Source organism: Sporomusa sp. 246TCP1 (assembly GCF_057319775.1).
Genome location: NZ_CM170492.1, coordinates 3495858 through 3553528, shown reverse-complemented (window position 1 = coordinate 3553528; position 57671 = coordinate 3495858). Strand labels below are relative to the sequence as shown.

The 57671-nt window shown below is 40.3% G+C and carries 54 protein-coding genes (2 of these 54 cut by a window edge); 51 read left to right on the top strand and 3 right to left on the bottom strand.

What is annotated here, in order from left to right:
* The 28 genes from AC1ECB_RS16800 to AC1ECB_RS16665 all read left to right on the top strand — a co-directional run.
* On the top strand, nt 1–533 hold the 3' portion of the coding sequence (locus tag AC1ECB_RS16800; protein ID WP_485664847.1) for a DUF6470 family protein. It extends 28 nt beyond the left edge of the window; the window shows 533 of its 561 coding nt (coding positions 29–561); its start codon lies beyond the left edge, outside the window; the stop codon is at nt 531–533.
* A 25-nt stretch (nt 534–558) separates the two neighbouring features.
* Entirely contained in the window at nt 559–1017 is a 459-nt protein-coding gene (gene fliW / locus AC1ECB_RS16795; RefSeq protein WP_485664846.1) for a flagellar assembly protein FliW, read from the top strand.
* A 1-nt stretch (nt 1018) separates the two neighbouring features.
* The gene (gene csrA, locus AC1ECB_RS16790; protein ID WP_094603822.1) at nt 1019–1255 is read left to right on the top strand and encodes a carbon storage regulator CsrA; all 237 of its coding nucleotides are present in this window, start codon (nt 1019–1021) and stop codon (nt 1253–1255) included.
* Between the two features lie 66 nt (nt 1256–1321).
* Complete coding sequence (locus AC1ECB_RS16785; protein WP_485664845.1) at nt 1322–1714, top strand: flagellar protein FlaG; 393 nt, start codon at nt 1322–1324, stop codon at nt 1712–1714.
* 32 nt (nt 1715–1746) lie between these two features.
* Entirely contained in the window at nt 1747–3597 is a 1851-nt protein-coding gene (gene fliD, locus AC1ECB_RS16780) for a flagellar filament capping protein FliD (RefSeq protein WP_485664844.1), read from the top strand.
* Between the two features lie 53 nt (nt 3598–3650).
* A complete protein-coding gene (gene fliS / locus AC1ECB_RS16775; RefSeq protein ID WP_485664843.1) occupies nt 3651–4043 on the top strand; it encodes a flagellar export chaperone FliS in 393 nt (130 codons plus the stop codon).
* 1 nt (nt 4044) lies between these two features.
* Nucleotides 4045–4374, top strand: coding sequence for a hypothetical protein (locus tag AC1ECB_RS16770; RefSeq protein ID WP_485664842.1), 330 nt, complete (start codon nt 4045–4047; stop codon nt 4372–4374).
* A gap of 355 nt (nt 4375–4729) precedes the next feature.
* The gene (locus AC1ECB_RS16765) at nt 4730–6220 is read left to right on the top strand and encodes a flagellin N-terminal helical domain-containing protein (protein WP_485664841.1); all 1491 of its coding nucleotides are present in this window, start codon (nt 4730–4732) and stop codon (nt 6218–6220) included.
* Between the two features lie 157 nt (nt 6221–6377).
* Nucleotides 6378–8429: a glycosyltransferase gene (locus tag AC1ECB_RS16760; RefSeq protein ID WP_485664840.1), complete on the top strand. Its 2052-nt coding sequence runs from the start codon at nt 6378–6380 to the stop codon at nt 8427–8429.
* Nucleotides 8430–8460: 31 nt separating this feature from the next.
* On the top strand, nt 8461–10881 hold the full coding sequence (locus tag AC1ECB_RS16755) for a glycosyltransferase (RefSeq protein ID WP_485664839.1): 2421 nt from the start codon (nt 8461–8463) through the stop codon (nt 10879–10881).
* A 26-nt stretch (nt 10882–10907) separates the two neighbouring features.
* Nucleotides 10908–11684, top strand: coding sequence for a glucose-1-phosphate cytidylyltransferase (rfbF, locus tag AC1ECB_RS16750; RefSeq protein ID WP_485664838.1), 777 nt, complete (start codon nt 10908–10910; stop codon nt 11682–11684).
* A gap of 10 nt (nt 11685–11694) precedes the next feature.
* The gene (gene rfbG, locus AC1ECB_RS16745) at nt 11695–12777 is read left to right on the top strand and encodes a CDP-glucose 4,6-dehydratase (protein WP_485664837.1); all 1083 of its coding nucleotides are present in this window, start codon (nt 11695–11697) and stop codon (nt 12775–12777) included.
* A gap of 12 nt (nt 12778–12789) precedes the next feature.
* The gene (gene rfbH / locus AC1ECB_RS16740) at nt 12790–14148 is read left to right on the top strand and encodes a lipopolysaccharide biosynthesis protein RfbH (RefSeq protein ID WP_485664836.1); all 1359 of its coding nucleotides are present in this window, start codon (nt 12790–12792) and stop codon (nt 14146–14148) included.
* Complete coding sequence (locus AC1ECB_RS16735; protein WP_485664835.1) at nt 14145–15662, top strand: N-acetylneuraminate synthase family protein; 1518 nt, start codon at nt 14145–14147, stop codon at nt 15660–15662. Before rfbH ends, AC1ECB_RS16735 begins: the two co-directional genes overlap by 4 nt.
* Nucleotides 15659–16243, top strand: a complete 585-nt coding sequence (locus AC1ECB_RS16730) for a hypothetical protein (protein ID WP_485664834.1) — start codon at nt 15659–15661, stop codon at nt 16241–16243. Before AC1ECB_RS16735 ends, AC1ECB_RS16730 begins: the two co-directional genes overlap by 4 nt.
* 29 nt (nt 16244–16272) lie before the next feature.
* Entirely contained in the window at nt 16273–18036 is a 1764-nt protein-coding gene (locus AC1ECB_RS16725) for a thiamine pyrophosphate-binding protein (protein ID WP_485664833.1), read from the top strand.
* 24 nt (nt 18037–18060) lie between these two features.
* Nucleotides 18061–19197, top strand: coding sequence for a methyltransferase domain-containing protein (locus AC1ECB_RS16720; RefSeq protein WP_485669359.1), 1137 nt, complete (start codon nt 18061–18063; stop codon nt 19195–19197).
* Nucleotides 19198–19239: 42 nt separating this feature from the next.
* Entirely contained in the window at nt 19240–20388 is a 1149-nt protein-coding gene (locus AC1ECB_RS16715; protein WP_485664832.1) for an FkbM family methyltransferase, read from the top strand.
* 45 nt (nt 20389–20433) lie between these two features.
* Complete coding sequence (locus AC1ECB_RS16710) at nt 20434–21450, top strand: radical SAM/SPASM domain-containing protein (protein WP_485664831.1); 1017 nt, start codon at nt 20434–20436, stop codon at nt 21448–21450.
* 18 nt (nt 21451–21468) lie between these two features.
* A complete protein-coding gene (locus AC1ECB_RS16705) occupies nt 21469–21960 on the top strand; it encodes an NUDIX hydrolase (RefSeq protein WP_485664830.1) in 492 nt (163 codons plus the stop codon).
* Between the two features lie 43 nt (nt 21961–22003).
* Nucleotides 22004–23086 carry a radical SAM/SPASM domain-containing protein gene (locus AC1ECB_RS16700; protein WP_485664829.1) on the top strand — a complete coding sequence of 361 codons (1083 nt, stop codon included), beginning with the start codon at nt 22004–22006 and terminating at the stop codon, nt 23084–23086.
* 34 nt (nt 23087–23120) lie between these two features.
* Nucleotides 23121–24071 carry an SDR family oxidoreductase gene (locus tag AC1ECB_RS16695; RefSeq protein WP_485664828.1) on the top strand — a complete coding sequence of 317 codons (951 nt, stop codon included), beginning with the start codon at nt 23121–23123 and terminating at the stop codon, nt 24069–24071.
* A gap of 41 nt (nt 24072–24112) precedes the next feature.
* Nucleotides 24113–26008 carry a glycosyltransferase family 10 domain-containing protein gene (locus AC1ECB_RS16690; protein ID WP_485664827.1) on the top strand — a complete coding sequence of 632 codons (1896 nt, stop codon included), beginning with the start codon at nt 24113–24115 and terminating at the stop codon, nt 26006–26008.
* Nucleotides 26009–26883: 875 nt separating this feature from the next.
* Nucleotides 26884–27201, top strand: coding sequence for a hypothetical protein (locus AC1ECB_RS16685; protein WP_485664826.1), 318 nt, complete (start codon nt 26884–26886; stop codon nt 27199–27201).
* Nucleotides 27202–27809: 608 nt separating this feature from the next.
* Nucleotides 27810–28457 (top strand): reverse transcriptase domain-containing protein, encoded by a 648-nt coding sequence (locus AC1ECB_RS16680; RefSeq protein WP_485669358.1) that lies wholly within the window; start codon nt 27810–27812, stop codon nt 28455–28457.
* Nucleotides 28458–28744: 287 nt separating this feature from the next.
* Nucleotides 28745–29809 carry a GDP-mannose 4,6-dehydratase gene (gmd, locus tag AC1ECB_RS16675; RefSeq protein ID WP_485664825.1) on the top strand — a complete coding sequence of 355 codons (1065 nt, stop codon included), beginning with the start codon at nt 28745–28747 and terminating at the stop codon, nt 29807–29809.
* A 27-nt stretch (nt 29810–29836) separates the two neighbouring features.
* A complete protein-coding gene (locus tag AC1ECB_RS16670) occupies nt 29837–30763 on the top strand; it encodes a GDP-L-fucose synthase family protein (RefSeq protein WP_485664824.1) in 927 nt (308 codons plus the stop codon).
* Between the two features lie 49 nt (nt 30764–30812).
* Nucleotides 30813–32024, top strand: a complete 1212-nt coding sequence (locus tag AC1ECB_RS16665; protein WP_485664823.1) for a DegT/DnrJ/EryC1/StrS family aminotransferase — start codon at nt 30813–30815, stop codon at nt 32022–32024.
* A gap of 859 nt (nt 32025–32883) precedes the next feature.
* Here the strand turns inward: AC1ECB_RS16665 and AC1ECB_RS16660 are convergent.
* The gene (locus AC1ECB_RS16660; protein WP_485664822.1) at nt 32884–33195 is read right to left on the bottom strand and encodes a hypothetical protein; all 312 of its coding nucleotides are present in this window, start codon (nt 33193–33195) and stop codon (nt 32884–32886) included.
* A gap of 479 nt (nt 33196–33674) precedes the next feature.
* On the opposite strand from AC1ECB_RS16660, the gene AC1ECB_RS16655 reads away from it, so the two are divergent.
* The 8 genes from AC1ECB_RS16655 to AC1ECB_RS16620 all read left to right on the top strand — a co-directional run bounded on the left by AC1ECB_RS16655 (nt 33675) and on the right by AC1ECB_RS16620 (nt 41207).
* Entirely contained in the window at nt 33675–34253 is a 579-nt protein-coding gene (locus AC1ECB_RS16655) for a Uma2 family endonuclease (RefSeq protein WP_485664821.1), read from the top strand.
* A gap of 361 nt (nt 34254–34614) precedes the next feature.
* Nucleotides 34615–35856, top strand: coding sequence for a DegT/DnrJ/EryC1/StrS family aminotransferase (locus tag AC1ECB_RS16650; RefSeq protein WP_485664820.1), 1242 nt, complete (start codon nt 34615–34617; stop codon nt 35854–35856).
* A 7-nt stretch (nt 35857–35863) separates the two neighbouring features.
* Nucleotides 35864–36436, top strand: a complete 573-nt coding sequence (locus AC1ECB_RS16645; RefSeq protein ID WP_485664819.1) for an acyltransferase — start codon at nt 35864–35866, stop codon at nt 36434–36436.
* Between the two features lie 4 nt (nt 36437–36440).
* Nucleotides 36441–37748 carry a nucleotide sugar dehydrogenase gene (locus tag AC1ECB_RS16640; protein ID WP_485664818.1) on the top strand — a complete coding sequence of 436 codons (1308 nt, stop codon included), beginning with the start codon at nt 36441–36443 and terminating at the stop codon, nt 37746–37748.
* Between the two features lie 11 nt (nt 37749–37759).
* On the top strand, nt 37760–38854 hold the full coding sequence (locus tag AC1ECB_RS16635) for a Gfo/Idh/MocA family protein (RefSeq protein WP_485664817.1): 1095 nt from the start codon (nt 37760–37762) through the stop codon (nt 38852–38854).
* A 230-nt stretch (nt 38855–39084) separates the two neighbouring features.
* Nucleotides 39085–39609: a hypothetical protein gene (locus AC1ECB_RS16630; RefSeq protein ID WP_485664816.1), complete on the top strand. Its 525-nt coding sequence runs from the start codon at nt 39085–39087 to the stop codon at nt 39607–39609.
* 361 nt (nt 39610–39970) lie between these two features.
* Entirely contained in the window at nt 39971–40564 is a 594-nt protein-coding gene (locus tag AC1ECB_RS16625) for a Uma2 family endonuclease (protein WP_485664815.1), read from the top strand.
* Nucleotides 40565–40622: 58 nt separating this feature from the next.
* Nucleotides 40623–41207, top strand: coding sequence for a Uma2 family endonuclease (locus tag AC1ECB_RS16620; protein WP_485664814.1), 585 nt, complete (start codon nt 40623–40625; stop codon nt 41205–41207).
* A 64-nt stretch (nt 41208–41271) separates the two neighbouring features.
* Here AC1ECB_RS16620 and AC1ECB_RS16615 read toward each other — a convergent pair whose 3' ends face one another.
* A complete protein-coding gene (locus AC1ECB_RS16615; protein ID WP_485664813.1) occupies nt 41272–41751 on the bottom strand; it encodes a hypothetical protein in 480 nt (159 codons plus the stop codon).
* Nucleotides 41752–42218: 467 nt separating this feature from the next.
* On the opposite strand from AC1ECB_RS16615, the gene AC1ECB_RS16610 reads away from it, so the two are divergent.
* The 6 genes from AC1ECB_RS16610 (at nt 42219) to hpf (ending at nt 46212) form a co-directional block, all read left to right on the top strand.
* Nucleotides 42219–42515, top strand: coding sequence for a zinc-ribbon domain containing protein (locus tag AC1ECB_RS16610; RefSeq protein ID WP_485664812.1), 297 nt, complete (start codon nt 42219–42221; stop codon nt 42513–42515).
* Nucleotides 42516–42716: 201 nt separating this feature from the next.
* Nucleotides 42717–43502 (top strand): basic amino acid ABC transporter substrate-binding protein, encoded by a 786-nt coding sequence (locus AC1ECB_RS16605; protein WP_485664811.1) that lies wholly within the window; start codon nt 42717–42719, stop codon nt 43500–43502.
* A gap of 132 nt (nt 43503–43634) precedes the next feature.
* Nucleotides 43635–44300, top strand: a complete 666-nt coding sequence (locus AC1ECB_RS16600; RefSeq protein ID WP_021169154.1) for an amino acid ABC transporter permease — start codon at nt 43635–43637, stop codon at nt 44298–44300.
* Nucleotides 44287–45006, top strand: a complete 720-nt coding sequence (locus tag AC1ECB_RS16595; protein WP_485664810.1) for an amino acid ABC transporter ATP-binding protein — start codon at nt 44287–44289, stop codon at nt 45004–45006. The genes AC1ECB_RS16600 and AC1ECB_RS16595 overlap by 14 nt, the downstream gene beginning before the upstream one ends.
* Before the next feature lie 85 nt (nt 45007–45091).
* Nucleotides 45092–45292, top strand: a complete 201-nt coding sequence (locus AC1ECB_RS16590) for a cold-shock protein (RefSeq protein ID WP_021169152.1) — start codon at nt 45092–45094, stop codon at nt 45290–45292.
* 380 nt (nt 45293–45672) lie between these two features.
* The gene (gene hpf, locus AC1ECB_RS16585; RefSeq protein ID WP_485664809.1) at nt 45673–46212 is read left to right on the top strand and encodes a ribosome hibernation-promoting factor, HPF/YfiA family; all 540 of its coding nucleotides are present in this window, start codon (nt 45673–45675) and stop codon (nt 46210–46212) included.
* A 63-nt stretch (nt 46213–46275) separates the two neighbouring features.
* On the opposite strand, the gene AC1ECB_RS16580 is transcribed toward hpf, so the two are convergent.
* Nucleotides 46276–46500 carry a hypothetical protein gene (locus AC1ECB_RS16580; protein ID WP_485664808.1) on the bottom strand — a complete coding sequence of 75 codons (225 nt, stop codon included), beginning with the start codon at nt 46498–46500 and terminating at the stop codon, nt 46276–46278.
* A 274-nt stretch (nt 46501–46774) separates the two neighbouring features.
* Here AC1ECB_RS16580 and AC1ECB_RS16575 point away from each other — a divergent pair, with 274 nt between their 5' ends.
* The 9 genes from AC1ECB_RS16575 to AC1ECB_RS16535 form a co-directional block, all read left to right on the top strand.
* Nucleotides 46775–48034, top strand: a complete 1260-nt coding sequence (locus AC1ECB_RS16575; RefSeq protein ID WP_485664807.1) for a [FeFe] hydrogenase, group A — start codon at nt 46775–46777, stop codon at nt 48032–48034.
* A gap of 12 nt (nt 48035–48046) precedes the next feature.
* Nucleotides 48047–48358 carry an iron hydrogenase small subunit gene (locus AC1ECB_RS16570; RefSeq protein ID WP_021169148.1) on the top strand — a complete coding sequence of 104 codons (312 nt, stop codon included), beginning with the start codon at nt 48047–48049 and terminating at the stop codon, nt 48356–48358.
* Between the two features lie 12 nt (nt 48359–48370).
* Nucleotides 48371–49069, top strand: a complete 699-nt coding sequence (locus AC1ECB_RS16565; protein ID WP_485664806.1) for a cytochrome b/b6 domain-containing protein — start codon at nt 48371–48373, stop codon at nt 49067–49069.
* Nucleotides 49070–49377: 308 nt separating this feature from the next.
* On the top strand, nt 49378–51900 hold the full coding sequence (secA, locus tag AC1ECB_RS16560) for a preprotein translocase subunit SecA (protein ID WP_485664805.1): 2523 nt from the start codon (nt 49378–49380) through the stop codon (nt 51898–51900).
* Between the two features lie 15 nt (nt 51901–51915).
* A protein-coding gene (prfB, locus tag AC1ECB_RS16555; protein WP_485664804.1) for a peptide chain release factor 2 occupies nt 51916–53026 on the top strand; the annotation gives its coding sequence in 2 pieces (ribosomal slippage) (nt 51916–51987 and nt 51989–53026; 1110 coding nt in all).
* A 144-nt stretch (nt 53027–53170) separates the two neighbouring features.
* On the top strand, nt 53171–53863 hold the full coding sequence (locus tag AC1ECB_RS16550; protein ID WP_485664803.1) for an LmeA family phospholipid-binding protein: 693 nt from the start codon (nt 53171–53173) through the stop codon (nt 53861–53863).
* Between the two features lie 120 nt (nt 53864–53983).
* On the top strand, nt 53984–56053 hold the full coding sequence (locus AC1ECB_RS16545; protein ID WP_485664802.1) for a DUF5693 family protein: 2070 nt from the start codon (nt 53984–53986) through the stop codon (nt 56051–56053).
* Nucleotides 56046–57137: a polysaccharide pyruvyl transferase CsaB gene (gene csaB / locus AC1ECB_RS16540; protein ID WP_485664801.1), complete on the top strand. Its 1092-nt coding sequence runs from the start codon at nt 56046–56048 to the stop codon at nt 57135–57137. The genes AC1ECB_RS16545 and csaB overlap by 8 nt, the downstream gene beginning before the upstream one ends.
* A 10-nt stretch (nt 57138–57147) precedes the next feature.
* Nucleotides 57148–57671, top strand: partial view of a YitT family protein gene (locus AC1ECB_RS16535; RefSeq protein ID WP_485664800.1) — the 5' portion only. 322 nt of this gene lie beyond the right edge of the window; only the first 524 of its 846 coding nucleotides appear in the window; its start codon is at nt 57148–57150; its stop codon lies off the right edge, out of view.

The following is a 57671-nucleotide window of genomic DNA, read 5'->3' as shown; positions in this document are numbered from 1 at the left end:
ACGTAAAAGCCAGGCTTAACGTCACCGACCCGATGCTCTATTTGCAGATTAACGATCCAGAGGTGCAGATATCCTCACAGCCATTGCAATTAGAGATTCATCAACCGGCGGCTGAACTTGTCATTGATAATTACCCCAGTGATTACTCTCGCGGCATAAAAAACAATATGGATTTTGACCGTGATAACGCTCGTAAAGGCATGCAGACCGTCTATGCGGCTATCGGCAAAATTGCCAGTGAAGGCGTAATGTTATCCAAAATTGAGAACAAAGGCAATCCGTTAGCGCAACTTGCTAAGGCGTCAATGGACCCAACTCCAGTGGAAATCACCATTGCCAGTGTTGCTGAACCATCCATCAGGGTCACGCCGCATGAAGCCGAGATCAGGGTTGTACCAGGGCGAGTAAATATTGGCCTAAACCAAGGAACGGTAGATGGGGAACTGCAGCGGGGTACCGTTGATTTAACTATGCTGCAATATCCTAACGTGAGCTACCGGTTTGTCGATAGCAGCGTAGATATTCAGGTATAACAGAAAATTATACGAGGAGTGCATTATGCTAATTCGTTCAACACGATTTGGAGACATAGAGGTTCCTGAAGATAGTAAGATTCATTTTCCCCATGGATTACCAGGTTTTCCGCAGGAGCAGGAATTTGTTTATCTGCCTTCCGAACCAGATAATCCCTTTGCTTTTTTGCAATCACTGGCCGAGCCGGATTTAACCTTTATAGTGGTAGATCCTTTTGCTTTTTTCCAAGACTACGAGTTTGTCCTTGGTGACCAGACTGAAAGCGAACTGGAACTTACTGCTGCTAATCCGCCGCATATTTTTAATATTGTCAGGGTACCTGATAATCCGGAAGAAATGACTGTCAATTTGCTAGCTCCGGTTATCGTCAACACAAAAAAACGTATTGCAATCCAGCTGGTACTGGAAAAAACGATTTACACCACCCGCCACCGCCTATTCCCCAACGGCTTTGTTAAGCAGCCGTGTAAGGAGGGCAAGTGACATGTTGGCACTTACCCGGAAAGCCGGCGAAAGAATTGTGATTGACGACAATATTGTCATTACCATTGTCGATATCAAAGGTGAGAACATTCGTTTGGCCATTGAAGCACCCAGGGAGATAAAAATATATCGCGGTGAGCTGTATGATGCTATTGTAGCTGAAAATAGACAGGCCGCAGTACCGGCGAAAGATGGTATTTTAGATGTATTAAAGGATATTAAGGTAAGGAAACCTTAAGTATTATCTTGTATATGACGATATACATATAAAGGAAGGATCAAAGCGCACGGAGGCGAACATCTTATGGAAATTAAGAGTACCATCAGCAGCTATGCGACTACAGGAGTTGCGCTGGCTGTTATTCCGAATAGTATACCACAGGCTATGCCGCAGGATGATTGGACAGTAAAAAACAATAGCAGTTTCCAGGTGTCTGAAGAAAAGGAAAAAACGGGAGAGGCAGATAGTCTCAGCACAGAGAAACTGGAAAGCATTACTGATGGTCTAAATGACTTTATGCACTATCTTAATACCAATCTAAAATTTGTTTTACACCAAAAAACGGACAGGCTGATGGTGCAAATTGTGGATATTAAATCACAAAAAGTACTTAAAGAAGCACCTCCCAGAGAAATATTAGATGTTGTAGCCAAAATTCATGACCTTATCGGTGCGCTGATTGACCAAAAAATATAATTTTTATAGTGAAATAAAGGGGGTTGTCATGGATGACAAGTAGTGTAAGCGGGAGTAGCTCTAACCGTGTGTATGGATTGAGCGGGTCAGGGATTGACGTAGACGCCATGGTAGAAAAGCTAATGACAGCTGCGCGGCAGCCTTATACCAAGATGACACAGAAACAGACGCTGGTTGAGTGGAAAAAAGAAGCCTATAATTCGATGTATACTAGCATCAATACGTTCCGCAATGATAAAGTATTCAATTTTGGCATGAAGAGCACACTGGCTGCTAAAAGCGTAACATCCAGCAACAGCTCGGTAGCGTCAGTTACGGCTACCGGTGATGCTATTAATGTCAACCATACTCTCAAAGTGTCGCAGCTTGCCAGTGGCGTAACGCAGAGCAGTACGGAAAAAATTACTACCGGTACTAGTAAAAATACATTAGCTAGCCAGTTTGGTATTAACGGTTCATTTAATATTAAGATTAATGGCAAGGACATTACAGTTAATTCCACACAAAGTATTAATGATTTGGTTAGCAATATCAATAAGTCAGGGGCCGGTGTCACCGCTGCCTATGATACTACCCAGGACCGGTTTTACCTGTACACCAATGGCACTGGTTCGGAAACTGGCATAGATTATACCGGCACCGGACTGGGAGGCTTGAATTTTTTAAACAATAACCTAAAAATTGGGGTTTTTGGCAATGTCGACAGCACTGGGATTACCAGTAGTGCAGATACGGGGATTACAGCTGCTAATAAAGCTTCTTCCCTGCAAACAGCCTTTGCAGGTCTAACAGGCAGCTTTAATTTGAAAATATCGGATGGAACTACTACGTCAACCATTGCAGTAGATACTGCAACAGATACCATGGACTCTATCATAACTAAGATCAATGCGATTAAAGACAGCAGCGGAAATTCTATTGCAGATGCTCAAATTGATACTACAACAGGCAAATTCACCTTAAAAGCCAAGAACGCTGGTGAGGAGTTAAGCCTAACCGGTAGTGATTATGCGGGTATTAGCTTTTTAAATAACCAGCTGAAATTGTCAGTCAAGCAACAAGGACAAGACGCTGAATTCAAGCTGGACGGCACAACGATGACGCAAACCACCAATAAATTTACGGTTGCGGGTGTAACCTATAATCTTCAGTCTACCGGTACTTCAACCATTGGCATTCAAACCGATACCGACAAAATTGTCAGCAGTGTCAAGAAGTTTATTGAGGATTACAATACCATCCTCAGCTCCATAAATACGAAAGTCAGCGAAAAAAGGGATACCGACTATATGCCTCTAACTGATGACCAAAAAGAGGCAATGAGTGATGACGATGAAAAAATATGGACAGAAAAGGTTAAAACTGGTTTACTGCACAATGATTCTACATTGAGGACACTGGCCGATTCCATGCGCAGTGCCTTTTCAAGCAAGATTCCCGGCTTAACCGGCAAATACACGAGTGCCTCAAGTCTGGGGATTAGTACCAGTGTAGACTATACAGAAAATGGTAAGTTATATCTTGACGAGGACAAATTGAAAGCCGCATTACAGGAAGATCCGGATGTCGTCTACAAAATTTTTGGCACAGACAGCGCTACAGACAAAAATGACGGTATTGCCGTAAAGCTAAGTGCAATGCTGAAAACAGCTTCTGATGGTATTGTCAAGCAAGCAGGTATTACGGCGAGCACAAAAACCGATATTACCAGCGTACTTGGTAAACAATACAAAGAATATACAACACAACTGACAGCACTGAACAAAAAATTAATTAAACTGGAAAACCAGTATTATACCAAATTTAATGCGATGGAAGAAGCGCTTAGCAAAATTAGTCAACAAAGCAGCTATGTGTCCTCCTTGCTAGGTACCAGTAGCTAACACTTACACCTAAGTACTCACAGATAGTTGATAAGATATAAGGAGGCAATGTCATGAATGCTGCCAATACGGCTAATGCTTATAAACGACAACAAATTATGACTGCATCACCAGAAGAGTTGACACTTATGCTATATAATGGCGCTATCCGCTTTGTTAGTGAAAGCATTCAGGCGATTGAACAAAAGAATCTGGAAAAATCGCATCATGCCAATATTCGTGCGCAAAACATAGTTCGTGAGCTTATGCTCACAACCGATACCAGTTATGAAATTTCAAAAAACTGGTTGCTATTGGATGAATACATCTTGCATTGTCTGGTTCAGGGAAATGTAAAAAAAGACACCGAACAACTTGGACAGGCCAAAAAATTACTAACAGAGTTTCGTGACACCTGGGTGCAAGCTATGAAACAAGTGCGCTTAGACAGAGCTGCCGGTAATTGATATGGTTACTGAGTTATATGCCAAGTGGCAGGATTATCTTTTCCTAACCCGGGAAATGAAAAAATTTCTGTTTAAACGTGATTTAGACATCTTCTTGTCTTTAGTGGAACAACGAGAGAAACTGCAGATTATCTTAGAAAAATTGGCAGACAACGATTATTATGCATCACCTGAAGGAAAAAGTCTTCTACTGCAAGTCCAACAAGAGAATCAGAAGATGATGACTCAGTTTCATATCGTTTTTAACAGTATAAAAAAGCAGGAAGACGTGTCCCATGCGTATGAGGGCAGATTGAATGTTGCTGGGAGTTTTATCAATGATAAGACTTAAGCAAGTATGAAAGATTAGTAAAAGCGAGATTGCCGCATTTCCATTCGTATTAGCCAGGGAGAGAACCAGAATTCGTCCCATGGTCATTGCGAGCGTAGCATGGCAATCTCGCTTTACCATTCCCACGTGTCTTTATTCCAACCCAAAAATAATACTATAAACAATAAATATCGACAAAAAATATTAGAAAAATGTTAAGTTAACTATTAATAAATTCCCCATCCCTTACGATATTATTAATGAGGTTACAAAAGTACGTTGTACTCACAACCGGCCGGGGTGAGAGACAGAGTGCTACAGTAAATAAATTTGGGCAAGGATGCCCGAATATTAAAAATCAGGGAGGAAAATAACAATGATTATCAATCACAATCTGTCCGCACAGAATACCCTTAATTCTCTTAGTAAAAACAATCAGGCTACCAACAAATCTCTGCAAAAACTCTCCACTGGCTTACGCATCAACGGTGCTTCTGATGATGCAGCAGGTCTTGCTATCTCGGAAAAAATGAGAGGCCAAATCAGCGGCTTGAAACAAGCTTCTGCTAACTCACAAGATGCTATCTCCTTGTTGCAAACCGCAGAAGGCGGCTTAGACCAAACTCATAGCATTCTCCAAAGAATGCGCGAACTGGCTGTACAATCGGCTACTGATACCAACACTGCTGATGATCGGTCAAAAATCCAAGGTGAAATGGATCAATTGGCAAAAGAGATTAGCCGTATTTCGAATACTACTGAGTTCAATACCCAAAACCTGTTGGCAGGTGGATTGAGTGATACTTTCCACATTGGCGCTAATGCTAACCAAAATATTTCTGTATCAGTAAGTGCAATGGATGCTCAGAGTTTGGGCGTTGCTGGTAATATTGTTACAGCTGGTAGTGTGACTAACGGTGCAAAAGTTAATATTTCTTCGGTATCCAGAGGCTTTGCGTCTGCAAGTTATAAAGTTACTGTAACTGCTTCAAGTATAGCTACAACGGGGGCTACTGGAAAAGTTACGCAAAGCTTTTCAACTGGCACAACAACAGCTGCTAACTTTACAACAACAGCGACTACCTATACAGGCTCAGTTGATGCGAATTACATGGTAAAAGTTGCCAGTATTGGTAACACGGCAGGTACAATAGTTTCAAGTATTTCTTATTCTACTGATAATGGTACTAGTTGGACTACAATTAATGGCGACTTTAAAGCAGGTGTCAAAGTTGATGGCATGACCTTTAAATTTGATGATACACCTACTGCAAGCCATTACACTGTTGGTGATACGTTCAATTTTGGCGTACAAGCTGCGTACAAAACTTTACAGTTGAAAGAGTTTGATGGTGACAACGTGGGGTCTTCCACAAAAATTCACATCGGCGATACTGCAGTAACTCTTGGTGATGCTGATGGAGATAAAACAGTAGGATTATCATTTGATTATGCAAAAGTTACCAATGCGGGTTCTACTGCTTTTAAGGCTACTGTAGTTAATTCTTCTTCTGCTGTATTGAACAATTCAGAGGTAGCTGCTAACGCAAGTGTAGTAGCTGGGATTAATGTAAGCACACAAGCAAATGCTAATACGGCTATTACTACCATTGATAAAGCAATTAATATAGTATCGAAACAACGTTCGCAATTAGGTGCTTACCAAAACCGCTTGACTAACACTATTGACAACTTGAACACTTCTAACGAAAACATTACTGCTTCCGAATCGCGTATTCGTGATGTAGATATGTCTTCCGAAATGATGACTTACCAGAAGAATAATATCCTGCAACAGGCTGCAACGGCAATGCTTGCAAAAGCAAACCAACAGCCACAATCTGTACTTCAATTGTTACAAGGCTAATACACAACCTAAAAGAGACTCTGGAGTATCCAGAGTCTCTTTTTTTAAGAGTATAAATATTATGTGAAACTATTCTAAAAAGTAGGCTATATAGAGAGTTTTGTAAAATAAAGTTTTGTATATAGCTTATTATATGGATATTATTAGGAGGCTTGTAATGGAACTTAGTATAGCAATGATGGTGAAAAATGAGGAAAAGAATTTGGAACGCTGTTTAGAGAGCCTTCAACCAATTCGAGACGCTATTAAGTCAGAACTTATTATCGTCGATACTGGCTCAGTCGATAATACGGTGGAAATCGCACGACGGTATACCAATAAAGTTTATTTTCATGCCTGGAACCATGATTTTTCGTCTATGCGTAATATTACGATAAATTACGCAACTGGGAAATGGGTTATGATTATTGATGCAGATGAAGAAATACAGAATACGCAACCACTATGTGACTTTTTGAAGTCTAAAGAAAGTGAAAAATATGGTGCAATTGCGATTACTTGTAAAAATATTGTGGATGAAACAGGTGGTTTTTCCATAATGGCTAGCTTCCGATTGTTTAAAAATGACGGATATTTTCATTATGAAGGAGCTGTACATAATCAACCGATGTTCAAAGGCGGTGATATAGCTCTGCCGGCCGTGCTTTTACTGCATTATGGATACCTGTCAAATGATAGTGAATTAATGGAACGAAAATTTTTGCGCACTAGTAAAATATTGCAAAGCGAGTTAGAAAAAAATCCGGATAATATTTATTATTGGACTCAATTAGCAACAACCTATGGAATGCACCACGACAATGATGATGCAATCAGATGTATTGAAAAGGCATATTCATTATTGCCTGAAAAAAGAAAAGCTGAGTATATATTTGTATTTACTCAAATGATTTTAATTTATCAACATGTTAAAAACTATGAAAAAGTAGAAAAGCTATGCCGTGAAGCTCTAGCAATAAAAGAAGGATATTTGGATGTTTATTATTATTTAGCGGAAGCAATGGCTGTCAAAGGGAAAAATGCAGAAGCTATTGTGAATTATGAAAAATATCTTGAAATTGTGGGCAAGTATGATAGTGCAAGAGAAAGAGATATTTCAATAATGGAGTATAGTTTAGGAAATCAGCAACTAGTTTTTTATAATTTATCTAATTTATATAAGCAGGAGAAAAAATATGAGAAAGCTTTATATTATGCTGAGTTACTAACAGAAGAAGGATACATTAAAGATAATATTGCTACAATTATTTCTTTGTATCTGAAATTAAATAAGAGTGAGGATTTACGGCAATACTTTGATAATAATATTAAAGCAGAGTGGACATATTTATTTCTGGAAAAGTTGGATGTGCTAAAAAATGAGCTTAGTAAAGAGTGCCAACTAAATATTGCTAGAGCCTTTAAAGATATTGGAAATGAGTATAGCTTATTATGCCAGCTTGTTATAGATGATGAAAATGGTGGTATTTCTTTACAAAATCAAGCGGCGATTAAGGATATAAACTTGGCGGAATTACCCGTGTATTGTAGTGATATATTTTATTATTTATTGAAATGGCAATATCCTTTGGAAAAAATCATAATAAATTTTAAAGAAATTTGGATAAGCTGTGTTTTTGATTATATTAATAAGCAGCATGGTGATTTGTGTGAGAAAATTTATACTTATTTACAAAACTATAGTTGTGGTAATAATCTGAGCGAATATAAGTTGGGTAAAGCATTATGCCGTTATGCCTTATTGTTGGATAAACTGAGTGATGACGAGTATCAAAGCGTATTTACAAGATATATCCACGATGGAATTGCTTATATGCGGGAGGTCTATAATCAACAGATTTTGGCAGATGCATTGGTGCATGAGCTGAAAAATGATGAGGAGGTATTTTTGTTGTATATGTATCAGGCACGTCTTCAAGAACAAAAACCATCAACAGAGTATGTAAGCTGCTTACGGACAGCATTACATGCTTTTCCCGCCATGAAACGAGGCATTGAGCTGTTGTTACAGCAAATGCAACAACATAATGATCCGATGGACATCTTGGTAGAAGAATTAGTGTGTCAGGTAAGAACTATGATTGCAGCAGGAGATTTAGAAGGTGCGACTGCTGTTATCGAAGAAGGAGAAAAAATAGTTGGAAAAAACCTTCAACTATTGGCGATAAAGGCGGAATTGTTTTGCAAGCAGATGCCAATGTTACATTGAAAAATCATGAATTTTGCAAAAGGAGACTAAGATGGTTAACCAAATTGAAATTCTGCCAACAATACAGGAATTAGTAGAAGCTAATCAGTTACAACCAGCTAAAGAATTGCTAGCTGATTATAGAAACCTATTTCCCCAGCAAGTGGATGCAATTTCAATACAAGCGGTGATTGCTCTTATGGAAGGCGAACTGACTGCTGCAGAAACCGTGTTGCAAGAAGGCCTTAGGTTAGAACCAGATAATTTTGAACTGCTTTTTAACCAGGCATATTTGCTTGAATGTAAAAATGATTGGTTAGCAGCAGATATTTTGTATAAAAGTTTAGAGACTCGTGTAATTCCAGAATATCAAGAGCAACTAAAACTCGCCAAACAGCGTGTTGCAGCTGCTTTAACAATCATAGAGAATATGTCAGAAATGAAGTCGAAACTCAAACTAGCGGTATTCGTAAAATCGCAAATGGACAGTTTTTTAGGGGATGTTATAACTGTTTTAGAAAAAGACTATGAGATTTGCAAGTGCCAACCACAAGTACTACAGGATATTGATGATAAAATGGCTTGGGCCGATATTTGCTGGTTTGAATGGTGTGATGATTTGATTATTTATGGTTCCACTCGGCCAGTCGCCAAGGATAAAATCATTATTTGTAGACTGCATAGTTATGAAGCTTTTACCGATTATCCAGCAAGTGTCCAGTGGGGTAATGTTGACTGCTTAGTTTTTGTGGCTGAACATATTCGCGATTTTGTTGTTGAGCAGTTTTCTGTTGCACGAGACAAGACGGCTGTAGTACCAAATGGAATTGATTTGGATAAGTTTTCATTTAAAAAGCGAAAAACAGGTTTCAATATTGCTTATGTCGGATATATCAATTATAAAAAAGGCCCAATGCTTCTGCTTCACACTTTCAAGGCGATACATGACCGGGATGCTAGGTACAAGCTCTATATTGCCGGTCAGTTTCAAGATCATCGGGACGTGCTTTATTTTCAACAGATGACGAAAGAATTTGGCCTTGAAAAAAGTGTGGTGTTCACTGGTTGGCAAGATGATTTAGATAGCTGGATGGAGGATAAGAACTATATCATATGCACCAGCATTTTAGAGTCTCAAAATATCAGCGTTATGCAAGGAATGGCAAAGGGAATTAAGCCGATAATCCACAATTTTGTTGGTGCAAGAGGAATTTATGACGCACGCTATCTTTGGAATACAATTGAAGAAGCAGTCAATATGATAACAACTGGTTTATATGATACGGTAGAATATCGGAAATTTGTAGAAGAAAAATACAATAAGGTAACGTTATTGCAGCAACTGAAGGGCGTAATTGACGAAGTTGTAGAAAAAAAGAGTAACCCAATAATAGCGTTAAAATCTAATATTTCTCACTCTTTGGTGACTATTGGAATTACCGTCTATAATGGTGAAAAATATCTAAGAAATTCTATTGAATCTGTATTGAGCCAAACTTATCCTCATATAGAGCTACTTGTTATTGATAATTGCTCTACAGATGGCACGCAAGAAATTATTCGAGAATATGAACAAAATTATGATAATGTGAAAGGTATTTTCCATCAAATTAATTCCGGCGGTCCTAATCAGGGTATTCGAGAGATGGCGACGTTGGGCAAGGGAGAATATCTTCAGTGGTTGTGCTATGATGACTCTTTAGAACCTGATGCAATTGAGTGTTTTGTTGATTATATGAATAAACATCCAGACATTGATTATGTGTATAGTGATTTAAATCTGATTGATGAAACTGGGAAAAAGTCAGGAGAATGGAATTATACTGTTTTTCCTCCAGAACATATAGTTCACCATATTTTTAATACTGGATCGGGTGTAATTCCTATGTTTGGTATGCAGAGAAAACGTTTTTTAGAAGAAAAAAGGGTAGGATGGTTTTTGCCAGAGAGCGACTTCGATGAATTTAGTGAGATTTCCGCAGATACTCAAATGCAAGTTCATTTTATTCGCTATGGTTGGCGTTACAGTAAGATACATAAAGGAGTTATTAACTACAGGATTCACGCAGATAGTGGTTCGCATCATTTAGATTTACGTCTTGTTGCAACAGTTAGAATATCTGATTATATTATTAAATATTTTAATGAAGAAATTTATTTTCCAGATATAAATTGGAGTGAGGTTGAGGAACGGACACAATATAAAAGTCTAGTTCTTGCTCAGTTTTATTTGCAACGAATAGAACTTAATGTAAAGTTAATTGCAATTCCAGATTATTTAGAAGTTGATCGCGAAGAATTCTTTATTTATCGGTGCTGTCTAGTTTATTTACGCCAGTGTCAGATTTATATAAATAGAGGTATGAATCAGGGACAGACTTATCAAAATGAGTTCAAAGAAGTACAGCGGCAATATGAACAAGTGAGTGCCAAAATGAAGAAACTTGGTATTGCGGTGTCTTTTTCTGACTAAATTAACATACGAAAGGGGCGGGTTTTATGAAAGTCGTAATTTTAGCAGGTGGCTTTGGGACACGTATTAGTGAAGAATCACATCTAAAACCTAAACCAATGATTGAAATTGGGGAACGGCCTATTTTATGGCATATTATGAAAATATATTCTCATTACGGCTTTAATGATTTTATTATTTGCTTGGGGTACAAAGGATATTATATAAAGGAATATTTTGCACATTATTTTTTGCAGGAATCTACAATTACTTTTGACTTTCGTATGGCTAACCAGCAGATTATTCATGACCATCATGCTGAGCCTTGGAAAGTGACCTTGGTGGATACTGGGGCAGAAACGATGACTGGAGGAAGAGTGAAACGCATTCGGGATTATGTAGGAAATGAACCATTTATGCTTACTTATGGAGATGGTGTAAGTGATATAAATATTCAAACACTATTAGACTTTCATAAAGAGCACGGTAGGGTGATTACGATTACTGCTGTACAACCGATTGGACGATTTGGCGCTTTAGCGGTATCTGATAATAATATGGTGCAGGCGTTTCAAGAAAAACCCGAAGGCGATGGTGGCTGGATTAATGGAGGATTTTTTGTTTGTCAACCAGAATTCTTTCAATATATTGACGGCGATGACACTGTGCTGGAAAAAGGTCCATTGGAAAAATTAGTTGCAGAAAATCAGCTTATGGCGTATCGCCACCCAGGTTTTTGGCAACCAATGGATACAATGAGAGAAAAGAATAATTTGGAGAATTTATGGACCACTGGCAAAGCTCCATGGAAAGTGTGGAAGTAGGTGGTTGGGGATGATTGAAAAATCATTTTGGCAGGGAAAAAAGGTCTTTATAACAGGGCATACCGGCTTTAAAGGTGCGTGGCTTTCTATGTGGCTCTGTTTATTGAAGGCAGAGGTTACTGGATTTGCTTTACAACCACCTACACAGCCGAGTCTTTTTAATTTATGCAGGTTAGAAAATCAGATTCATAGTATAAACGGTGACATTCGCAATGGGGAATTTGTAAGCAAAATATTATGTCAGGTTAACCCAGATATTGTTATTCATATGGCTGCCCAGCCATTAGTGCGGGAATCGTATAGAAACCCTGTTGATACGTATGCAACTAATATTATGGGAACAGTAAATGTATTAGAAGCTGTTCGCAAATGTGATTCGGTGAAAGTGGTTATTAACGTAACTACAGATAAATGCTATGAGAACAAGGAATGGATTTGGGGATATCGGGAAATTGAGGCGATGGGGGGATATGATCCTTATTCCAGTAGTAAAGCTTGTTCTGAATTAGTAACGAGTGCTTATCGAAATTCATTTTTTAATCCTGAGCAATATCAGACCCATGGTGTTGCGATTGCCACTGCACGGGCCGGCAATGTTATTGGGGGTGGCGATTGGGCAAGAGAACGACTTATACCTGACTGTATTCATGCATTATTGAATGGGGAAAAAATAATGATTCGTAATCCTCATGCGATTCGTCCCTGGCAGCACGTATTAGAGCCCCTGCGTGGGTATCTACTTCTTGCACAGAAGTTATATCAATGTGGAACTCAATTTGGAGAAAGCTGGAATTTCGGCCCGGATGATATGGATGCAAAACCCGTGGAGTGGATTGTACAACAATTGTGTAACTTATGGGAAAAAGCTGCTTCCTACGAGGTGGCGGCAGGAAGTCATCTACATGAAGCAACTTATCTAAAGCTGGATTGCTCTAAGGCTAAAATGAAACTAGGCTGGGAACCACGATGGAACTTATTGCAAACGCTTGAGAAAATTCATGAGTGGTATATTGCTTATCAGGAGAAAAAGGTTTTATATGATGTATGTGTAAAACAAATTGAAAAATATAGCAGTACTTCGTTGCTAAGGTAAGGATGTGATTTGTTGGGGAATGAAAAAAAAGAAATAGAGATGCGTGAAAAAGTCCGGCATGCTGTGTTAGATTATTGGAAGTTTAAGTATGAGAAAGAAGAAAGCTTTCAGCCAGGTGATCGGATTTCGTATGGTGGACGAGTATTTGATGAAAAAGAAATTATTAATTTAGTAGATTCTGCGCTGGACTTTTGGCTTACAACCGGAAAATACAGTGAGCAATTTGAAAAGGATTTTGCGGCGTTTTTAGGAGTGAAATATTGTTCTCTTACCAACTCGGGTTCTTCTGCCAATCTATTGGCATTTATGGCATTGACTTCCGCTAAATTAGGTGAAGACAGAATACGAAAGGGAGACGAAGTAATTACAGTAGCAGCCGGATTTCCGACGACAGTAGCTCCCATTATTCAATATGGAGCCATTCCGGTTTTCGTGGATGTTACTTTACCAACATATAATATAAATGTTTCTTTGCTGAAACGCGCATTATCTGAGAAAACGAAGGCAGTTATGATTGCGCATACACTAGGCAATCCATTTGATGTACAAGCAGTAAAAAGTTTTTGTGATCGATACGGCTTATGGTTAATAGAAGATAATTGTGATGCGCTTGGAGCCAAGTATCTCATCGATAACGAATGGAAATGTACGGGAACTATTGGACATATCGGGACTTCCAGCTTTTATCCTCCTCATCATATGACTATGGGAGAAGGCGGAGCAATTTATACAAATGATATCAGGTTAAAACATATTATTGAATCATTTAGGGATTGGGGACGCGATTGTTGGTGTCCTTCAGGGCGAGATAATACTTGTAATCAGCGATTTAATCAACAGTTCGGTGAATTGCCGATTGGATATGATCATAAATATGTATATTCACATTTCGGCTATAATTTGAAGATTACTGATATGCAGGCAGCTATTGGTTGTGCACAGCTAGAAAAATTGCCGCTATTTATATCTCAAAGACGGAAAAATTGGCAGACCTTGAGGCAAGGATTAGATCGTTTTAAAAATGCATTTGTATTGCCAGAGGAAACGGTGAATTCACAAGCTAGTTGGTTTGGCTTTTTATTAACAGTAAGAGAAGATGCAGGCTTTTCGCGTGATGAAATAGTATCTTATTTAGAAAGTTGTGGAGTACAAACAAGAATGCTTTTTGCAGGGAACTTGTTAAAGCATCCTTGTTTTGACGAAATGAGAAGTAGTGGAGAAGGATATCGTGTGGTTGGAAATTTGACACATACTGATACCATCATGAAAGATTCGTTTTGGATAGGGGTATATCCCAAGCTGGATGAAGTGAGATTAAGTTATATATTGTCTTGTTTTGATAATTTTATAGATAGCGGGTGTGCAAAATGAGTAGTATATTTGAGAAGCCTTTATTTATTTTTGAGATGGCGAATAATCATAGTGGTGATATTAAACACGGCGAAAAAATAATTCGTCAGATTCATGAGGTATGCAAAGTTTTTTCAGAGGAATTCAATTTTGCCTTTAAATTTCAGTATAGACATTTAGATACATTTATTCATCCAGAGTATAAAGTAAGACTGGATTTGAAATTTGTTAAGAGGTTTTCTGAGACTAAATTAGCTCCGGATGAATTTTTAAATTTAAAAGATATTGCCCAGCAACTAGGTTTTTATACTATTTGCACGCCGTTTGATGAAGCTTCCGTAGATTTAATTGAAAAGCACAATTTTGATGTAATAAAAATTGCAAGCTGCTCATTTACGGATTGGCCTTTGTTGGAACGAATTGTGCAAACAGATAAGCCTATTATTGCTTCAGTAGGCGGAAGTGAATTATCAGAAATTGACCGGGTAACTAGCTTTTTTATTCATAGAAAAAAAGACCTTACAGTGATGCATTGTGTTGCAGAATATCCAACCAAGCAAGAAAATCTGCAATTAAATCAACTGGATTTATTAAAGGACAGATATGCTACTGTTCGCGTTGGTTATTCTACTCATGAAGAACCTGACAATTTTGAAGCAATTAAACTTGCTATTGCTAAAGGAGCCACTGTATTTGAAAAACACATTGGAGTGCCAACTCCCGACGCTTCTTTAAATGCTTATTCTGCAACTCCTGCGCAGGTTGAAAAATGGTTAATGGCGGCACAAGCCGCATACGCAATGTGCGGAGTAAAGAATATCCGCTATAAATTTAGTGATAGAGAAATTGCGGATTTGACTGGTTTACAAAGAGGCATTTTTGCTAAGGTAAAAATTACTGCAGGCGAAAAATTAGATACTTCTAAAATATATTTTGCGATTCCGGCTCAAGAAAATCAGTTTGTTGCCAATAATATGTCTAAGTATACAGAATTCACTAGTAAGGTGGATATCGAACCAAATCAACCATTGTTTAAAAAAGATTTCCAGGTACGAGATATTCGCACGGATATTGCAAATATTGTTGCAAAGGTACAAATTTTATTGCGTGATAGCAATGTTGTTTTACCGGAAAAACTTGAATTTGAATTATCGCATCATTACGGTATAGAAAATTTTGAAAAATATGGTGCGGTTCTTGTTAATCTTATTAATCGGGAATATTGCAAAAAAATAATTGCGCTGATTCCTGGGCAGTGTAATCCAGAACACTTCCATAAATTAAAAGAAGAAACTTTTCATGTTTTATATGGAGAGTTGATTTTGAATTTAGATGGTCAAATACAGACGTTAAAAAGAAGCGATATGGTAGTTGTTGAACGTGGTATGAAACATAGTTTTTCTACTGAAAATGGAGTTGTTTTTGAAGAAATATCATCAACACACTATCGGAATGATTCTTATTATACAGATGATGCTATAACAGAACGCAAAAAAAGAAAAACAGAGATTACGTATTGGGTAGATGATAAATGATTACCATTGCGTGGGATGTGGATGACTGTCTTAATGACCTTATGCGAATATGGCTGCAAAATTATTTCCATCACAAATGTCCAGAACTCAGTGTAGATTATGGAAAAATTACTATAAATCCGCCCCATATGCTTTTGCATATCTCAAAGCAAGAGTATTTAGATTATCTAGATCAATTTAGATTGTCAGAAGAAGCTGCAAATATGTTACCAGTTCCGGAAGTATTTAGATGGTTTCAAACCTATGGTTTTTACTGCAGACATATCGCATTGACGGCTACTCCAATGCATACGGCATCGGCATCAGCCGCATGGGTGATAAAGCATTTTGGCAAATGGATACGTTCTTATCATTTTATACCTTCCAGCAGGGAGGGTGTTAAGCATTTTGAGTACGATAAAAATAAGGCCGAGTTTTTACAACGTTTTAAAGCGATTGATTTGTTTATTGATGATAATGAAGAGAATATTTATTTTGCAAAAAAAGCGGGTATCAAAAGTTTGTTGATGCCGCGACCGTGGAATGGGTCTGGAAAAACTATTTCTAAATTTATGGAAGATATTACGAAATTTGTGCTTTGAGTAATGATTATTTCTAGGAGTGAGGGCTAGTGATTAAAGTATCAGATTATATATTTAAGTTTATTGCAGAAAAAAATGTTACTCATGTTTTTTTACTATCAGGCGGCGGTGCTATGCATTTGGTTGATTCACTTGGCCGTTGTAAAAAGCTTGAGTATGTATGTAATTTGCATGAACAGGCAGCAGCAATTGCTGCTGATGCATATGCCCAATACTCCGGGAATTTTGGTGTAGTATTAGTTACCACAGGTCCTGGCGGTACAAATGCTATTACCGGCGTTGCTGCATCTTGGTTGGACTCTATCCCGACTATTATACTATCCGGGCAAGTAAAACGAGCAGATTTGGTTGGAATTAGAGGTATTCGGCAAAATGGGAATCAGGAACTACCAATTGTAGACATGGTAAAGCCGATTACTAAATATGCAGTGACAATTACTGAGCCTACGGAAATAAGATATCACTTAGAAAAGGCTATGTATTTTGCAAAACACGGAAGGCCTGGTCCGGTTTGGATTGACGTGCCACTTGATGTACAGGCGAGTTTGGTTGATGAACAAGTTTTAGGTGGCTTTACTTTTATTGAGGAAGCTGCTGGTAATGATAAGATAACACAAGCTGTCAATAAGACTATCCAATTTTTAGGGAAGGCGAAGAAACCTGTTATTTTACTGGGGAATGGTGTTCGCTTAAGCAATTCCATGAAGAATTTTGAAGAACTGGCTCAGCAGTTAAATATCCCTGTTTTAACTACGTGGAAGGCTGCAGATTTGCTCGCGGAGGATGATCCTCTGTATTGCGGCAGACCAGGGACAATTGGTCAGAGGGCTGCAAACTGGATTCAGCAAAATGCGGATTTTATTCTGATTTTAGGTGCTAGACTTGATCTTTTGCAAACAGGGTATAACCATGGGAATTTTGCAGTGAAGGCAAAAAAAGTAATTGTGGATGTTGATGAAGCAGAATTGAAAAAGTTAGACATGTCGGATGCTATACTTGTTGCAGCGAATGTTAAACAATTTTTGAGGGAATTACTGGTTTATCCAATAACTTATTCCTTGGAGGAATGGTCGTCATGGCGGGTATTTTGTAAAAACTTGCATAACAAATATCCGGTATGTATTCCGGAATATTGGAAGCAGGAGCATTTTGTTAACACTTATGTTTTTATCGAAATATTATCAGAACTTATGGATTCACAAACAACCTTAGTTCCCGGAAGCTCCGGGCAGGCAGCCGAAATAACTCTTCAGGCAATCAAAGTCAAAAAAGGACAGCGGATAATTAACAATCCGGGTTTGGGCGCTATGGGTTTTGGTTTGCCTCATAGTATCGGTGCTTGTGTTGCCAGTGGAAAACAAACAGTCGTCTGCATTCATGGTGATGGAGGAATCCAGTTAAATATTCAAGAACTTGCTACCATAAAGTCTTTGAGCTTACCGATTAAAATTTTTGTTCTAAATAACAGTGGATATGGTTCTATCAGAAATACACAAAATAATTATTTTAATGGGTTCCATACCGCGTGTGATGAGAAAAGCGGTGTTGGGTTGCCTGAAATGTGCAAGCTGGCACAGGCGTATGGTCTTAAAACCGTTGTTATTGAAAATCATAAAGATATTAGAGCAAAAATGACGGAAGTCTTAAAAAGTACCGGACCAGTTCTTTGTGAAATTATGACAGATCCTAGTCAGGCCACAATGCCGCGGCTAACATCAAAAAAATTAGAGGACGGATCAATGGTTACGAGTCCGATGGAAGAACTATGGCCATATCAAACAGTTCAAGTATAAAATTATTAAAGGAGAATTTTTTTGGTGATAACGCTATGTAGAGTTTGTCAAAATCAGTTTTTTAATGAGCCTTTGTTAGAGTATAAAAATATGCCAAAGGCTGCACAATTCCTTCCATCTAAAGATGAAATTGACAACGAGGTTGGCGTTGATTTGACAGTGATGCAGTGTTCAGCTTGCGGTTTGGTGCAATTAGGGAATGAATCGGTTCCTTATTTTCGCGAAGTAATTCGCGCTACTGGTTATTCTGAGGATATGCGAAAGTTTCGCCTAGAACAGTTTAGCAGTTTTCTAAAGCAATATGCACTGGTTGAGAAGAAGATAGTTGAAATAGGATGTGGCTGTGGGGAGTATTTAAGTCTTATGGCAGACTGTGGCGCAAATGCTTTTGGGATAGAGTATCTTGCGGAATCGGTTGATTCTTGCCGTAAGAAGGGTTTAAATGTGGTGCAGGGATTTATTGGCGATAGACCGGAACAATTATTTGAGACATCCTTTCGAGGATTTTTTATGTTGAATTTTTTGGAACACCTTCCAAATCCCAATAGAGTTCTCCGTAATATTTATAATATTTTAGATGATGGTGGTATTGGTCTTGTAGAAGTGCCAAACTTTGATATGATTTTAAGAAAAAATCTCTTTTCTGAATTTATCTGTGATCATCTGTTCTATTTTACGAAAGAAACATTGGCAGCAACACTTGCGCGAAATGGTTTTGAGATAGTAGAGTGCAAAGAAATCTGGCAGGCTTATATTATTTCTGCTATTGTGAAGAAACGGGAAAAATTGGACATATCGGTTTTTTATCGTCAACAAGAGTATTTGAAAAAAGAAATTTTAGATTATATTAATCGATTTGGAGATAATAAAGTTGCAATATGGGGAGCGGGTCATCAGGCATTAACAGTAATGGCTTTGACACAAATAAGTGGAAAGATAAGATATGTAGTTGATTCTGCGCCATTTAAGCAAGGCAAATACAGTCCAGCTACGCATATTCCAATAGTTAGTCCTGACCAATTAATCATCGATCCTGTTGAGGCTATTATTGTTATGGCAGCAAGTTTTTCGGATGAGGTAGCTCATATTATACACCAAAACCATAGGAATATTAGAGTGGCAATTTTGCGGGAATCTGGTCTTGAGGAAAGAACGGATTGAAGTAGGATAAATTAAGAAATAGAAAATGTAGGATGTTGAATAATGTCAAATTATAAGAAAACCTTAGAAGAATTACTTTGCATGAAGGACTTTCCTTTATCCAGTAATTTAGCAAATCATCTATTAGAGAATAAAAAAATTATTTGTTATGGGGCTGGTGATGGCTATTATACATTTTACTTGAATGTTTTAAAGTTATATAACTTAAAAGTTAGCATTATAATTGATAATAAATTTTCAAATGAGTGTATTTATCTTGGATTCCAGGCGGTTTCACCACTGGATTATATGCCAAATCCAGAAGATAAAGAAAATGCTGTTGTTGTTATTACTGTAGGAAAAGTCGAGTATCATCAAGAAATATTTAGTTATTTACAAAAAATGGGGTTTAAAAATATTTTGTTGGCTAATGAGATTTATGAATATCATTTACATAATCAGTCAACAGAGTTGAAAAAGAATGGATATAACTTTTATATTGATAATCGTGATAAAATCATGCAATGTTTTAATTTATTTACTGACAATGAAAGCATGGAAATATATGTTAAATTTTTACAAACTCATATTTTGCGCAAACCAATAAAAATTCCATGCAGACCATTGCAGGAACAGTATTTTTCAAAAGATATTATACTAAATAAAGGATACTTGTATTTTATTAATTGCGGATCTTATAATGGTGATACAATAAAAATATTAAATTCTTTAGTGGGACGGATTAAATCAATTGTTTGCTTTGAACCTGATTTAGATAATTTTAAAGAGTTAACTAAATATTTACAGAGCGAATCGACTAGGATAGCAGACTCGGTTATTGCTTTTCCTTGTGGTGTATTTAATGAGAATGTGCAAATAAAATTTGATAGTGGACAAAAAACTAACAGTTCTATCACAGAAGATGGCAACTTATTGATTCAGTGTGTTGCGATTGATAGTGTTTTACCTGCTTTTTCTCCATCTTTTATAAATATGGATGTAGAAGGGGTGGAACTAGATGCATTACAGGGAGCGCGAAGGCTTATCAGACAACATAGACCGGATTTAGCCATCTGTGTTTATCACTATCCTAATCATATATGGGATATACCAATGTGGATAAATAATTTAGGTCTTAAATATAAATTTTATCTTAGAAATTATACGGGATTTGTTAGTGATACAGTACTATATGCTATTGAAGAGAATTAATACTTATTTGTTTTTAGATAAACATAAATTAAGGGTGTGTCGGTTATGAAAGTAGTGAAAGACAGAGTACGGTTGGAGTCAGTTATTCCCTTAAATACTCCATATTCAATATATATTGATCCTAGTAGCGTATGTAATTTTAAATGTAAGTTTTGTCCGGCAAGTGATGAGGCTTTATTGAAGACAGTAAACCGAAAAAAAGGAATCATGGATTATGTTTTATATTGTAAAATAATTGACGATATTTCTGAATTTCCGGCAAAAATTAAAAGACTATTTTTCCATAAAGATGGAGAGCCTACTTTAAATAAATTTTTGCCACAAATGTTAGAATATGCAGTACAAAAAAATATAGCAGAGATATACGAACTAACTACGAATGCATCTTTACTGAGTCGCGATTTAACGAAAGCAATAGTAGCTAGTGGAATAAATGCTATAAAAATTTCTATTGAAGGGGTATCTAGCGAAAAATATCATGAACTATGCGGTGTTAATGTAAACTATGATGAAATTAAAGAGAATGTAAGGTATTTATATGAAAACAGAAAAAGCTGTTATATTTATACTAAAATTATTGATAGTAATTTGAGTTGTTTTGAAAAAGAAAAATTTTACAATGATTTTCAAAATATATCTTCCGCTATAGCTATTGAAAATTTGCATTGCTGGACAGCCTCTGATTTAAAGGACTTTACCTTAGGCAACGATATAGTTAAGGCTTCTGGTGGGTGGGCACTATCAAAGAAGCAAATTTGTCCTTATCCTTTCTATGCATTGGCAATTAATTACGATGGTACAGTAGGTGCTTGTTGTACTGATTGGACGTTTAGTACGACTTTTGGTGATACTAAAAATGAATCATTATTAAATATTTGGAATGGACAACAGCTTTATGATTTTAGAATATTGCATTTAAAAGGGGAGCGACATAAAAATAAAGCATGTCGTTGTTGCCAATTTATGGAAGGATTAATTGACAATATTGATATTTATGCTGATGTTATAGCAGAAAATATTACTAAACAACAACGAGAGTTCAACAATAGAAATAAAGTTTAATATTTCTAGAGGTGGAAAATGAGGAACGAAATTGATTCAATAGAAAGACAAATAGCTGATGCGCAAAGCGGACTTCCAGAAGAAGTGTTTCTTTTTGCAAGCCGTATTACGCCTATGGTTAATGTTGATTTACTGATAAAAAATGATGCAAACCATACACTTCTTACATGGCGAAATGATGGTTATTCTAAAGCAGGTTGGCATATACCAGGCGGTATCATTCGCTACAAAGAAAAGTTGATTAAACGAATTGACGCAGTTTCTCTCAGTGAGCTTGGGGCCAAAGTTAGTACTGATAGTCGGATATTAGCGATTAATGAGGTTATACATCCATGTCGCAAGAATCGAGGACACTTTATCTCCCTACTCTATAAATGTACTTTGCTTACTCCGCTTGATCTTAATCTTCAGTACATAGAGGGCATGCCAAAGGTGGGGCAATGGGCATGGCATGAAACTTGTCCTGATAATTTGCTAGATGTACATAAAATGTATCGAATGTTTATTTGATTGTATTTTGAGTTTAGCAAACATAAATAATGGAGGCAATATTATGATGGAAAAACACGTGACAGAAGAATTAAATGCAGTTGAGTCAGAAAAACGAAATACTTTGAAAAACGAAAAACCCTATGTATATGATAAAATAATGAAATATGCAGACAAGGTAAAAAGAGGAGAAAGTATTGCAATACTGCAATTTCAGTATGATTATAGATGTAATTTAGGTTGTAAACATTGCTGCATAAAAAAATTCCAAGGGAAAAATGATAAACGCTGTTTTACCATTGCTGATGTAAAAGAATTATCAAGGCAAGCTGATGAAATGGGACTGGCTCATTTTGTGATTACGGGAGGGGAACCTTTAGTCTTTCCTGATTTGGATGAACTAATTGCAGCAGTAGATCCGCAAAAATTTTATATTACATCTGATACAAACGGTTGGCTGCTTGATGACAAAAAAGCCAAGCATTTAAAGAGCATTGGCCTGGATAAAATTCAATTGAGTTTGGACAGCCTGTCAGCAGAGGAACATGATGAATTTCGTAAGGCAAAGGGATCGCATGCAAGAGCTTTGCGTGCGATTGACGCTGCGCTAAATGCAGGCTTGAATATTATTTTGTCTACAGTAGTTACTAAACAAAGAGTAAAGTCAGAAGAATTTATTGAATTTCTAGAATTTGCTAAAGAAAAGGGTGTAGCTGTATTTGTTACTTATGCAAAACCTGTGGGGGCATGGGAAGGCCAATTTGACGCACTGGTTACCCGTGCTGATATGGACTATATGAGGGAGCTAGAGAAGAAATATAATGTTTTTACGCATTTAACTCCCTCCTATGGAATGGATTTGGGGTGTATTGCTGTAAAAAGAATGATTTCTATTACCAAATATGGCGATGTTATGCCATGTCCGTATATTCATACGTCTTTAGGGAATTTTTTTGAAGAACCGCTGAAAGATATCGTGGAACGCGGTATGAAAATCAAATACTTCGGCGAATATGTCGATACTTGCTTAATTGCAGAAGATCGTGCATTTATCGATAAATATGTGGTCAAGAAGATATATAATAAACCTACGCCAGTACCTGTAGATGAAGTGTTTTCTAAAGAAGATTATATAAAAAATACTTAGGTTATTGTGAACTTGAAATTGAGGTAGGTTGTCTATGGGAAAAGCAGAAAAACGAATACTTATTACGGGCGCTGGTGGTTTTGTCGGGCGAAGTCTTAATGAATACCTGCAGGATAAGTATACCATTTTGGCTACTAAACGAAGTGATTTAGATTTGCTTGACGCAGTGGCGGTAGAAACATATATAAAGAACTATAAAGTGAATTTTATTATTCATTGTGCAACTGTTGGGGGAAGGCGTACAACAAATTATGATGCGGGAGATGGCGCTGTAGTAGAAAAAAATCTCCGTATGTTTTTTAATTTGGCGCGTTGTCTCACCTCCGATATGCGTATGATACATTTTGGCAGTGGGGCAGAATATGACAGGGAACATTGGTATCGAAAAATGCCGGAAGAGTCTTTTGACCAATATGTTCCTGCCGATACATACGGATATTCGAAATATGTGATTTCAAAATATATTGAAAAGAGTTCCAATATTATATGTCTGCGTATCTTTGGGTTGTTTGGAAAACACGATGACTATCGCTATAAATTTATTTCTAATTCTATCGCTAAAAATTTATTGAAGATGCCGATTACTATTAACCAAAATGTTGTATTTGACTATTTGTATATCGAAGATTTTAAACAGATTATCGCGTGGATGATTGAAAATAAACCTAAGTTTAAGACGTATAATATAACGCCAACTGAATCGATAAGCCTTGTAAAGGTGGCGGAGATTATTAATGAGATTAGCGAGTTTCAAAGCCCTATAATTATTGTAAATGAAGGAATGAACCGGGAATACTCTGGAAATAATGGTCGGTTATTGAAAGAACTGCCATATTTTACATTTACTGGCTATGAAAACGCTATTTTTGAATTATATCGGAATTTATTGTGTATTGTTGATCAAATTGATAGTGAAGTGATTAAGCAAGACGTATTTTTAGGTGCTTGTAAAGTTCTTGGGCACAGTGCCTTAGATTTGCAATAATTGGATATTATTTAAAGCAGTTTTATGAGGAGTAGAACGATGTGAAAAAATATGATATTCCTGTGGCTGCAGGGAAAAGATCACTAGCAGTATATTGGAGTGTATTAACTGACCCTCCGGCTACACAGGATGCGTTATATGATCCTAATAGTCTTCTTAATCGGGATGATGGTATGCGTGGACACCGGATTATGAGAGCATATATCGAGGAACTTGGCGGGGAATGCCATACTTTGGATGTTTTTCAGGAACAGAATATCAAACCGGATGTAGTTGTGTTTTTGGAAGTACCGCAAGTACCTTTGGAAATGATACTTGGCGAGTGGACAGATAAGGTTATTAAATATGTTATCTTATTTGAGTGTCAGGTTGTGTTGCCGCGCAATTGGGATTCAGAGATGTATGCCCTGTTTGATAAAGTATTTACTTGGAATGATGAGTTGGTTGATAATGAAAAGTTTTTCAAAATCAATTTTTCTACCAATTTTCCAGAGACGATAAATCAGGATATTAGTAAAAAAAAATATTTTTGTACTCTAATTGCCGGCAATAAGCTTAAAGGTCATCCGTTGGAATTATACTCTAAACGGATAGAAGCAATTCGCTGGTTTGAATTTTATCATCCAAAAGATTTTGATTTATATGGTATTGGTTGGAATGTTCAAGAGTATCCCTCGTATAAAGGTTCGGTTAAAAATAAAAAAGAAATTTTGGAAATGTATAGGTTTGCTATTTGCTATGAAAATGCACAACAAATTACAGGGTATATTACTGAAAAAATACTGGACTGCTTTGCTGCAGGATGTGTGCCGGTATATTGGGGAGCTGGTAATATTGAGCAGCACATTCCGAGAGAGTGTTTTGTCGATAAGCGGGACTTTACTTCTTATGAAGATTTATATAAATATATGAAAAATATGAGTGATGAAGAGTATAAAAGGTACCTTCAATGTATTCAAAAGTATCTCCATAATAGTGAGAAAATAACTCCTTTTAGTATGGAGAATGTACCCAAGCAGATTGTCAAACACTGGAGAGTGGATTGCACAACAGTTGCACTTTCTAAACGACATCCTAAACGGGTTTTGGCAGTTCATTATTGGCATTGTATAGCTACTGAAAAAAGGCATCAGCAAAAACATGCTGATGCTTACGAAGCAATAGTGAAGGCCTATGAGGCAGGGAAAGCCGAGAATGTGGACTTTTCGCAATATATGTTTGTAATGGTTGAGTTGGCATTTATTTTAAAAGAAATGGGAAATTTTAGGAAGGTTATTGAGATATGCTACAGTGCCTTGCAATTAGGAGCTAAAAAGTGCATTGACATATATTTTTTACTTGCAGGTTCTTATAAAGAGTTGGGTGAATTACAAAAAGGTGCAGTATATTATGAAAAATATCTCTCCTTATTTGACAAATTTGCAGAAGTTAATAAAGATGCTTATATGGTGAATTTTTCTCTGTTATATTATAAAGAAATAATAGCTGTGCTAGTTAAAATATATGTTAAATTAGAATTGGATCAAAAAGCGTTAGATTTATTTCCACGAGTTGAGGGAATAGTGCATATTCGCGAGTTGCTTTCACCTATGTATTCAATATATATTCGGAATCATAAAGTTGATGAATTTGTACATTATTACAATCAACAGCTCATTTACAAGTATCCGGTAATTGCGGATCAATATGCTGAGTTGAAGGTCTCTTCCCAAATAGATATGCAGTATAAAAGCACCAATAGACAAGATGATGAGAGTCACAATAAAAATATTGTGAATGGTCTTGTGCAACAATTGGGACATATGGTAAATAAAGGGTATTTCATGGAGGCTTTATCGTTAATAAAAGAATATCAATTGATAGAACCACTAAATTTGGAAATGCTTACTTTAAAAACATTAATTTATCGTAAGCAATTTGGATTAAAACAAGGATAAAAATCTGATATAGTGGGATTATTCATATACAGTTTTGGTAGAATTATGAATAACTGTTTCTTGAATCTCTCTGCAAATGCGTGGTATCTGTTAAACGGGGGAATAAGGTTGAAAATAATATCTATATATGACGCATTAAACAGGCAAATAGAAATAAACCATCAAGAGATGACTAAAGTATAAAATTGGAAATTTAATAGGTTAACTTGCAGTTTTTATTCGATATCCTTGAGATTGTGCTAATAAAACAGCCTGCTCAACGGTAATTTCACGATTACAAGGAATGAGATCCGCTTTATGATAAAGTTCTGAATCGTAGGGAACCTTGTTTTTGAGAATGTGATAGATTGCTGTTAGTAGCATTCTGGTAATAGCAATAATGGCTTTTTTATGACCGCGGCGCTTCTTAAGACGAAGGTAGCGGTTACGAATTTCAGGATGTTTGTCGCTCTTGACTACAGCATTAGCGTATTGGACAAGGAGCGGCTTGATATAACATCCGGCTTTGGAAATCCGAACCGATTTTTTCTTGTCAAAGTGGCCTTTCGGTAACGGAGGGAATTGCAGGTGGCGACATGCTCACAAACATGGAAGCCAACACGAAAGAATCGAATTGGTGAGATTCTGGAGGCCAGTCGGGGTCGGAGAACATGGCACGCATCGAAAGAAACATTCAGGAACTTGGGAGGCCCTGAGGTTCCGGCGAAAGCCGGTAGGAACATTCGAAACGAAAGTCAGAATGGCCATATACCGCAGGGAGTCGGACCAGCCCATATTACTTTGAGGTCGGGAAAGCCGTCCACGTGGGGAAGGGGCTGGCAGGGATACGCAGCTCGCATAGGAAACATGAGCCATACAAGAAGGGATGGGAACTGATGCAAACCTCACTGCGAGCAATAGCAGCTAAGGCGAAGAAACTCAGCAAGTATCGCTTTCAGAACCTCTACGGGATGCTGAATAAGAATTTGTTAGCCGAAGCATGGAAGAAGCTGAACAAGAAGGCGGCACCAGGAGTTGACGGAACAACCGCTGACGACTATGCCAAGGATTTGGAAAGCAACATCCAAGCAACAGTAGATGATCTGAAAAACAAGCGATACCATGCGAAGCTGGTAAGACGGGTGTATATCCCAAAAGGAGAAGGAAAATTACGCCCATTAGGACTACCAGCAATGGCGGACAAAGTTGTCTAACGTGCAGCGGCAGACATACTAGAAGCCGTCTACGAACAGGACTTTCTGCCCAACAGCTATGGTTATCGGCCAAATCGAGGACCGCAAATGGCGGTGAAAGATCTGACACGAGAAATACAGCTTGGCAGATACAACTATGTCGTAGAGCAGACATTCGTGGCTATTTCGATAATATCGACCATGAGTAGCTAATAAAAATGCTGGAGCAACGAATTGATGATCAAGCCTTTATCAGATTAATTAGGAAGTGGCTAAAGGCAGGGATCTTAGAAACGGATGGGAAGATACTAAATCCAATTACTGGAACCCCCCAGGGCGGCTTATGCAAAGTAAGTTATTATGCTAAGTAATCTGCTGAAGTGCTGATAAACTCTACAGTTTTCTTTGATTTACTTTGCATAATATATTTGGACATGTGGTCAAATATTCAAAAAAAAAATATCAAAATAGCTTTTCTTTATACGAAATAAACTGGTTTTCCAGACTTTCTACGCATGGGGTCAGCTTTTTTTCGAGAATATTATGCGAAGTAAATCAGTTACAAATGCCCTCAAACCGTGCATTCTAAGCGTTTACTTTGCATAATATATTACTTTGCATAAGGCGGTATTGTAAGTCCGATTCTTGCAAACGTATGTTTGCATTATGCCTTAGATCTATGGTTTGAAAAGGTCGTCAAGCCTCACTGTGAAGGTAAAGCGTATCTATGCCGTTATGCAGACGATTTTGCCTGTGCCTTTCAGTACAAGCGTGATGCGAAAAAGTTCTATGAAGTGCTAGGGAAAAGGCTAGCCAAGTTTTCACTGGAAATAGCGCTAGAGAAAACCAGAATGATGGAGTTCGGCCCTTTCCACAAAGAAAAGAACAGCTTTGAATTCCTTGGGTTTGAATTTAAATGGGGACTCTCCCGAAAAGGCAAGAATATCATCAAGAGGCGAACCTCTCGGAAAAAGCTGAGGAAATCTGTAGCGAACTTCAAGGCATGGTGCAAAGGAAATCGAGGCAGCCGACTGAGGGAAATACTCCAACAGTTGAGCAGCAAGCTAAGAGGCTACTACAATTACTACGGGATAATCGGAAACTCCTTAAGTCTTGTGCAATTCTATTGGCAAGCAAAACGGAGCCTATTTAAATGGTTAAATCGTAGGAGTCAACGGAAAAGCCTCGACTGGGAAGAGTTCAACAAGCTGTGGGAACGCTTTCGAGTGCCTAAACTGCGCATCACCGAGAGTCGGCAACTGGTGCTGAATTTCTAACGTCTTATTATGGAAGCGAGTATTCTTGAAGAGCCAGGTGCGGGAAAACTGCACGCCTGGATCTGCGCAGGGGAAACAGAGTAATCTGCCACCTACTGCAACCTTGAAAAGGCGCCCTACACATATATATATATGCGGCTTGCTTCAAAAGGGGCAGACCACTCACCTCCCCGTGATTTGTAGTATACCGTTGTCCCTATAAGTAGAGTATAGAAAAATAAGGCATTCTGGCACCAATTTTCATAACGTTTTGTGCCTTGAACGCAGTGAAAGGCGTGATTATAAATATGAGCAAAGTAGCATTAATCACAGGAATAACCGGACAAGACGGTGCATATCTTGCTGAGTTTCTCTTGAATAAAGGGTATACTGTTCATGGTATTAAACGCAGGAGTTCTTTATTGAATACAGACCGGGTGGATCATTTATACAAGGATCCACATGAGAAAGATGTAAAATTTCATCTGCATTATGGTGATATGACAGATGCTACCAATCTGATACGTATCATTCAAGAAACCCAGCCTGATGAAATTTATAACTTAGCGGCACAGAGTCATGTTCAGGTGTCTTTTGATACACCAGAATACACAGCTAACTCTGACGCACTTGGAACTTTACGGATACTGGAAGCATTGCGGATGTTAAATTTGGCGGATAAAACCAGATTTTATCAAGCATCTACGAGCGAGTTATATGGAAAGGTGCAAGAGATTCCACAAAAAGAAACGACTCCTTTTTACCCGAGGAGTCCGTATGCGGCAGCTAAGTTATATGCATATTGGATTACAATTAACTATCGTGAAGCATATAACATGTTTGCATGTAATGGGATATTGTTTAATCATGAGTCGCCAATTCGGGGAGAAACCTTTGTCACTCGTAAAATCACCCGTGCTGTTGCTCGAATTAAACTGGGAATGGAAGAAAACTTGTATTTAGGAAACTTAAATTCAAAACGGGACTGGGGTTTTGCCGGAGATTACGTGGAAGCGATGTGGTTGATGCTACAACAGGATTTGCCGGAAGATTTTGTTATCGCAACAGGCGAAACACATTCTGTTCGCGAATTTGTTGAAGTAGCATTTAATAAAGTTGGAATTGACATCCAATGGCAAGGTGAAGGCGTTAATGAAAAGGGAATTGATGTGCAAACTGGTAAGGTTTTAGTTCACATTGATCCGCGCTATTTTCGACCAACTGAGGTCGACTTCCTTTTGGGAGATCCAACAAAGGCAAAGAAGAAATTGGGATGGCTACCTAAGGTTTCTTTCGTAGAATTGGTAGATAAAATGATAGTATCTGATCTTCAACTAGCCGAAAGGGATCGCATGTGCAGTAAGATGGTTTAATTGTAGTTTTTAGGAGTGCGATAGACTATGCGTATTTTACTTACCGGTGCATCAGGCATGGTGGGACGAAACTTGTTAGAGAATCCGGGTATTAGTATTTTTGAAATATTGGCTCCCACACGGGGGGAACTGAATTTACTTAATTACTCAGACGTGGAAAGATATTTTAAGAATAAGCAGCCTGACATGATCATCCATGCGGCAGGTCTTGTAGGGGGTATTCAGGCTAACATTAAGGAACCGGTACGCTTTTTGTTAGAGAATTTGGATATAGGTCGTAATGTCATATGGGCTGCTCGTCAAGCTGGTGTAAGAAAAGTTATAAATTTGGGTAGTTCATGTATGTATCCGAGAAATGGTACAAACCCTTTGGTAGAGTCAGATATTCTTCGAGGTGAATTGGAGCCTACAAATGAGGGGTATGCTTTAGCCAAAATTATTGCGAGTCGCTTATGTGAATATATTGGACGGGAAAATGCTGAGTATAATTATAAAACTTTAGTGCCGTGTAATTTGTATGGACGGTGGGATAAGTTTGATCCAGAACATTCTCATCTTATACCGGCTATTATTCATAAAATTTATCAGGCGAAAGTTACTTGCCATGATGAGGTGGTTATATGGGGGGATGGAACGGCAAGGCGTGAATTTATGTACGCCGGTGATTTTGCTGATTGTATTGTGAATGCCATTCGTAATTATGATAGTATGCCTACTATCATAAATATTGGTTTGGGACATGACTATGCTGTCAATGAATACTATGAAGCGGTTGCAGAGGTAAGCGGTTATAAAGGGAATTTTGTACATGATCTATCAAAGCCAGTAGGGATGGATCGCAAAATGGTAAATATCTCGCGTCAAAAAAAGTGGGGCTGGAAGAGTAGTGTCGATTTGTATGAGGGGTTGACCAAAACATATGAATTTTATCTTCAGCATTATTGTACTAAATAGGGATCAAAGTAGTATTTGATGCATAAGTTTTTAGGGAAGGAATGAACTTATGAATAAGAAAATTGGTGTCGGGCATGCATTTGTCGGAGAATTAGAAAAAAAATATGTGAATATGGCATTGGACGAGGGACGCCTTTCTCAAGGCGAATTTGTATATAGATTCGAGAAAGAGTTTACCCGTTTGCATGGGCAAAAGTACGGAATTGCCTGTAATAGTGGTACATCGGCTTTACATGTGGCATTAGAGGCTTTGAAGGAAACATGTGGTTGGACAGATGGCGCGGAGGTACTGGTTCCAGCCATTACTTTTATTGCAACTTCTAATGCATGTATTCATTCAAGGTTAAAACCTGTATTTATTGAAGTTGATCCAGTATCGTATAATATCGATCCAAAGCGAATTGAAGAAAAGATAACTGAGCGAACTGTTGCGATTATTCCAGTTCATACTTTTGGACAACCATGCGAAATGGATGAGATTATTGCTATTAGTCGGAAGCATGGCTTAAAGATTATTGAAGATTGCGCAGAAGCTCATTTCGCCACTTATAAGGGAAACCCTGTTGGTAGCTTTGGCGACATTGCCGGATTTAGCACGTATGTTGCTCACACTATTACCACAGGTGTTGGAGGAGTAATAACTACGAATGATCGAAACCTAATGGAGATTAGTCGATCCTTAATAGCCCACGGTAGAGCATGTACTTGTGAACAGTGTGTAGCTTCTGTTCCTGATCGGGTTTGCCAGTTACGCTTAAATGGGGATATGGATAAACGGTTCATGATGGTTCGCATGGGATATAGTTACCGAATTGGTGAATTGGAAGGTGCTCTTGGGCTGGCTCAATTGGAGAATAGAAATATGATTATGAAGCGTCGCAAAGAAAATGCCGCATATTTAACGAATGGCTTGCAGGCATGTCGCGAATATTTGCAATTGCCTATATATCCGGACTATATTGATCATTCTTTTATGATGTATCCTATTGTGGTTCGTAACGCGACTCTTTTTTCGCGAAATGAGATTACTCGCTTTTTGGAAGAAAACAATATTGAGAGTCGGCCAATGTTGCCGTTGTTGAACCAACCGATTTATATCAATTTGTTTGGAAACCTCGAAGATCAATATCCAGTTGCACGATGGATCAATCACAACGGTTTTTACGTTGGCTGTCATCACGGTTTAGATTGCGAAGCAATGGATTCTATAATTTATAGTGTAAAATCTTTTGTTGAAAATAAGGTCAAAATCAAAGGTTAACTTGTAAAAACGCCAGCACAGGTAACTTTGCTACGTAATCGTTATTGCGCCAGGAAAAGCCTGGTAGAGAGGGAAGGCATTCCTTGGAAACCTCTATTTGGAACCAAACCTAACAGGGAGGCAGTCACCCTGTCTGGTAAAGTCTGGTCAACAGCCGGAAGCGAGTCTTGCATGCTAAGAAAGTGATTTCTTACGTGAAGCGTAGACAGCGAGTGCAAAAGTTGTGTGATAGAGCCTCGAAAAACACTCGTTGAAGCCTTCGTTCTTGACGCAGCAGGGCAGTACAGAAATATTATAACAGACCTGGCATTTCTGTCCGACCGGGGTCTAAGAGCAGGGCAAATGCACAAGGGGTTCCCCAGGAACCTGGGAGAAACTGTTACGTCTATCTTCAATGCCCGAAGGGGGGACTACGGGTAATTAATTCTGGGCATCGCATGACCTGGCTCTCAGGTATGGGTAGAGCGAATAAATTGTCGGGGTATGAATCGTCAGAACCTACTCTAATAGAATTAGTTAACACACTGACATTTTAGAAGAAAAGCAAATATTTGAATAATTTGCAAACTATGTAGCAGAAGAAATGTAGGTTTCCTTGGAGCAACTACTTGGAAAATGCCGAATTCGAAAAGTTGTTGAAGCCAGAAACATTCTGATATACCGAGTGGTAGAGTCAGAAGTATGTACTAGAGCGGATCTTGCAAAAAAGCTGGGGCTTGACCCAGCTGCAATTACCCATGGTTATCAGCGGGTAAAGACAAGTATGGCCAAATAAATAAGTCAATTTCCGAAAAACGCAAGCCTGACCCCGTGACTGCTGACCCCGTGACTGCTGACCCCGTGACTAGCTTAGACAGTCTCACTTCGCTTTCTGCAGGCGGTACATAGCTTCGTCTTGTTCAATGGCCTTCCTGGCAAGAAACATGACATCAGCCTTGATAATATCCTGCTGCATTTCCATCTGCTCAAACCGGCTATCCAGTTTATCTGCTTTCTCATCAAGCTGATTAACCTTGCCTGTCAATTCGGCTAGGTTATGGCCTAAACAATGCAACTGAGCATTGACCTCCTCGTTATTGTGCCGAAGCGCTTTAGTAACCTGGATGTTCTCATCAAGCTTACCCTCAATTACTTCCAACCTAGCCAGAATCTGCTTTAAAGTTTCCTCCATCCCCATCCCACCTTTTTACTTATAATATCGCGCCATTTTGCTTCATTATAACACATAATAGAAAACCAGTCACATAAAAACCACCGGGGTGAGTGAGGGCAGGGATTGGGGGAGAAGGGGGTCAGCCTTGCGTTAATTGAAGAATTGACTTGTTTCAGAGTTTGCACATATAATATTCTTGTGGAGTATTATATACGTCAAGCTATTCGACTTTATGCGGAGATGATTCCGCAAGAACAAACATACAGTAGCCAAGAAAGAGAATGGTTTAAATAATAAGTTCTACCAGTGAGGCGCTCGAAGAATCAGCGGTTCCTTATCGCATTGATGCGGTTGATTTGGCGGAAACCTAAAAGCGTGATTCCGTGCTTGCCGTGAAATAGGATTGTTGAATGAAACAGAAGCTATGTTGGCATTGAAAATGGCTGATGGACATGGAACAACGTTTGGAAGTACAATAATGGGGGTGCGTGGGCGGTATGTTAGCTCCAAAACTCGATCAACGTTATACTTACGGCGAATATGTAACCTGGGATGATAATGAACGTTGGGAGCTTATTGCCGGGGTTGCCTACAATATGTCACCAGCACCGAGCCGGCGACATCAGGAAGTAGCTGGCGAGATTTTCAAACAATTTGCTGTTTATCTTACAGGCAAAAAGTGTAAGGTTTACTATGCACCTTTTGACGTCCGACTTCCGCAAGGCGATGAAGAAGATGAAGATATAATAGATGTTGTTCAACCTGATATTGTCGTTGTCTGCGACCAAAATAAGCTAGACAGTAAGGGCTGTTTAGGGGCCCCCGATTTAGTGGTTGAAGTAGTATCGCCATCTACAGGCAAGCGCGATATAAAGCAGAAGTTTATGCTTTATGAACGTTCTGGTGTTAAAGAATATTGGATTGTCTATCCGGAGGCGAATCATGTACTAATTTTTAAACTTGATGGCGGTAAATACGGAGTGCCGGAACGATATACGGCAGACGATACTATTGAAGTGAAGTTGTGGGATGATTTGGTTATTGACCTGAGTGTTGTATTTAATGAAGAAATATGATTCGTGATTCACTCGGGGTAGTGCTGACATTTCCTTTTCTAACATCGCGCACCTTCATTCCCGATTGGAAGAGGAAGGTCCTTTAAAAAATACTTTTCAAAGATATTTCTAATAAATATGGTGAAAAATCCTACTTTCTACTATAATATTTAGTAGAAAGTAGGATTTTTCACTTGTATGTATGGGAGATGAGCTCGTATAGGTGATTATCAGACAACAAGGTGAATGGTAAGTGCTAAAACTATTCTTTGACTGACTTATTCAAATAGATGATAACCCTCGCAATTTAATAGATTGCAATAAATACACGATACTATTTATATGAGATTTATTGTTATATCAAAGCCAAGGAGGGCTATATATGCGCATACCTTTAGTAGATTTAAATCAACAAACGCAGGCTATAAAAAATAGTTGCCTAGTTAAAATAAGTAGCCTATTGGACAGTACCTCCTTCATCATGGGACAAGATGTACTAGACTTAGAAACTAACTTTTGCAGTATGACTGGTGTGCCTCATGCTATCGCCTGCAACAGCGGCACAGACGCCTTGCTGCTTATCCTGGAGGCTCTTGGTGTTGGTTCTGGCGACGAGGTAATAACTACCCCGTTTACTTTTTTTGCAACAGCCGAGAGTATTTCCCGTGTGGGGGCAACTCCGGTTTTTGTTGATGTTGACCGGGGTACTTTCAATATGGATCCGCAAAAGCTAGCAGCCGCTATTACTCCCAGAACTAAGGCGATTCTTCCAGTTCACATTTTTGGACAGCCTGTTGATATGGAGCCTATAGTAGCGATTGCAAAAAAACATAATCTGAAGGTGATCGAAGATGCCTGCCAGGCCATCGGGGCCAGGTATACCTTTGCTGATGGAACTGTGAAGTCAGTGGGAGCTATTGGCGATGCAGCAGCATTTTCTTTTTATCCAACCAAGAATTTAGGTGCCTTTGGCGACGGTGGGATGATTACTACTAAGGATGACAATCTGGCTACTATTATTAGGGCTTTGCGCACCCATGGCAGCGGGTTAAACGGAAAAAAAGCGTATGAATTGGTAAGCGGTGAAGCTGTTGAGCTTGGCTTGGAGCATAGTGGGCAAGCAGATAGCACTGTCTATGACCCGACGAAGTATTATAACTTCCTTATCGGTATGAACAGCAGGCTGGATACGATGCAGGCGGCTATTCTGGGTGTGAAAATGAGCTATTTGCCGGCGTGGAATCAAGCGCGTCAAAGGCTGAGCCGGCGCTATCATGTTTTGCTGGCAGAAGCTGACCTTTTAGGTAAGTTATGTCCGCAGACGGTATTGCAAAATACGGAGTCTGTGTATCATTTATATGTAGTTACGTGTGAAGAGCGGGCTGCGCTTACCAGCTTTTTAAATAAAAAGGGTATTGCTACCGGGATTTATTATCCAGTGCCGCTCCATTTACAAAAGGTGTATCAGTTGGGTAAACATGATTTAGAATATCAGCCGGGGGATTTGCCGGTAAGTGAATGGTTGTGTCAGCGCACGATGGCTTTGCCGTTGTTTCCGGAAATGACGGAGGAGCAGCAGGAGTATATTATAGAGTCGATAAAAGAATTTTATGGCAAGGGGTAGTTTCTCAATGGATAAAGACTTTTTTGTACATGAATCAAGTTATATTGATGAGCCCTGCCGTATTGGCAAGGGGACAAAGATCTGGCATTTTACCCATATTATGTCCCAGTGCCGGATTGGCGAGAACTGCAATATTGGGCAAAATGTGGTTATTTCTCCTGAAGTTGTTCTGGGTAATAATGTAAAAATACAAAATAATGTTTCGCTATACACGGGGGTTAAGTGTGAAGATGATGTTTTTCTGGGGCCGTCGTGTGTGTTTACTAATGTAATTAATCCCCGCAGTCATGTCAGCCGTAAGAGTGAATATAAAGAGACTGTGATTAAACGCGGTGCGTCGATTGGTGCGAACGCGACTATTGTCTGTGGGCATAGCATTGGACAGTATGCCTTTATTGGTGCCGGGACGGTTGTGACCAAAGATGTGCCGGACTATGCGCTGATGGTGGGCAATCCTGCTCGGCAGCGTGGCTGGATGTGCCAGTGTGGGGAAAAGCTGAATTTCGTTAGTGGTCAGGCTCAGTGTGCCAGTTGCGGGCGGAATTATGATAAGCAACAAGATCAAGTGAAAGAAGTGTGACAATATGAAGCAAATGCTTTTGAAAAAAATAAAAAACCGGCAAGCCGTTTTGGGGGTTGTCGGCCTCGGTTATGTTGGTTTGCCGCTGGCGGTGGAAAAGGCTAAAGCCGGTTATATGACAATCGGCTTTGATGTTCAGGAACAAAAGGTTACCATGGTTAATGCCGGTGAAAACTATATCGGTGATATTGTACCTGAGGATTTAACGAACATGGTGAATACTGGCAGGCTTAAGGCGACGGTTGATTATTCGTTTATTAAAGAGGTAGATTGTGTAGCAATATGCGTACCGACGCCGCTCGATTTGTACCAACAGCCAGATGTTTCTTATGTCGTGAATTCAGCAAAGGAAATTGCTAAATATTTGCATTCCGGGATGCTCATTGTTTTAGAAAGTACGACTTATCCAGGGACAACGGAAGAGGTGCTTAAGCCTATTCTTGAGGCAGGCGGCATGAAAGCAGGGAAAGATTTTTATCTCGCTTTTTCTCCGGAACGGGTTGATCCGGGAAATAAGTTTTATAATACCAAAAATACCCCCAAGGTGGTTGGCGGGATTACGTCTGACTGCTCCGAAGTGGCGGCTGCTCTGTATGAGCACATTCTTGAGGGTGCAGTACATCAGGTCTCTAGCCCGGCTGTGGCTGAGATGGAGAAGATTCTGGAGAATACTTTCCGGAATATTAATATCGGTTTAGCCAATGAGATGGCTATTTTGTGCAACAAGATGGGAATTGATGTGTGGGAAGTTATTGACGCTGCTAAGACTAAGCCTTATGGCTTTATGGCTTTTTATCCCGGACCTGGTGTTGGCGGACACTGTATTCCCATTGACCCCTTCTATCTGACTTGGAAGGCGCGGGAATACAATTATCATACCCGTCTGATTGAGACGGCTGGCGAGATTAATAACTATATGCCGGAATTTGTGCTGGAACGTAGTATGAAGCTGTTGAACCGGTTTGGTAAAGCCCTGCAGGGGGCTAAGGTTTTGTTGTTAGGTGTGGCTTACAAGCAGGATATTGATGATGTGCGGCAATCTCCTGCCTTGGATGTCATTACGCAATTAGAGAAGTATGGCGCTGATTTGGTGTATCATGATCCATTCGTGCCGCAGTTTTCTTATAAAGGGAAAGAATATGCATCTGTTGAGTTAACAGAACAAGCCCTGGTTATGGCTGATTTAGTTATTTTATCAACTATGCATAGTGGTTTTGATTATGCATGGATTGCGCAGCATGCCAAAATGATTTTTGACACTAAGAATGCATTTAAAGAAATTGCACTGCGCGATAATATTGAAAGGCTTTAGGGGGCAATACCATGAATTTGAGCTATGCTTTAATTGGCTGCGGGAGAATTTCACCAAATCATATTGCCGCCGCTATCGATAATGATCTTGATATTATCGCTTTGTGTGACTTAGAATCTAATAATATGGAAGATAAAATACTGAAATTTAATCTTTCTGAAATGACTCATAAATACATTGATTACAAAGATATGCTTGCCAAGGAAAGACCTAATATAGTTGCCATTTGCACTGAGAGTGGTAAGCATGGCCAGATTGCTTTGGATTGTATTGAGGCAGGATGCAACCTTATTATAGAGAAGCCTATAACCCTTTCGCTTGAAGAAGCTGATGAAATAATTGCCAAGGCTAAGGATAAAGGTGTGAAGGTCTGTGCCTGTCACCAAAACCGTTTCAATAAGTCAATTCAGAAAATCCGGGAAGCTGTGGATAAAAAGCGTTTTGGAAGATTGTTTTATGGTACAGCACATGTACGTTGGAACCGTGGTTATGAATACTATGCGCGTGCTAAATGGCGGGGAACCTGGGAGCAAGATGGCGGTGCTTTGATGAATCAATGTATTCACAACATTGACCTTCTTAGGTGGATGATGGGTGACGAGATAATAGAAGTTGTTGGTATGACAGACAAGCTTAATCATAATTATATTGATGCTGAAGATTTAGGGATTGCTTTAATAAGATTTGAGAATGGAAGCTATGGTATTGTTGAAGGAACAACCAATGTGTATCCTCACAATCTTGAGGAAACCCTATATATTTTTGGTGAAAAAGGCACAGTTAAAGCTGGCGGGGAATCTGTAAATATAATTGAAAACTGGCAGTTTTCAGATTTGCTGGATGATCCTGAGGAAGTGAAGGTGAAATATCACGAAAAGCCTCCTAATGTATATGGATTTGGGCATAAACCTCTGTATGCTGATGTTATTGAGGCTATCAAAAATGATCGACAGCCTTATGTTACAGCCGAAGACGGCAGAAGAGCGTTAGAACTTGTTCTTGCTATCTATAAATCAGCTGCGGAAGGGGTAAGTGTTAAATTACCAATGGAAAAATGCAGCACAATAGATTTTAAAGGAAGGTTTGATGAACGAGTTGGCTTGTAAACGAGAGTAGTTGTGCAGAAGAGAATAGGGGTGCAGAGGGGTTCCTCTGAGTTGAATGGGGTCAGGCTTGCGTTATTAGAACTGACGCGCAACAACAAAGCAAAAGCGTTATGAGACAATAGTGTGGGATACTGTAAATTATATGCATATGTATTGATGGACAACCATGTTCACCTTCTGATTGCGGTTGCCGACCAGCCGTTGTCTAAATTTATGCAAGGCGTACAGCAGTGTTATATACACAGTACTATAATCATAAGTATTCTCATGTTGGACATGTTTTTCAGCAGCGTTATAATGCTGAAATTTGTGTTGATGACAGCTATCTTTTATCTGCAGTGAGATATATTCATAATAATCCAATAAAGGCAAAAATTGTTGATAGGGTTGATTATCCTTGGAGTAGTCACAAATATTACTTGAAGGCTGATTGTTCATTTGTTGATTCTTCGTTTATATTAGGAATTTTTTCGAATAACAAGACAACAGCTATTGAGCGGTATTTGTCCTTTATAAAAGATTTAGAAGTATTTCCGGTCATGTTGGCTGGGGCAGACATATTCACCAGGAATTCTAATTGTGTGGCGGCAGATCATTACAATATCTCCATAGATGAACTACTTGAGCAGAGCGCTAAAGAGGCTGGGATTGATATTGAAGATATTTTGGGTGGCAGTAAAGTCAGGGCAGTTGTAATGGCCAGAAGGCGGTTCATTTATCTGGCACTAAAGAGTGGGGTTGGTTACCGGTGCTGAATTAGCTCGGCGACTAAATGTTAGTCAGTCCCAAATTACACGCGCGTATCATATCTGGTCAGGTATTGGTGAATAAAGTCAGGCCTTGCGATTTGCAGATGGAGCTCATCTACGTTATGTAAGTCGTTTATTATTAAAAACTTATCTTTAGACCCACAAAGTCGTATTTTTCCATATATAGGATATTATGAGCTGTTTTTTTATGCCATGTTACTCCCGATTTTCCTTATTAAATTGCTAACAAGGCAGACATATCCCTTGGTCTAGTTTTGCCGTTATTGAAGCAGACTCCTGCACCCCTTTGCTTGGGTGAAAATAGTCTGATATAATTGTAAGATAGGATTGATTGGGAGTGAGAGCAATGGGCAGTACAGCTATTAGGGACGACAAGGTTTATACATATGCTGATTACCTATCTTGGCCCGAGGATGAGCATTGGGAGATTATTGACGGCGTTGCCTACGCTCAGGCACAGCCGTCAACAGATCATCAGAGAATTTTAGGTAACTTATATCTTGAGTTTGGTAATTATCTTAGAGGCAAACCTTGTGAGGCATTTGTAGCACCATTTGGAGTAACCTTTAAAGATGTTAAGGACGATCAGAATACAACGGTTGTTGAGCCTGATTTAACGGTTATATGCGAAAAGACTAAGATTACTAAAAGAGGCTGTAGCGGCGCTCCAGATTTAATAATAGAAATCCTATCACCTTCAACAGCCAGTCATGATGTTATTCGGAAACGCAAACTCTATGAGACTAACGGCATTTTAGAGTACTGGATTGTTGATCCGTCAAATCAGATAATAACTAGGCTCTATTTGAATGAAGAGCTTTCTGAGTACAGTAAACCTGATTACTATAGCAAGGAACGGATGAACATAATTACACCAAGCATATTCCCTGAATTACAGATTGATCTTAATAACATATTTCCAGAGTTAATAGAGGAGTAGATGTTTTGTATATGTTTTTGATATAATTAGGTAGCAAGATATATCACGGAGGTGGCCGATGGTGCTGTCAGTGAAAAAGAGTGATATTATATATAGTTATGCTGATTATCTAGAATGGGATGATAGCGAACGGTGGGAAATAATTAATGGTGTGGCTTATAATATGTCACCTGAGCCAAACCGAAAGCATCAGAAAGTATCGCAAGCTTTATCACGTGAGATTGGTATTTATTTAAAGGGGAAACCCTGTGAAATCTATTCTGCACCCTTTGATGTTCGTCTGTCCTTGGGGTCGGCTGAAGATGATAACAGGATAATTAATGTAGTACAGCCAGATATTGTCGTGGTATGTGATAAGTCAAAGCTGGATGATCGTGGCTGTAGTGGCGTGCCAGATTTAGTTATTGAGATATTGTCACCTAGTACAGCGAAAATGGATTTGGTCTATAAACTAAATTTATATGAACAAGCAGGTGTTAGAGAATATTGGGTGGCACATCCGACAGATCATACCATCATGGTTTTTAAATTAGCTGAGGACGGCAGGTATGGTAGGTATGAAATGTATGAACAGTCAGAGCAGTTGATGGTGGGGATATTGCCGGAACTAATACTAGATTTAAATGAAATCTTTGCGGAATAACAAACAGTTTTAAATTTAAAAATATAGCGCCTACCGGGTTGACCGGTGTAGGCGCTTCGCTTATCTATTTTGCCCGGTTTAAATGTCGCATAACTTCGTCATGCTCACTAGCCTTACGTAGCAGGAAGGATACATCGCCAGCCATTGAATACACATTGGCATCAATCCGGGTGGCTTTCCGTTCCAGGCTGTCCATTCTATCGGCAAGATTGTCCACTTTCTCATCGAATTGATTGACTTTTCCTTCAAGCTTGGCAAGAGTATGTCCTATTCCATGCACCTGGGCATCAAGTTCTTCAGTCCAGTGTTTCAAACCCTTGGTCATGTCCACATTTTCGTTGAGTGTAATTGCCATACTGTCTAGTTTTTCCTCAAGCTTATCCATCCTGGTACACAGTTGCTCATGACCTTTGAATAGTTGCTCTTGGCCTTTGAATAGTTGCTCTTGGCCTTTGAATAGTTGCTCTTGGCCTTTGAATAGTTGCTCTTGGCCTTTAGACAGTTCCTTCTGTCCGTCAAGAATTTGTTGGAGAATTTTTTCCATTGCCGCACCACCTCTTTCATACCAGATTGTGCTATGTTGATTTATTATATCATACCACTTTCGTGTAGTCACTAAAAAGCCATAAGGAGGCCGGTTGCATTATTTACATTGTAGAAACAGGAATATTTAACCAATTTCACAACTATCTGAAAAATATGTGCTTGCTTTTTTCGCTGGGCAATCCTATAATTTAATATAAGAACCAATTTGCTTAGGTCTGTGGTTGAAAGTCGATGCCAGTCGCAGGCGAAACGACCCACGTAAGAAGCCCAAAGTGGCTTTGAGCATGGTGCGGCTTAGAGGTAAGTCCTGCCGGTCTTGAAAATAGATACATATATTGATCGAGAGAAGCAGTAGTGAGGAGATTGAATTCTTAGTAGCGACCCTTCCAGCAGGCGAGTGTGGGGTCAAAGACCAGGTCGGCTAAGCAGTGGTTTTTAATTTCTTAAGGTGAGGGGATTTCGTTAATGGCTTTTCAGGACAAAACTCTTAAGTGCAAGGACTGTGAAAAAGAATTTATTTTTACAGCAGGGGAACAGGAGTTTTATGCGGAAAAAGGTTTTGAAAATGAACCTGCTCGTTGCCGTGAATGTCGGGGTAATAGGAGACGTAGTCGTGATGGCGGTGAAGCTCAGACAGCCCCCAGGGAAATGCATGAGGCAATATGTGCCGAGTGTGGTGTAGTTACTCAAGTCCCATTTAAACCTCGCAATGATCGTCCTATTTATTGCCGTGACTGCTTTATCGCCAGGAAAGAGCAATAGTATATACAATAATTGTGACAAACCTGCCCGGGATAATTGTATCTCGGGTTTTCGCTTGTTTTCATAAAATATAGGTGTACTTTCCATGTATACATTATATAGCCTAATTCATGTATACATGGTATACCACTTGTCTAATTTAGCACATACCCGTATAATTATTTACGAAGAACTTTGTACCAATTAGGGGGGGGTATATGGGTGTCTAAAAAACTGATTGCGTTATCGATGGCTGCTTTGTTTGTATTGGTATTTGGGTTGGCAGGCTGTGGTGGTCAACAGTCAGCAAAAACTGCTGATCAGGGTAAGGTACTTAGGGTTGGTTCTGAAACTACGTTTGCACCGTTTGAATTCCAGGATGAGAAGACCAAAGACTATATTGGCTTTGATATGGATTTGATCAAAGCTGTCGGCAAGCAGATGGGAATGGAAGTTCAAGTGCAGAGCATGGGCTTTGATGGTCTGATTCCGGCGTTGGAAGCCGGCAATATTGATGTGGCGATCTCCGGTATGACCATTACCGACGAACGGGCGAAAAAGGTTAACTTTTCCAAGCCGTATTATAAGTCTGGTTTGTCTATGGTTGTCAAAGCCGATAACAACACATTAAAGTCTTTTAAAGATCTTGAAGGCAAACGGATTGCTGTACAAATCGGGACTACTGGCGCCAGCGAAGCTAAAAAGATTAAAGACGTAAAAGTCCGGGAGTTTAACAACGCACCGGAGGCGTTTATTGAGCTTAGCAGCGGCGGTGTTGATGCCGTTGTTAATGATTTGCCGGTTAACGAATATTATATTGCTCAGGCTGGCGGTAAAGATGCCAAGATTGTAGGCGAACCGCTTAACTCTGAGGAGTATGGAATTGCTGTTGCCAAGAAAAACACCGAGTTGACTGATAGAATCAACAAAGCCATGGACGAACTTAAGAAAAATGGCGAGTATGAAAAGATTTATGTCAAGTGGTTTGGCAAGAAGCCTCCACAGTAAGAGTTGACAGTAATGGCGCGGAAATCGCGCCGCTTTTTTTTCCCTATATTTATTGACACCTATTGTTTGTCCGCATATAATTGACATGTGATTTTATTCTGCCTTATATAATTCTTAGCAAGGGTGAGAAATTTGAATTTTGATTTTGAGTTAATCTTGCAGTCGTTTCCATTGCTCCTTCTGGGCGCCGGCGTTACGGTACAAATTACGGTGCTTAGTGTTGGTTTTGGTCTTTTAATCGGTATGTTTGTAGGCATTGCGCGACTGTCAACGCTATGGCCGGTTAAGGTGTTAGCGGCCATATATGTAGACTTTATTCGTGGTACACCACTTTTGGTGCAGATTTTTCTCATTTATTTTGCGTTGCCGATTATTGTTGGGCAGCGGATTGATCCATTTATTGCTGCAATTACTGCTTGCAGTATCAACAGTGGTGCTTATGTGGCCGAGATTTTTCGCGGGGGCATTCAGTCCATTGACAAAGGACAGATTGAGGCTGGACGCTCACTGGGAATGACTTGGGTGCAGACTATGCGGTACATAATTTTACCCCAAGCATTTAAACGCATTATTCCGCCGTTGGGTAATGAATTTATTGCCATGCTCAAGGATTCGTCTCTGGTGTCTGTAATCGGTTTTGAGGAGCTTACACGGCGCGGACAGCTGGTTATTGCCCGTACCTATGGCTCGTTTGAGATTTGGATTACAGTGGCCTTTATTTACCTTGTGATGACGTTGACAATATCCCGCTTTGTGGATTATCTTGAGCGGAGGTACAAGACTGATGATAAGCATTAAGAATGTTCATAAAAAATTTGGTAAATTACATGTATTAAAAGATGTTAGTCTCCATATTGCCGAACAAGAGGTGGTTGTTATCATTGGACCAAGCGGCTCTGGTAAGAGCACGCTGCTCCGGTGTATTAACTATCTTGAACAGCCTACCGAAGGCGAAATTATTGTGGATGGAATTCCTCTTACGAGTGATGCTAATATTAATAAAGTGCGGGAAGAAGTGGGGATGGTTTTTCAACGGTTTAATTTGTTTCCCCATATGACGGTGCTGCAAAATATTTCACTTGCGCCGGTTAAGGTTCGTAAAATGCCACAGGCGGAAGCAAAGGAGGTGGCCCTTAATTTGTTAAAAAAGGTAGGGTTATCAGATAAAGCTGATGTCTACCCGGAACAGTTATCTGGTGGTCAGCAACAGCGGGTGGCGATTGCCCGGGCGCTGGCTATGAAACCTAGAGTAATGCTTTTTGATGAGCCAACATCGGCGCTTGACCCGGAGATGATTACAGAGGTACTTGATGTTATGAAGACCTTGGCTAATGAGGGAATGACGATGGTTGTGGTTACTCATGAAATGGGTTTTGCCCGCGAAGTAGGTGACCGGGTTATTTTCATGGACGAAGGCCGGATTGTTGAAGAAGGTTTGCCAGATGACGTATTTTTGCATGCCAAGGAAGAACGTACCAAAGCTTTTCTTTCGAAGATTTTATAAATTGACAGTAATGACAATTTATGCTATACTTCTTCTTGTGGCTGCTAAAAGGCAGTCTGTAGTTCAATCTTAGGAGGAGTTTCACATGATTGGTAAAGTTAAATGGTTTAGTGCAGAAAAAGGTTATGGTTTCATTGAGAGAGAAGATGGCGGCGATGTGTTCGTACATTTCTCGGCTATTCAAGACGAAGGCTTTAAGACTTTAAACGAAGGTCAACAAGTTGAATTTGAAATCGTTGAGGGTGCTCGTGGACCACAAGCCAGCAACGTATATAAGGCTAACTAGGATACATCTATATAAATACCCGGCGATTAGTGATCGCCGGGTTTTGATTTAGCCATATAGAAAGGTTAACTTTCACTTGATTGAACGGCTAAGGCTTCTGCCAGCGTTCTAACGGACTTGGCCCAAGCCAAGTCTTTTTTTTACATAAAGAAAGTATAAGTTTTTTGAACCGCAGAGACGCAGAGGGAATGTCTCGATATTCATCTCCCCTCTGTGCTCTCTGTGTACTCTGCGCTTAGAGCCGTATTCTCAAGGGCGCGATCGCGCTTTTTTAATATGTTAAAAATTAAGAAAAGAAAATAAATTGAATTTTTAAACAGGAATTTTTGATTTGATAGGGAATATTAACACTATAGGAACCAGGAAAGGGGATGGGTAATATGGCAATTATAGTACGAGGAAAAAACATTGATATTACACCAGCACTGAAAGATTATGTCACCAAGCGTGTTGGCAAAATCACGAAGTATTTTGATGGTGCAAGCATGGGTGAAATTACTGCAATCCTCACCGTAAACAAGGGTCGTCATATTGTTGAGGTTACCGTGCCTATCAATGGAATTCTTCTTCGGGGTGAAGAAGAGACGCCTGATATGTATACTTCTATTGACTTGGTTATTGAGAAATTAGAAAAGCAAATTGAAAAATATAAGACAAAACTGTCCCGTAAGCTAAAAGGCGGGAGCTTTAAAACAGATTTAATCCCTGCAGCTCCTCTGGCTACTGCTAGTGAAGATGAGTTTGACATTGTAAAAACCAAGCGATTTGCCATTAAGCCGATGGTTGTTGATGAGGCTGTTATGCAAATGAATCTTATTAATCATGACTTTTATGTTTTCGCTAATGCTGATACGGAAGAAGTTAATGTGGTGTACCGCCGTAGAGATGGTCGATATGGATTAATTGAACCGGAATTTTAGATAGGACAAAGAAATAGCTGGAAGATATCTTCCAGCTATTTCTGATAGTGTTGTTTTTGATGATTAGCGGGGTGTTCGCAGCTCGGAACGGCGTTTCATAATTATTTCAGCCAAGGAGGCTGATTCCAACTCTTGCGCTTTTTGAGCAAATTCTTGTCTGCTAAAGAGCCCTTTATCAATGAGAAGATCTATCAATACGGCAATGGCTAATGTATTTTTGGAGTCAACAGCTTTAAGGTCGGCAAGCTGACCGACTATGTCGAGGATATCCATGACATTATGCTTCACAATGCTACCTCCCAAGGTAAAACCTTTGGTAATAGTATGCATAAATTGGTAGATTTTTAAACGGGTTTTACAGAAAAAAGTTGATAGTGAAATAAATAACTTAATCAGATTATTCCAATATTATTGACAAGTCATACAATATAATTTACAGTTAATTCGTGGCATTATTTAATTCGAGGATATTTTAGGTTTCAAATGTTCCAATTTTCACAATAGTGGTTGCTGCACAGTGGCATGCTATCTAACTAATTTTCATGGGTGAGGAGGTTTTGTCTTGAAAGGTTTTCAATCACAGGAGGTAACCCGTATTATTGAGATTGACAGCAAGACATGCAAGGGCTGCGATTCGTGTAAGGCATTTTGTCCAACAGATGCGATTGAGGGCAAGTATGGTGCCGTTCACAAGATCAACAGCGAGAAATGTATTTCTTGTGGTCAATGCCTCATTAACTGTCCATTTGGGGCTCCCAAAGACACAGTTGACGTAGTGGATCAGGTTATTGACAAGCTTAAGAACAAGAAACTGACAGTTGTTGCTACAATTGCTCCGGCAGTTCGCGTTGCTATTGGTGAGGAGTTCGGAATGGAACCCGGTAGCCTGATAACAGAAAAAATGTATGGAGCAATGAAACAGGCTGGGTTTAAAGTTCTTGACACTGTCTTTACTGCCGATCAGACCATTATGGAAGAAGGCATGGAGCTTATTGCCAAGATTCGTCACTACGCGTTAGGAGAGCCGACAGAGCATCATTTAGGACCTTTGCCACAGTTTACTTCGTGTTGCCCGGCTTGGGTTCGGTATGCAGAACTGTACTATCCTGAAGTTTTACCCAACATGTCTTCGGCCAAGTCGCCGATGATGATGGCTGGCGCACTGGGGAAAACCTATGGTGCCAAAGAAGTCTGGAAGGTTAACCCGGAAGATATATTCATGGTAGGCGTTATGCCTTGTACTGCCAAAAAATTTGAGGCTTCCCGTCCTGAATTCAAAAGTGCTTCCGAGTACTGGAAAACACAAGGTAGATCAGGAAGCTATCCTGATATTGATGTAGTGTTAACTACAAGGGATTTAGCCCGTCTGTTTAAGAAATTGAATATTGACATTAGGACTGTCGCTGAGTTTACTGATAAGGATAATCCTTTAGTTCAATATAGTGGCGCAGGTACTATATTTGCCAATACCGGCGGTGTAATGGAAGCCGCTTTACGGACAGCTTATTTTGTAATCACCGGCAAGGAACTGGATGTGCTTGAATTCAAACCTGTTCGCGGCCTAAAAGGCGTGAAGGAAGCCAGTGTTACGATGGTAGATGCTAAAACAGGTAAAGAAGTTACGCTGAAAGTAGCTGTAGCCCACGGCACCAAGGAAAACGTGAAACCGCTTCTGGAAGAAGTTAAAGCCGGTAAATCACCCTATCACTTCATCGAAATTATGAATTGTCCGGCCGGCTGTGTCAACGGTGGCGGTCAGCCAATCAACCCAATGGGTACTTCCTGGCTGGATAAAGCCAAGGCCGTACTACCTTGGTCATAAGGAGGGAACACAATGGCGCATTATGATTATGTAGAAAAGGCCGTAAAGGTCTCGCGACGTGAATTCATAGGAATCGTAGGTGTAGCCGGTGCAATCTTGTGGACCGGGGCCTATGTTGCTACCGATTTGGTACAAGACCGCACAAAATACATCAAGCTGCGGGCACAAGGCATTTATAATGATGATGTAAAAGCAAAAGTCCGTCAAAGCCATAACAATCAGGCAGTTACTGATGTGTACAAAAAATTTGCTCAGAATCCGCTCAGTAATTTGGCCGAAGAACTGTTTCATACTAAGTATGTAGACAGAACGAAATTAGTGTAGGAGGGATAATTGATGAGCCAGCATGATGAACACGGACCGCGGGTACTCAAGCACCCTCTTATCTCGCGGCTATTTCACTGGGGATTAATTTTAGGTTTTTTACCAGCAGCTCTTACTGGATTTTTTATTTGGCTTAAACCGTTTGGTGAGAATCTGCAAAACGTGATTATGCAAATCCATATTGTAGGCGCATGTATTCTTACGTTATCTTGTATTTTTTATACCATCTTTGCGTTGGACAGAATTGTGGCCTTTACCCGCCGGATATTCTCCTTTGATGAGCGGGATCTGGCCTGGATGAAAGTTTGTGGTGGCTATCCGCAGAAAATGTTATTAGGCAAAACTATTCCAGTACCGCCAATGGGTAAAATGAACTCTGGTCAAAAACAAATGGGGATTATGATGCTGATTGGTGGCATTCTGCTGATTGTTACCGGTTGGGCGTTATACGCCTTCCTGCCGGTGGCTCCTAAGGCAGCCATGTATTGGTTTGATATGGTGCATTTGGTGGTTGGTATCGTCCTGGGAGTGAGCGTATTTGCACATATCTTCCTTGGAATCTACAATTGGGGCGAATTTTTGTGCATGTTTGGTGATGGTACTCAGCCGCTCCATGAGGCCGAGCATCATAACCCGGTATGGGTTGAGAATGAAATTGAGCCAGTCAAGGGTAGTAAAATTACTACTCCCGGTCAGCAACAGCCAGGCTAAGACTGACTGGTACCCAAGATAAAATGTAAAAGCGAGATTGCTTCGCGAGAAGTGCAAGGACGAGGGAAACGGCAAGTCTGCCCCCACGGTCATTATGAGCACTGGCGTTGCAATCTCGCTTTTGTTTTTCTATCTATAATTTTTGATTATCAAGCAACCCAGTTTTTGACTTTGCACCAGCTTTCTGTTAAAATCATATATTAGGCACATACTAACCCTATGATCGCGGTGAAAGACCTAACTATGTGAAGTTAGCGGTCTACGTTGATTGTGCAATATATTTGTTTTTTGGCTGGGGAGTTGATAATTTGTTTAAATTTTTAAAGAAAATATTTGGTGATGATAACGAAAAAGAAATTAAACGCATGTTACAGTTGGTAGACAAAATCAATGCGTTTGAGCCCGAATTTAAAAATATGAGTGATGCGACGTTAACTGCCAAAACGGTCGAATTCAGGCGCCGGTTAGATAAAGGACAAACGCTTGATGACCTTTTGCCAGAGGCTTTTGCTGTAGTGCGGGAAGCCTCACGCCGGGTTTTGGCTATGCGTCATTTTGATGTACAGATGGTGGGCGGTATCACTCTGCATGAAGGAAAAATTGCAGAGATGCGGACAGGTGAAGGGAAAACTCTGGTAGCTACTTTGCCGGTATATCTAAATGCACTGACAGGTAGAGGCGTGCATGTTGTTACCGTTAATGACTACTTGGCACGCCGCGATAGTGAATGGATGGGAAAACTCTACCGCTACCTTGGTTTGTCTGTTGGCCTTATTGTCCATGGTTTGGATTTTGACGAACGAAAACTGGCCTACAGTGCTGATGTTACCTATGGTACTAACAATGAATTTGGTTTTGACTACCTGCGGGATAATATGGTTATTTACGCGGAACAAATGGTACAGCGGCCTTTAAATTATTCTATTGTCGATGAAGTTGACAGTATTTTGGTGGATGAAGCGCGGACGCCGCTAATCATATCTGGCCCTGGTGAAAAGTCTACTGACATGTACTTTGTGTTGGCTAAGGTTGTGCCAAAATTAACGGCAGGCGATGATTATACCATTGATGAAAAGGCCAACACGGTAGCTCCGACAGAGGCTGGCGTGGCCAAAGCTGAGAAACTGCTTAATGTAAAAAATCTCTATGATAGCGAAAACATTGAGCTGTCACATCATTTTAATCAGGCACTCAGGGCGCATGCTTTGATGAAGCGGGATAAGGACTATGTGGTTAAAGAGGGCGAGGTTGTCATTGTTGATGAGTTTACCGGTCGCTTAATGTTTGGCCGTCGCTATTCAGAAGGTCTGCATCAGGCCATAGAGGCCAAGGAGGGTGTTAAGGTGGAAAGGGAAAGCCAAACCCTGGCGACCATTACTTTCCAAAATTATTTCCGCATGTATAATAAACTGGCCGGGATGACAGGTACTGCTAAGACTGAGGAAACTGAATTCCGTAAAATTTATAATCTTGATGTTATTGTTATTCCACCCAATCGCCCGATGCAGCGGCAGGATTTGCCTGATGTTATTTATAAAACCAAGCGTGCCAAGTACAAGGCTGTTGTTGAAGAAATTGCTGAACTCCATAGCAAGGGGCAGCCTATGCTTGTGGGTACAACCTCTATTGTGCAGTCGGAAGAATTGTCGGCGATGCTCAAAAAGAAGGGTGTACCGCACAATGTACTTAATGCCAAGTTTCATGAGATGGAAGCTCAGATTGTGGCCCAGGCAGGTCAGGCAGGAGCAGTAACTATTGCTACGAATATGGCTGGTCGTGGTACTGACATTGTGTTAGGTGAAGGTGTTGCCGAATTAGGTGGTCTCCGTATTATTGGCACTGAGCGTCATGAAAGCCGCCGAATTGACAATCAGCTGCGTGGCCGTGCCGGACGTCAAGGTGACCCGGGTTCTTCGCGGTTTTACCTATCGCTGGAAGATGATCTGATGCGCTTGTTTGGTTCTGATAATATTGCTAGCATTATGGAAAAATTGGGTATGGAAGAAGACGAACCAATTGAGCATTCATTGATTACCCGTTCCATTGAGCAGGCCCAGAAAAAAGTTGAGGCCCGTAACTTTGATATCCGCAAATATGTCCTTGAATATGATGATGTCATGAATCAGCAGCGTGAGGTTATTTACAGCCAGCGTAAGAAGATTCTGACAGGGGATAATCTCAAAGAAAATATCGATATGATGATTGAAAAAATCATTGATTATGGTATGGATTTATATGCTAATGAAAAGATATATCCTGAGGAATGGGATTATGCCGGCCTGATTGAATACTGTGAAGGCTTTTTTGCGCCTAACGGTGAGCTTAAGCAGGAGGAACTTGACAAGCTAAGTCGTTTTGAACTCCGGGAAGAACTTGTGCGTGCAGCCCAAGCTGCCTACAGTAGACGGGAAGAGCTATTTGGCTCTGATAATATGCGAGAGCTTGAAAAAGTTGTTATGCTTAAAACGGTTGATGCTAAATGGATGGAGCATCTTGATGCCATGGATATGCTGCGCCAGGGTATTGGGCTCAGGGCTTATGGGCAAAAGAATCCGTTGATTGAGTACAAAATTGAAGGGTATGATATGTTCCAGCAAATGATGGAAAGTGTACAGGAAGATATTGTCCGGTACATATTCAGAGTTAATATTGTAACTCAGGCTCAACCGGAAGATCATTTGCGTGGTGCCCATGCCACCCGTGGTGGCGAAGAAGGAAACGAACAGTCTCAGCCACTGGAACCAATTATTAATACAGATACAACGGGACGTAATGAATTATGTCCTTGCGGCAGTGGTAAAAAATACAAACGCTGTTGTGGCGCTAAATAATAGGGAGTTGAGAAAGTGCTTTTGGAAGAATTGCGCGGGTCGATAGAGACCTTGGCTAAACGGCTTGAAGAAATGAGGGCTTCTCTTTGACGTTGCCGGTAAAAGGGAACGTATTGAAGAACTAGAAGATAGAATGAGTGATCCTACCTTCTGGGATGACTCTGATGAGGCGCAAAAAATTGCCCAAGAGGTTACACGTATGAAGGACAGTATCAGCCAGTACCATGACTTGCTTAGCCGTCACAGTGATATGGCTACTTTATGGCAATTGGGGCTGGAAGAGCAGGACGATAGTGTTTATTCTGAAGTAACTGCCGGCCTTGCCAGCATGGAGCAGGAACTGGATCATCTTGAACTGACCCAGATGCTTTCGGGTGAGTATGATCGTAATAACGCTATTTTGACACTGCATGCCGGGGCTGGTGGCACCGAAGCACAGGATTGGGCGCAAATGCTGCTCAGAATGTATGTGCGTTGGGCTGAAAAGAACAATTACAAGGTTGAGACCATGGACTTTCAGGCCGGCGATGAGGCTGGCGTTAAAAGTGTGACATTGATGATTAGTGGTACTAATGTCTATGGCTATTTGAAAGCCGAAAAAGGGGTACACCGCCTTGTTCGTATTTCGCCCTTTGATGCCAGTGGTCGGCGCCACACCTCGTTTGCTGCCGTCGATGTTATGCCCGAGGTTGATGATTCGGTAGATATTATTATTAATCCGGTAGATTTGAAGGTTGACACCTATCGGGCCAGTGGTGCCGGTGGTCAGCATATCAATAAAACAGACTCAGCTGTCCGCATGACTCATTTGCCGACAGGTGTTATTGTACAATGCCAGACTCAACGGTCGCAGATTCAGAACCGGGAGCAGTGTATGCGCCTATTGCGGGCCAAACTATTTGAACTTGAACGGCAAAAACAGGCTGATAAGAAGGCGGAACTTGGTGGTGAATATCAAGCTATTGAATGGGGCAGTCAAATTAGATCATACGTTTTCCATCCCTATAATATGGTTAAGGATCATCGGACTGCTGCTGAGACAGGCAATGTGCAGGCTGTAATGGATGGAGAAATTGAATTGTTTATCGAAGCTTACTTAAAGAGTGAGTCTGGCGTCAAAGAGTGAACTCGTTTCAGCATAGCTGAAACATCGGGGATTCAGGTGGAGAGTCTACTCCAACTGAATGAACGCCGCCTATAGAGGCAGGAGTCTTAACTCGTAGCCAAAGATGAAAGGAAGAGAAAGTTTTCCTAAGGGGGAATTAACCCTATGAAGCGCTTTACAACCATTGTTTTGTTCCTGGTCATGGTAATAGCGGCCGTGGAAGTCGTATTGCCCAAGGTGGTGTCTGATGCTGCGGCTCAGGGACTCCGCGATCTGACAGGGAGCAAACAAGCGACTGCCAGGGTGGATAAAATCCCGGCTCTGTTTATGCTTGATGGCAATTTCGATCGTGTAACGGCAGATGTTAGCGAGGTAAAGACTGAGAAAATAACCGTTCGTAATATGCATATTAGCTTACGCGATGTAAAGGTTGATATTCAGTCGCTATTGACCAGCAGGAAGCTAGTGCTTGAACAAGTAAAGGATGTCGAACTTACGGCGACCATCGGGCAAGAGGAATTGGCTGCCTTTCTTAATAACTCAGTCAAAGGAGTTAAAAATGCGGTTGTGACGATAACTCCTGAAAAAATCCAGGTGACCAGTGCGTTAACCGTAGGTGGTTTTGCACGGGTCGATGTCAGGTTGGAAGGCCGGATTGTGAGTGACCGTGAGAATCGACGCATTTCGTTTGTTGCCGAGCGGTTTTGGCTGAACAATACTCCAGTTGGCAATATCGGTGGTTCGTTACTTACGGAAGTGCCGTTAATGGATTTGAAAAAAATGCCGTTTAATGTGAATGTACGGGATGTTGTCATGGAACAGGGTCAGGTTATTATTTATACCGACAACCGAAATTAGTACTGGTTTAAGGTGACTTGTACAGCCTTGTACTGGGATTAATTCTTGTTGGGAATAGTATATATACATATTATCGAAACTGCCCACACAGGTGGTGGTTTCAAAAAGGGTGGAGAGATTTTGTCAACCTTTACATATAACAAATGGCTGATTGGCTTGGTCATTGTTGGCCTATTGGCCTCCCTTACTATCGATTGGCAGCGTCACACAGTTGAACAGGCTAATTCCACAGTTGAAATGGTTATGGAATATGAAGATATCATGGAATTAGCGCAGATTGAGGGTGTCCGTCCAAGTGAAATGTTTCAGCAATTTAAAGACGCCGGCATTACTAGTCTGGCTGTGTATGAAACTACCCTGGAAAAACTCAATAAAAGCGGCAAAATAACGGCATTGCCTGGTGCAGATATTCTTCACCAAAAAAATACCGGCACGCTGACAGATCCCTTTTGGCACAGTTTAATTGCCGCAGGAAAGATCCAGGCTGAGGACGTGTATGTCATAGGGCAAGATCAACAAGTCTTCCAGGAAGTGATGGCTGACTTAAGCCGCCGTTTGGGACCTGGCAGGGTAACGCTGCTGGCAGATGGTGATCGCCCAGTATTAGAGGCTAAAGCCAACTTTGAAAAAGTTGTGAAATGGAACCTGGGGCTATCTTCTGCAGAACTTGCTGTAGTTGACAGGCTGGGCTTTTACGTAATTGCCCGTCCGACGAACTATACTAAGGTAACCCCTGCAGATGTTGATTCAGTATTTCAGCGACTGGCAACAGTTAATAATCTGAGCTCTATCATGTTTTCTGGTGAAGAGGTCATAGGTTATCCAGATTTATTGCCACTTACAGCCAGTCGTTTTCGCGAACGACAGCTGACATTAGCCATGATTGAGCATCCACTGCAACTGCAGTTTCTTAAACAGGAAGGGCTTACTCAACTGGCAACTGCCAATAACTACCGGTCTGCGCGGGTTTATGTTATTCCCAAAGATGAGCAGGTTAAATTAAAATCGGCTGAAGCCATTCAGCGTTGGGCGTTGGCTGATCAGGAACGCAATATCCGGATCAATCTCTTGCGACGGTATGATAAGCCGGAGCCAGGAAAAACTCTGACTGAAACCAATCTGGATTATGTGTCTGGAGTTAAACACGCTCTGGTGGCTGAGGGTTTCAGCCTTGGCCGGGCCGGTACCTATAATCCGTATTTTCCTGCGCTCTGGCTCTTAGCACTCGTTGTGCTCGGTGTAACGGCAGCTGGGGTACTGTTTTTGTCTTTGGTCTATCCCTTTGGCGTGCGCTGGCAATATGCGCTTACCGCTATATTGACAGTGCTGCTGATTCTCCCGATTCTTAAGGGCGGCGGTACGCTTAGCCGTCAGATGGTTGCGCTTGCCAGTGCTAGTGTTTTCCCGGCTTTGGCTATGACCTGGCAGCTGGATCGTTGGCGGCGGCTGGAGGCTGCCGGTCAGTTTGAACGTCCGGCTTCGCTGGGTAAAATTATTGCCGCCGGTTTAGGCGCTATTGTTATTGCTACATTTATTTCTCTGGCAGGCGGTCTCTATTTAGGCGCTGTGCTTAGCGATGTGCGCTTTTTCTTGGAAATGGAATATTTCCGGGGGGTAAAACTCACTTTTGTTGCTCCACTGCTGTTAGTTACTATTGTGTACTTAACCCGTTATAATTTGTTTGACAATGTTCCATTAACAGATGCCAGAGGCTTGTGGCGTCAGGTGACTACTATCTTGAATTATCCGGTAACTATGAAAACCTTGCTGTTGGTTGGCATGGCTGCGTTTGCGGCCTGGGTCTATATTGGCCGTTCAGGGCATACGGCCGGTGTACCGATACTGGGAATTGAACTTAAACTCAGGGCACTATTAGAGCAGCTTCTGTACGCCCGGCCAAGGGGAAAAGAGTTTTTAATTGGCCATCCGGCCTTTTTGTTGGCAGTCATGGCTGTCTATCGCCAATGGCCGCGCCTGGTGCAATACTTGCTGATCGTAGTCGCGACTATTGCTCAGGGTTCACTTGTGGAGACTTTTGCGCATTTGCGGACACCTGTGCTCATGTCCACCGTTCGGGGCTTAGACGGCATGGTTTTAGGTGCAATCATTGGCATAGTAGCGGTTGTTGGCGTGTATCTGGTTCAAGCCGTAATCACTCGCTTGGGAAGGAGTACGGTTGCCCATGAGTGATATTGTTGTTTCTGGTTATTACGGGTTTGCCAATGCGGGTGATGAGGCTATGTTGGCGGCTATGATTGAGGCCTTAACTGACATTGAGCCCAGTATTAAAATTACAGTTATCTCTGGTAATCCGGAAGATACCCGGCACCGGCACGGTGTAGCTGCTGTCTATCGTTTGAATTACCCGGAGATTGCCAAAGTGCTGGCCCAAAGCCAGTTGTTAATCAGCGGTGGCGGCAGTTTGCTCCAAGACGTGACCAGTGACCGCAGTCTCTACTATTACCTAAGTATTATGATGCTGGCCAAAAAGCTGGGTAAGCCGGTTATGCTGTATGCTCAGGGAATTGGTCCGGTACGGGGAGCCTTGGCTCAAGGGGCCATGCGTTATATTGGTAATATGGTTGACCTTATTACTGTTCGTGACGAGGGCTCTTATGAGGAGCTAAAGCGGTTAAAGGTAACTGCGCCGCCTGTGCATATAACGGCTGATCCGGTTTTGGCCATGCATCCGGTGGATAAAACCATTGGACGCAGCATTTTGAAACAGTATGGACAAGAAGGTGTGGCGCCGTTAATTGGTATCTCTGTGCGGGAATGGAAGGATTGGGGACATTTTAAACAGGTGATGGGCCATGCTGCTGACAAGATGATTGAAGAACTGGGAGCTAAGGTGGTATTTATCCCCATGCAGTGGCCTGATGACCTCGGTGTTTCTGAAAAAATTGCCGGACGCATGAAAAATAAAGCCAGTGTGCTGCCTAGTGAATATTCTACCAGTGAGTTACTCTCGCTGGTAGGTAATTTGGATCTATTAATTGGCATCAGACTGCATGCCCTTATTTTTGCTGCTGTTATGCATGTGCCGATGGCGGGTATATCCTATGATCCCAAAATTGATCGCTTCCTCGAAACTATTGGTGAAAAACATGTCGGTACGCTAAAGACAGTAACGGCCGACAACCTGATGGCCAGGATACGGGAGATGTGGGATGAACGCAAACAGCCTAACCGGGAGCGGGAAGACCGTATTACTATTTTGCGTAACAAAGCTTTTCTAAATGCCGAACTCGCACTTAGCCTGGTAAAAAAGTAAGGAGGAAGCGATGGTGAAGAGAAAGTGGCTGCGTGACTATTTGGGAATTATGCTGGGCACGGTAATTACTGCTGTGGCTCTTAATATGTTTTTAATCCCTAATAAAGTTGCGGCTGGCGGCATTAGCGGTTTGGCCACAGTGCTCCACCATACGTTTGGATTGCCGGTAGGCATGACTATGTTGGCCTTTGATATTCCCATGTTATTGCTTAGTGTTAAAATCCTGGGAACCCGCTTTGGTATGAATACACTGCTTGGTGCTGGTATTTTAGCGGTTAGCATTGATTTATCGGCGCCATTTGTTCCTGTTCTCACCCACGATCTGTTGCTTAATTCTTTATATGGTGGTATTCTTGCTGGTGTTGGCATGGGAATCGTGTTCAAATTTAAAGGAACAACGGCTGGTACTGATTTGGCAGCAGCTATTATTCATAAATTAACGAAGATTAGTATTGGCCAGGCGCTCTTGGGAGTTGATTTTTTCGTTATTGCCACAGCGGGTCTTGTGTTTGGCAGTGCGGAGTTGTCATTATA

Coding starts and splice junctions, on each gene's coding strand:
- fliW (WP_485664846.1), top strand. CDS start 559: ATGCTAATTCGTTCAACACGATTTGGAGACATAGAGGTTCCTGAAGAT.
- csrA (WP_094603822.1), top strand. CDS start 1,019: ATGTTGGCACTTACCCGGAAAGCCGGCGAAAGAATTGTGATTGACGAC.
- AC1ECB_RS16785 (WP_485664845.1), top strand. CDS start 1,322: ATGGAAATTAAGAGTACCATCAGCAGCTATGCGACTACAGGAGTTGCG.
- fliD (WP_485664844.1), top strand. CDS start 1,747: ATGACAAGTAGTGTAAGCGGGAGTAGCTCTAACCGTGTGTATGGATTG.
- fliS (WP_485664843.1), top strand. CDS start 3,651: ATGAATGCTGCCAATACGGCTAATGCTTATAAACGACAACAAATTATG.
- AC1ECB_RS16770 (WP_485664842.1), top strand. CDS start 4,045: ATGGTTACTGAGTTATATGCCAAGTGGCAGGATTATCTTTTCCTAACC.
- AC1ECB_RS16765 (WP_485664841.1), top strand. CDS start 4,730: ATGATTATCAATCACAATCTGTCCGCACAGAATACCCTTAATTCTCTT.
- AC1ECB_RS16760 (WP_485664840.1), top strand. CDS start 6,378: ATGGAACTTAGTATAGCAATGATGGTGAAAAATGAGGAAAAGAATTTG.
- AC1ECB_RS16755 (WP_485664839.1), top strand. CDS start 8,461: ATGGTTAACCAAATTGAAATTCTGCCAACAATACAGGAATTAGTAGAA.
- rfbF (WP_485664838.1), top strand. CDS start 10,908: ATGAAAGTCGTAATTTTAGCAGGTGGCTTTGGGACACGTATTAGTGAA.
- rfbG (WP_485664837.1), top strand. CDS start 11,695: ATGATTGAAAAATCATTTTGGCAGGGAAAAAAGGTCTTTATAACAGGG.
- AC1ECB_RS16735 (WP_485664835.1), top strand. CDS start 14,145: ATGAGTAGTATATTTGAGAAGCCTTTATTTATTTTTGAGATGGCGAAT.
- AC1ECB_RS16730 (WP_485664834.1), top strand. CDS start 15,659: ATGATTACCATTGCGTGGGATGTGGATGACTGTCTTAATGACCTTATG.
- AC1ECB_RS16715 (WP_485664832.1), top strand. CDS start 19,240: ATGTCAAATTATAAGAAAACCTTAGAAGAATTACTTTGCATGAAGGAC.
- AC1ECB_RS16710 (WP_485664831.1), top strand. CDS start 20,434: ATGAAAGTAGTGAAAGACAGAGTACGGTTGGAGTCAGTTATTCCCTTA.
- AC1ECB_RS16705 (WP_485664830.1), top strand. CDS start 21,469: ATGAGGAACGAAATTGATTCAATAGAAAGACAAATAGCTGATGCGCAA.
- AC1ECB_RS16700 (WP_485664829.1), top strand. CDS start 22,004: ATGATGGAAAAACACGTGACAGAAGAATTAAATGCAGTTGAGTCAGAA.
- AC1ECB_RS16695 (WP_485664828.1), top strand. CDS start 23,121: ATGGGAAAAGCAGAAAAACGAATACTTATTACGGGCGCTGGTGGTTTT.
- AC1ECB_RS16685 (WP_485664826.1), top strand. CDS start 26,884: ATGCAAACCTCACTGCGAGCAATAGCAGCTAAGGCGAAGAAACTCAGC.
- gmd (WP_485664825.1), top strand. CDS start 28,745: ATGAGCAAAGTAGCATTAATCACAGGAATAACCGGACAAGACGGTGCA.
- AC1ECB_RS16670 (WP_485664824.1), top strand. CDS start 29,837: ATGCGTATTTTACTTACCGGTGCATCAGGCATGGTGGGACGAAACTTG.
- AC1ECB_RS16665 (WP_485664823.1), top strand. CDS start 30,813: ATGAATAAGAAAATTGGTGTCGGGCATGCATTTGTCGGAGAATTAGAA.
- AC1ECB_RS16660 (WP_485664822.1), bottom strand. CDS start 33,195: ATGGAGGAAACTTTAAAGCAGATTCTGGCTAGGTTGGAAGTAATTGAG.
- AC1ECB_RS16655 (WP_485664821.1), top strand. CDS start 33,675: ATGTTAGCTCCAAAACTCGATCAACGTTATACTTACGGCGAATATGTA.
- AC1ECB_RS16650 (WP_485664820.1), top strand. CDS start 34,615: ATGCGCATACCTTTAGTAGATTTAAATCAACAAACGCAGGCTATAAAA.
- AC1ECB_RS16645 (WP_485664819.1), top strand. CDS start 35,864: ATGGATAAAGACTTTTTTGTACATGAATCAAGTTATATTGATGAGCCC.
- AC1ECB_RS16640 (WP_485664818.1), top strand. CDS start 36,441: ATGAAGCAAATGCTTTTGAAAAAAATAAAAAACCGGCAAGCCGTTTTG.
- AC1ECB_RS16635 (WP_485664817.1), top strand. CDS start 37,760: ATGAATTTGAGCTATGCTTTAATTGGCTGCGGGAGAATTTCACCAAAT.
- AC1ECB_RS16625 (WP_485664815.1), top strand. CDS start 39,971: ATGGGCAGTACAGCTATTAGGGACGACAAGGTTTATACATATGCTGAT.
- AC1ECB_RS16620 (WP_485664814.1), top strand. CDS start 40,623: ATGGTGCTGTCAGTGAAAAAGAGTGATATTATATATAGTTATGCTGAT.
- AC1ECB_RS16615 (WP_485664813.1), bottom strand. CDS start 41,751: ATGGAAAAAATTCTCCAACAAATTCTTGACGGACAGAAGGAACTGTCT.
- AC1ECB_RS16610 (WP_485664812.1), top strand. CDS start 42,219: ATGGCTTTTCAGGACAAAACTCTTAAGTGCAAGGACTGTGAAAAAGAA.
- AC1ECB_RS16595 (WP_485664810.1), top strand. CDS start 44,287: ATGATAAGCATTAAGAATGTTCATAAAAAATTTGGTAAATTACATGTA.
- AC1ECB_RS16590 (WP_021169152.1), top strand. CDS start 45,092: ATGATTGGTAAAGTTAAATGGTTTAGTGCAGAAAAAGGTTATGGTTTC.
- hpf (WP_485664809.1), top strand. CDS start 45,673: ATGGCAATTATAGTACGAGGAAAAAACATTGATATTACACCAGCACTG.
- AC1ECB_RS16570 (WP_021169148.1), top strand. CDS start 48,047: ATGGCGCATTATGATTATGTAGAAAAGGCCGTAAAGGTCTCGCGACGT.
- AC1ECB_RS16565 (WP_485664806.1), top strand. CDS start 48,371: ATGAGCCAGCATGATGAACACGGACCGCGGGTACTCAAGCACCCTCTT.
- AC1ECB_RS16550 (WP_485664803.1), top strand. CDS start 53,171: ATGAAGCGCTTTACAACCATTGTTTTGTTCCTGGTCATGGTAATAGCG.
- csaB (WP_485664801.1), top strand. CDS start 56,046: ATGAGTGATATTGTTGTTTCTGGTTATTACGGGTTTGCCAATGCGGGT.